Below are 55,905 nucleotides of genomic sequence, written 5' to 3'. Positions count from 1 at the left end.
AGCCAGAATGCGCGCGCCATTTTGTTCATTAATGATCATGTATTAAATCTCCACCCATACGCAGTCACGATATTGCGTATCAAAGCCCATAAATTTCCCCGCTAAAGGGCGTGTACTTCCAGCACCTGCTGTTTTTGCAACGGTTTGGTTATCTTCGACATAAACCTGTGAGCCAATGTCTGCTTGTCCTACAGCATCAGTTGTAGAATTTCGGAATAGGAACTGCTTTTTGCGACGAGCACATGCAATAACATCGGCATCAGCACCGCCTGTGTTGTCCGCCGATTTATCCCATACACCTAAAACTTTTTGAGTTGCTGCAACAGCAACAGTTGAAGAAATGGCAAGACCTGTAGCATCAACGACAGCAAATGTGCCTTCTAAAACAATCGCATTTGCTTTTAAGGAGAGTGGTAATAGCTCACCATCACGCATTTCAGTGACGATTGGGATTTGAGTAGCTGTCATAAATTAAGCTCCAATAGTTGCAGGGTCTAAACCAAATTGACTGGCAATACTTGCAGTAATGTCATCCACAGGCTGTTGATGTTGCTGGTGATTAGCCGCTAGATTCAGCTGCTGCGTTTGTTTTTGGGTCAAAGCCGCAATTTTGGGTAAGCCTTCAAGATGAGCCTTAACAAAATCAGGATTGGTTTTGGCCTGATCTTTCACCCAGTTAATGGTTGCTTCACCTGTGAGGCGTCCATCACTACATGCCGCGACAATCAAGTCATCAATTTCTTTAGCTTTGATTGCGGCATCAGCATTACCTGCTTTGGCAACTGCTTCTTGATATACAGCCATCGGTACAAACTGAGTTAGATCAGGCTTGGCTTGACTGTTAGCAGCCATTTTAATTTGATCAATAGCTGCAATCGCATCAAAAAGGTTTTGACTATTGGCTGCGACAGCCACACCCGTTTTATCTTTGATTTGAGCTTGGAGTTTGCTAAGTTCTGCCATAATTTCTTCTGCTGTGGCTGACAAGGGCAGATTCAGCATCCAGCGCAACTGTTCTAATAACTCATCCATTTCGGAGTCCTGTTGGGTTAAATTTTGAGAAAAGTAATCCTGTGCTGCCGCAGCAAGCTTGGCTTCGGGCAACTGGTCAAGGGCAGGGGTATTAGTTAAAGCGACATGCAACAAGCCAAGAATTTCACCTGTTGGGTTATAAAGAAAAACAGGTGATAAATATTTGTATTCTTCCGACGCAATAAATTCTTTTGCTTTATCCGTCCATTCAAATTGCGTACTACATAGTCCCACCCCACTAACGTAAGTAAATGCACCTGACTTTAACCAACCCGATGCTGGAGCAGGCGCACCCAATTCTTGTGCTTTTAATGTGGCATGTTCATAATCAATCACCATATCAATGGTACGTTGATTCAATGCCGCAGCCATTTGCTGCCCACGCTCAGGCGTTAAATTCCAGTGCGGGGCATCAAACGGACGACCATCTAGTCCACGGAAAATCCCTTCTGGAATAAGTACCATATGGTTTTGTGTCGTAGATAAGTCGAATGCGCATGAAGCGGTAAGCAGTGTCTTTTTCATAACATCGGGTTTTAAGGCGATGTCATCAGCTTAGTGTTTGACCCTGATAAAAAGAGTTGGAATTCTTTCCGAAAAATCGATAAATCTGTATTTGTTGTTTTAAGGCGTTATAAGCTGTTATTTTTATATAGACGATAGATTCATGGTTTTCAGTGTTTTCATTCAAAATATAAAAATCTAACGTCTATCTAACGCTGTGTTTAAGCTTAACCGAATATCGATTTATAAAAATGATCAGCATCATCCCAAATGGCCTGTTCCGCTTCGTGCTGCAAATTACCACTGGCATCCATCGGAATAAACGGGCGGGCAGGGATGTTTCCCCAAGGAATGGGTTTGTTTCGAGCGTTTTTACCATATTGCCCTTGCTTGGCACCGAACTGGTGAGTAGGAGCTTTAGGGTCATTTGTACCAATCATGACCTCATTATCCTTTACAGCCGTGACAATGCTTCTACGTAACTGACCTGATTGATGTAAAATTTTACCTGCTTTACGTCGAGCCAATGTCACAGCACTTAAACCTGCCCATGCAGGTCGACCTTCATTATCAAAATTATCTTCAACGACTGTTAACAAACTATTGGCTATTGAATGACTAAGCCGAATAGGTTGATCAAGATGTTCAGCAACAGTATGTAACTTCTCAACAAGCAACTGGTCATTGATTTGTATGATGCTCATAATTTAAACTATTCCTTGAGATGGTAGTTTCCAAATAGAATGGTTACGGTTTAGCGTATTGCTACTCAGTATTATGCTGTGCAAGTCAGCCGCCATCTCCTCATCGAATTGATTCGTACTGGTTTGCATTCAAACCGTCAAGAATTGCCTTATTCTGCACCTTAAAAATACTTACAATTTCCATCACGCCATTTTGATTTCGTGCAGAAAGCTTCAGTACGTCATCCTCGTGTTGCTTGACCAGTGCGGGTAATAAATATAAAACGCTGTCATTTTTTACATCATAGACAACCTGTTCAGCTTGAGTGATCAATTGTGGGAGCTTCATCCACTCCTCAATACTAGGTGCATTACCAGCTTCAGTATGCCGTTGCGCTTTTTTGCCAACCATCAAGTGGTCGCTAATCGTCATAACCGGACTACCAACCACTTGACCTTTCTGTGTTAAAAACTCGATTTCTTTGGCTTGAATCACACCAACGGTACTGGTTTTATTCTGAGGCTTGGCAAAGCTCATCGAGTTTTTGACAAAAGCCTCATGTGCTTTAATACGTGGCCGAGCATTTAGCATCTGCTGCACCTGTTGTAAGCCTTTAGTTGTTCCCATCAAATCCGTAGCACGTTTGGTTAAAACCGTATCTAATAAATAGCTACTGGCAGGGGAGCCATTAAAACCCGCAGCAGGGGCGAATGTCAGGGTTTCTCCTGATTTAATCGGAATATTAAACTGAGTACGTTTAGCGAATACATCAGCACCCGTATTACGGTCTGTACCAACTTTCTCATTCACTTCTGAGCTGTAGCCATCACTCGATAAAACCTCACGTTCACCTACTTCACGGGCAGATCTGGCAATGATGCGACATTTACAACCCCATTCACTTGGCGGATAAGCAACGTTCCAGAATGGATCGTCATATCGAAAAATACAACCGTTTAATGCCACGTGCTGCTTTCGTGGATTAGAAATCGTAATATGACGCCATTCCCAATACGGGCGGGTTTCAGCACCCGCCAGCATGGCTTTGTAACGCCCCGCAGAAAATGCGCTCTGCATATTGGTGTCATAAATGGTACGCAGGCGACGAGGGCTACCCAGTTGCACTTCTTGATCTAAACCTTCTGGGTTTTTAACCGTTTTACGCCCCCACCAGCCTTTATCTTGCAAGACGGGTGTTAGGTTGGCTTTCCACTTTTCAAAGCTCTGACCGCTCTCTAACGCGGTTATAAGCGATTTACGAATGTCTTGCAGAATATCAATCCGAGCAACTTTTGCGACCGTAAATGCACGGCTATGCGCATCGTCTAAAGTTTCATGCCAGTCCCAACCAATTTTAAATCCCTTATTTTTTAGGTAATCAATTGCATCAGTTGGGGGCAAATTGAATAATGCATTGAGTTCTGGCCGTTGAGGTATTGGCATTAGCTTTCACTCTCAACGCTAAGACGTCCCATAACTTCACATGCAAAAATCAAACGGGTGAGTTTGTCTTGTAAAGCAGGCTCATCATCATTCGGGTAGGCATCTTGCAGGAGTGTTAGAACTTCATCTTTATTTTGACCCGACTGGATTTTTTTAAATAAATCTTGCGTCCAGTCCTGAACCGTGGCTTGAGCTATTGCAGTCTGCTCATTGAGAAGCATCTGCATGGCTTGGTCTTCGATGGGTAATTGAGCGCTATTGGCTGCGAGTAATTGTCCATTCAAGTGAGGCTGATATCGATTGATCGCTAAACTAGGTACAGTCGATACTGGCTCTTTTTGAACGCTAAGCACTGGCTCATCATCATCGGCAGGCTCAGGAATTCCCAACTTTTTATGTGCCCAAGCACGCGGTATTCTGAAACCTAAAGGCACAAGTTTATCTAGTGAATTACTAAATGACTCCATGTCTTCAATATCAGATGTGTCAAAAGCAAATGCTGGATAACGGTCTTCAGTCACATTAGGATAATTTAAGCGCATCATATGACTGATCAAACTATCAGTGATTGACCGGCTCAATTGCTTGGCATCAGACTTGACTAATTTATCAAACTGAACTTCATGGGTTTTACTTTGTGCATTGGTACTGGTTTTACCATCTGCTTGAGAGAGCAAAGTACCACCAACAATGGCTTTAGATTGACTTTGTTCACACCATTTGATTAGTGCCATATGATTATCAGTATCGCCCGTAGCGGCTGATTCAAAATCGATACTCATGCCTTGAGGGATTGCACCACCAGCATTGCGGCCAATCATCATCACCGCACGAAGCAAAGTCATTTTCTCTTCAGCTGTTGCACCAGAGGGATATTTACCAACTCGGATAGGCAGACCATAGATTTCCAGAAATTCCATGACATCTCGGATACCATAGTTCTTAAACAGAAATGGCCATGACAAAATGCGATGTAATCCTGAACGAGCGATGTAACCGGATTTGGCTTTGTGTCGATGAATGAACCAGCCAAAATCTAGAAAATCCACACCATCCGGTGAGCCATCATTGATTCTTAATTCATTCGGCTGGTTATAAGGAGTCATAAAATTACGAGGATTTATATGCTCAAAAGACTTTGGTAGCCAAAGACTACCCATCTGATGCCATTCAATCTCTTGGCATGAATAACCATGACCAACGCCATCCATTGCATCAAATAAAAACATCTCAAAGTCTTTAATGTCATCAATCCACTCAGTAACTTCTTCAGCAATTTTTTTTTCTTGTGCAGTCGCATTTTTGGGAGGGTTTACATTCCACTCCAGTCCATTCAATCCCTTTTTACGCTTATCCATCTCACTAAAAATATGAGTGTCTTTTTCTTCCATGTCCGAAAATAGATCAGCCTGAGCAGTCAGATTACCTTGTTCTGCATCGGTTAATAGTCGATTTAAACGTTCTGGTGTCAAACCAACCGTTGGATGTTCCTGCCACTGGTTTGCTAACCATGCAATCTCAGCAGTTTGATTGGTTTCTAACGCGCTGCGATCTGGAACGTTAGATTTAGATTTTTTCTTAGCCATAAAATTAAGCACAATACGAGATTGTGCCTAATGTGAAAGATTTGCTGTTAGAAATGGATTGGAAATATTTCCATTCATAAAAACTTGCACTGAATTCTATGTCATCAATATACTGTTCAAACAAACAACTCAATAACATCATAATTTTAGGGGAATACGATGCAAAAAATATTATTAGGTACTTTAATTGTCCTACTCTCTACATCAACAGTCTTTGCAAAAGGCAGACAGCCATGTTCAGGCAGCAAAGGTGGCATTAGCCACTGTCAGGGCAAACTATTTATCTGTAAAGATGGTTCAGTTAGCCAATCTAAAAAAGTGTGTAGTCGTCAATAAAGCAAAATAAAGAGAAGGGTAAAGCCCTTCTCTGATCTATTATTCTTTTTCATCAGCTTCATAAGCTTGATCGTAAGTCATATTGACCCGTTCAGCACATTGAGTTTTCGATTTCAAAAAGTCTTCTTTTTCTTTTCTATAAATCTTTCGATTCGTTGCCGTATCTTCTTTAAGCAAATTGCCCATAACACCAGCGTAAATGTAAAGATCGCCTAAAGCTGTATCACATTTTGCATAAGGAGAAGCAACATCACTGGATGGAAAGTAAGGACGTCCCATCGGTTGTTTGGCTTCAACTTCACTATAAGGTTTATTGACGTAATTAGGCCAATCAGTCATAACATATTTTGAAAATGTACTGTATTCACCTAACTTAAAAGCATCATTGAGAAATTTCTCGTCTTCATCAATTTTATTTAGTAAGTTTTTTGCAAACTCGTGAGCCTGTTCCGGAGTAATATCTTCCTGATTTGGTTGAGATGAATTCTGTGTGACCGAGTTTAATTCTCTTTGCTCACTGGTCTGAGGAGACGTTGTTTCTAATTTTGGTGATTCTGAATTAGAGCATGCAGCCAGACTCATCATACAAATTAAACTAGTTGAAGCTGTTTTTTTCATAAATTTCCCCTGAGTACTAAGCAGCCATCTTACTTAAGTTATGAGGGATTCAAAAGTTAAAGCTTTTCCAATAAACTCAAATCTAACGATTTTGAAATCTATTTTTCCATGAACAAAATAAAAGAAAATTTAAGCTTAATCATTGTGTCAGTAGCGACCCTTATTTATCTAATACTTATCTTCAAGCTGACTAATTTAGATGAAATTTCCACTCTAAAACTCAATGAAATGGGGGACTATCTTGCTGGGGTGTTTGCTCCATTAGCTTTTCTCTGGCTTGTTTTTGGATACTATCAGCAAGGTCAAGAGCTAAAACAGAATACTGTAGCTTTACGCCTACAAGCACATGAATTGAAGAATGCCGTTGATGAGCAAAAACGACTTAATGAAATTCATGAACAAAATACCAATCAAAAACATTTTGAAGTTGAACCAATTTTTGATGTGCTTTTATTAAATAAAAAATATATCAATGATAATATTCCCATTTATGATGTGGAATCTGGGAAAATAATTGATGAAAGAACTCGAACACATTTTTACTTTGAGTTAACCATCAAGCAGAAGTTTAATAAAATAAGAAATATTGAGATAGTTGATTTAAATGAAAAAAAAGTTATTGGTTATGAATATTCCTTGTCACCTGATGATAAATTCACAGTTACTTATGTTTTCAATGAAGACGAGATCAACTATTTCTTACAAGGTGAAATTGAACATCAGGTTATTTCAATCAATTTTTATGATATATATGGAAAAAAATATTCAAGAAATTTTAGATTAACAGTTAGTTTTTCAAACTATAATCAATCAGTTGAAGCTAATTTGGAAGAACTTATAAATTAATAAATAAGTCTTCCACTACACCACTCATCAAAATCATCCGCATTTACTTCCATCTCGTCCTTTGATGGAAGTGCAATAAACTCAATTGCGGATGATAAATGCAGACTCGCAAACCAACCTAGAATCATTGCCACAGCACCATCACCGTGTCGATATAGCTCTGGTTCCTTCAAGTCTTTGGCACGTACCTTTGACACCATATAAATCCCGTCGACTTCTTCAATCGCAGAGCAATCATTTTTAAGATCAGCATCACGCGGTAAGTCAATCATGTCTTCTTCAAATGCTGTGACCAACTTAGGTGTCCAGAGGCCATACCATGCACGGCTCAACTTAATTTGATGCACCATATGTTCGCCATATTTTTCAGCAGTGTTCTCGGCCAGCGTTTCACCATTACCAGTCGCATCCATAGCAATACCACCAAAGCGTGGCAGCCGATCCAGCATGTACCAGAGTATTTTTTGTTGTAACCGAGATGGTACTCGATGCATCTCAATAGCAAAGGGCGCAATACGTCTTAAGTCTTGTGCAATATAAAAAGGCAAGATAAAACTAAAGTCACGATGCCGTGCATAGTCCTGTCCAGCACAATGCTGAAAACGTTTATCTAGCTTCTGAAGTTCAGGTTCTAAATATCGCTCAATCCAGTCATCGATATACGCATCGCGTTCATCTGGCGTTAGCTCAGTAAAATCATCACCCAATGCCAATCGGAGCACAGTTCGCACTTCTGGCATTGCACGTTCTATCCAAAGCTGTGGCAAGCATACGGATGATCCATCTCTTGGAATGGCATCCAGCTCTTCGCGCATAGCGGCCTTACGGCTACCGTATGCTTTACGGATCTTTTTATACCATTTCTCTTTACCATCAAGTGTTGGTGCCTTGCCTTGCATAAAGCAAACACGCTCATACAGGCCATTAGCAACCGCATCATCAAAAGTGACCACATGCACTTTTGCATCTTCACCAAAGACACCGTTTTCAATATCTTTGACAAACTGGTTGAACGGATTGTTTTTACCATTATGCGAGCTGATGATGGAGATTCGACCGCCCCAGATCAAAAGCGCTGTTGCAGCTTCAATCACGCCCTGAACGTTGGGATGGAATGCTGCTTCATCGATGATCACTTTACCCTGCAAACCTCGAATATTTTCAGGACGGCTGGATAAAGCCACAATTTGAAAACCACTCGAATAACGCACACGGTAAGCCGTGATTTGACGAGTTTCACCTTTGTCGTTCTGGTCTTCAAAAAGAAATTCTTCAATCTGAGAAATACCTTGACCCTGAGCCTCAGCAATCACACGAGAAAACTTGGCACAGTAGCCAATAAATTCCAGACCTTTTTCTTTGGTATCCCCAATATAATAAACGCTCATACCGCCAGCTTCTTTGCTCGCTGCTGCGGTAAATACAGCATCAAAACTCTCGGCAAAAGTAATACCAGTACGTCGGCCTTTCGGACAGGCTTTAATATCGGTTTTAATCTTTAACCATTCAACTTGGTGTTTCATCAAAACACCTTCCTCGAAAGGATTTAAGTTGTTGGGTAAATTGCGTGCCCGTTCAGGAAGGTCATCCCAGTTAATAATCCGTACAGTATCTTGCCGTGGCTTTGGTGCATTCATCATTATTTGATACCTAGTACTTTTTCACGCCAGAATTGAAGTTGCTCTGCTCCCATGCCTTGTGAAGCGGCGGCTTTTTTCAGATTTTCGTCTTGTTCTTTAAGCAATTCTTCACGTGCCAATCGGCGAATTTCCTGACGATTATCTACAGCTTTTTCCTTGGTCATCATGGCAGCACGAGCAGCACGCGCCAACGCACCAACAGCATCAATATCCATTTTAGGTTTTTCTGGATCATCCCCAGTATTTGTCAGCTCATCCAAAGCCTTTTTAGTTACAATCGCTTGTACCGCTTGTGCCAATAACATGCCGCCTTTATCGTCTGGATCTTCACCAAACTCTTTAACTAGCACTTCAGATGCCGCAGCAAACTCACGCATGGCTTTAGCTTCTTCAGCCCAGCCTTTTTTCTCGCGACCCAGTGCAGAACGACTTGGAATACAATCGCTTGGAAATTCGGCACGAATTTCATCCATCATTTCATTGAGTGTGAGCCGATCTTCACGCAACATCTTTTCAATAAATGCGCGCTGTTCGTCAGAGAGCTTATGCATAAAAGACTTCGCCATATTTCACCTATGCAGATGGACGCTTAATACCAGCAATACGACCACGACCTTCAACGAAGTCTTGTCCACGTTCAGTCAATCGCACAACCAGCACAGCAGGGTTATCCATCTCAATTTCAATACAGCCCTGATCTTTAAGCCAATACAGCTCAGTTTTCACTTGGTCACGACTAAAACTTAAACCCCAATGATTCAAACCACCGTGTAAAGTAGAGCTATTGCCCCGATAAGATGGCAATTCATTCAACAAGCGCAATAGTACCAGTCGCATTTCTTCTTTAAGATGATTTTCAAAATTCATACGACCTCACTTATTATTATTTAAAAGATAATCCTCAATACGATTAACTCCTTTCTCGACACCACCGAGCTGAGAATTAACTGTATTGAGTTGACCTTGTAGGTTTGAAATATCGACACGCGTAGGCATATCTTTCATTGAGTTTTCGAGGGTAATTACTCGAAGATGTAGATCAAGCATTTCCTTAGCGGATGCACTATGTTTTTGGATAATCCATGCATAGATCCCTATAGCAGTCACCACGATCCATTGCACCTCAGCAAAGCCAAGCTTTAGAAAATCAAACATCGGCATCTCCTTGCACTGGAGGCAACGGCTTAGGTTTACTCTGGTTGATAAATCGACCAATAAACCCAATCAGTGCCAATAAAGCAGTAACTTTAGATTGGCTTGCCTCTGGCACAAGCATTAAAATTTCCTGCGGCACACCATATACAGAGACATATCCGATTACTAAAAATGCCCAAGTAGACAACCATTTCCAGAACGTCTGCCAATTCCGTACCAGAAAACCGTGATTTTCCACATAACTGGAAACACCTAACATAGGCACAAGCTGTTTAGTCTGTTGCTCAATTTTGTCTTTAAGTTCAGTCACACGTGCTTGGTGACGTTTGGCCTGATCTGATTTTTCTTCTTTAACTTGCGCCAGTTTAAGTGTTAATTCATCAATCTGACTGGTGGCTTTGCTCAGATCACTGCGCAGTGCAGCATGCTGCTCAGGTCGGATAACTTGATCTTTCAACCGTTCCTGAACTTCTTTTTCAATTCGGGTTGTCATCAAGCTACGCGGGATTTTATGCTGTGTTTTCTTCATGGCGTATCTCCAGCTGCATAACGAAGATTGCTCGCAACTCGACGTGTCCATCCTCGACCAAATTCAGGGAATGTTTTTAACTTGGTATAAAACTCAAGTCGTTCTGCATTAAACAAAACCAAAACATCATCTAGCGATTTTTGATTAATTGCGCTAAGTGTAATTTTCCCAATTAATCCATCGTCAGCAACACTAACAGCACGTTGCAAAATACGAATGGCATTGCCAATCCCATGATTGACTGCCGCATCAAACATTTGAAAACCAATTGCTGAATTATATTGAGCACATTTAGCGCGCTCCCAATAAGCCTTGCGATAAATCTCTTTAGCTTGATCGCGCTTCATATAGCGCATAGCACCTGTATAACCATTAGCTCGGGCAGTTGCTATTGTGATTCCCCAGATTGTTTCGCCCCCAGGATCTTTAGGATTATTAACATAACCACCTTCATGGCCCATAGTACGTTCAAACACTTCATCAAAAGTGAGTGCCATAAAAAACCTTTTAAATCATTATTTAATATATGGTTATTGTTTGACTTTTAAGCTTTAAAATTGAGCGGAATTACTTCCAATAAAAAAACCGCCCGAAGGCGGTAAAAGAGACCGTTAGAGTTATAGCTTAGGCTTCAAACAAATCAAGTTGGTCATCGTCTTTGTGTTTTGCAGGTTTGTTTTCAACCATATCTTTACGAATTTTTCTGATCCACCGTGGCGTCACACGATACTTTTCAGCAAGTTGATCTTGGATATTTGATGAAGCGCCGAGTTCTTCTAAATCTTGCTTGATGCGTTGATCGCGTAGCAGGCCAATATATCGATCTGCTTTTGGGATATAAACACGATCACCGTTCCAGAACTGGCATAGTTTTCTTAAATTATTAAAGCCTAATAGGATTGAAAGTTCATGACTTTCAGTAACAGATTTTACAGGTGGGAATGAATAATCATGTCCACCGAACCGCTGAACTAAAGTCATTGCGGTTCGGTAGTCTGTGAGTTGAATAATCACCCTAAGATTTTCGGGCAGTTTGTGGAGATACTCGTCTTTCATTGGGCAATCTCTTTTTTCTGTACTCTAATGCCGCAACTATACGATGTAACTCACTTTCAGTGCAAAATTCTAACGCTTCTTTTTTAAACATTTTTTTAGCAATGCCGATTGCATAGTTCCAATGCAGCTCAGCATCTGTCAAAAGCGCTTCAATCTTGCCCATCAAAGCATCCTTAGATGCTTTGACTTTAGGTTTAGTTCCAAATTCCTTCTTACTAAACCCAAGTTCTTCTAAACGTTTTAAAACGGCTATCAGCTCATCATCATTTAAGTCCTTGGCAGATCGCTTACCTGTGATCTGCTGTAGCAGATCCCGATAAGTATCATCATTTATTCCAAGCTCTTTCTTACCTAGATGAATGGCCGCTAGGCGGTGATTGCGTGAGGGCTTCTTCATGGCATCCCCAATCTTTCGTATTGTTTACCACCATTCATTGCCTGATTAAGTTTAGCGGATTTTCCAGATTGTTTACCTGCATGGTAGTCAAGTGGATTGAGAGCCTTGCCACTATTACGATCTTTAGGCGTAAATGAACCAAGGTTAGTATGAGCCTGATCCATATATTTTTTTATACGTTCGGTAGTATTCGCTGGTACTTCAAGATTTGAGTCAGTAATTAGATGTTTAACTGTATCCACCCAACCTTCGCAAAATAAATCAGCACGACGAACTTTATTTTTTTTAACCGTGACTCGTTTAAGAGTCGTTTCAATAAAAGTTTTTCTTGCACGATTTGCCTGACGATATAAAACATCAAATACATAGGATGCAATCTCTGGAGCTGGATCGACACCAATAAATGTCCATTGTGCTTTTGTACCGAAGAAAGGATTGCCTGATGAGAAAATCAATCGGCATTGCATTGATCTTGCAATAATTGAGACCAGTGTTGATTCCCAAGCCTGTGGCGTTTTCTTAACATTGCTATAACAGCTGGCTTCCACAATATCGAGTAAATCAGGATCAATCTGAAACTCACGCATTAATGATTGTGCTTGGCGTAACGCAATTGCAGCCTCATTTTCATTTGCTGATTTTGCTAATGCCAAACACTTTTTGATTTTCAGAATAGCTTCTTCACGTGTCATGCTCATTATGTTGTCTCCTTAATACTTTCAATGACTTCAGGTGGCAGGTTGTCTAAATCTTCAATTTTGATCATGTGAAACTCCTAAATTCAGGCCAAAAAAATCCCGCCAAAAGGCGGGACCTTTTGTTTTGTTAAATCAATTCATAGCTTGAATCAAATCAATTCACCGCTTCCTTGAGGGCTTTACCGGCTTTAAAGGTTGGCACTTTGCTTGCCGCAATTTGTAGCTCTTCACCCGTTTTAGGGTTACGGCCTGTGCGCGCAGCGCGGTCTGAAACTTTGAAAGTACCGAAGCCAACTAATGCGATTTCATCGCCATTTGCTAGAGTGTCTTTAACGCCAGAAATGAAAGCATCTAAAGCATTTGTTGCTTGTGTTTGTGTAAGACCAGTAGAAGTTGCGATATGTTTAATAAGTTCTGAACGGTTCATGTTTAAAATTTCCTATGAGTTTTAATGTGCTGCTGTAGCAGCTGGGTCAACGGTTTCAATTTCATAGCCAAAGCTATTTTTGGGTTTTACAGTTGCGCCGATTTCAGCCAATTGTTCTGGTGCGAGTTGTTTGATTGCCTCCTTATCTGGTTCAGTTTTGGTACGAATACAATGCTCAAGCTGAAGTTGTTTGAGGACTTGGCATGTGAAAATTGGATCTGGAATTGATACCGTGGTTGATAGGCGGTAGCCGACTGAACCGTGTGTCAATTTTTTGGTTTTAACCTTGGTAAACTCAGTCTTGCGGTGATCACAAAATTCTTTAAGCTGAAGTTCATGGGCTTTGACTCGTTCGAGAAGTGGAGCCATTTTTTCTTTAGCCTGATTTTTGATTTGATCGACATGTTCATTACATGCGGCTTCTTCAAGTGCGATGTCGCGCTTGAGATTGGCTAACTGTGCAAGAGTTTGATCAACCGCTTCCCAACTTTGTAGTTGAGGTTCTTTTAAACTTGTACGTGCCATTAGTTTGATTGCTCCTCTGTTTCAGCCGCTTTAAGCCTTTGGTAACATTGTTCTAAAGATTCGTCTGGACGCTTGTTCTGCGAGACATGCGCCATAAGTTGTTCGGTAGGAATATTTTTTAATCCTCGTGTTGGTTGCTTGGCATTCATCTTTGTAAAAGCCATCATTTCGATGAAAGGTACTGCTGGCTTTTCATGCTTTAAACGTTTATGTTCAGCCTGATCCGCTGCAAGTTGAGCATCAGTTTTTGAATAAGTGGTATGTGCAGCTCGAACACCTGCGTGCTTTCTTGGTGTTGAATCCTGTACAGGTGCATATTCAGGCTTATAGGAACTAATCACTTCGTACAGATAACCGTGTGATTTCAAAGGCAGATCAATCTTGCCTTGATCACGACGTTCTAGCACAACTCCAATCGCCCAAACCCATGCGCCTAGTGGCGCTGGGAATGTCTGACGGTTACGCTGGATCTGTTTTGCAACTATGTCCGGTGCAAGTTCATTTAAAAGCTTGGCTGCTCGATCAAAAGTTAAATCACGGCTATCCGGACGAAACAAAGCTAGGTACTTCACTAAAGGCGTTTGAAGTTCTCCAACCAAACCCAAGCAAGATTTAAACGCTTGGCTTGCTTCGCTGTATCCTAGCAACGCATCAATTGAAGACGTTGCACCGCATGCAGGACATCTAGTTTTCATGATTTACTCCCAAAGTTTTTTCGTTTAGCTTCGAGAACACTCTGGCAACTCACGCATAAGGTCACACCACCTAGCTTGCGACGTTGTTCAGGAATATCATCACCGCAGTCTTGACACTCAAAGTAACTCACCTGAGTAAACTGAGAGCGATTAGCAAGTGATTGCTGTAGCTGCTCTGAACTTAATTGCTCAGCTATATCTGCAAAATCAGGCATCTTTCTTCACCTCTAAACACTTGTTGACACATCCTTGACACGCGCGCCAATGGCGCATTTCAGCAGGGTTCTGAGTCGGAGCTTCACGCTCACGGAAGTTCCGGCATTGTTGAGGGGTAATGGTTTGATCTAGGTAAGGGCATTTCACTTGGCCTAGCTTATTCATAACAGTTTTGATCAATTTATCGGTGCTACCTACATACTTATCTCGTAATGCCAACGATAGGCTGGGGCGAGCATATCCAAGCTCATCTGCTACTTTCTGGATACTTCCAACTTCAGCGATACGCGCATAAACTAATGATTTCCATACAGGTGATTCAGAAGAACACGACATAGGTCAGACTCCAAGCAAGAGCTAAGATGATCGTTACCAATGTAAAAAACATGGTGCGATATTTCTGACGCTGAAATCGCAGCTCGAACTCAGCTGATTCAGCACGTCGCATAAATTCGTTACGTTCTAGAAACATTTGAGTTCGATGGCGATTAAAATAATCTTCTCGCTGGATTTTCATAGGTACAGGGCTAAAGTTATGCATCTAACACCCCCAATAAAGTTCCATGTTTAAGTTCTTCATCTAATTCGGGACGTTCTGCAAACATCACCTCATTTGTGTTGGGGTCAAATACATGCTTAGCGCGTTGAATTTGTGGCGGTTTTGGGCCTGTGTTCATTGCAGGCAATAGTATGTATTTAGCTTTTCCACCCGTGACTTTTGCAGGTTTCACAATTTTCAAATAACCAGCTTTGTGTAAAGCGATTAGATAGTTATTAGCCGTTTCTACTGCAATAGGTTGATCATCAGTGCTCGAAAGTGCGGCTAGAGCATATGCATTAACAGCAACACTTGTGATTCGTAGCGTATTCCACATTGCTTTATTGCCTGTAGTTTCAGTTACTTGTTCACCTTTTTTATTAAAAGATGGATAGGCATAACCGCAGTCTTGAACTAACTGAAATGATTTTTCTTTATTCAAAACTCTTTTACATTCAATAAATCCGGCTTTGTTTAATTTAGAGATAAAATCTCGTGTACTTTCGTATGTTGCTGCACCAAGTTCAGCAACTTGAACAATCGTAAACTCATCACGATGTTTACGAATCGCATTCCAGACGCGCTGCCGAGGAGATTCATAAGGTGTTTTTGAGTTCATGATGTCCAACTCTTTAAAATTTGGTCTAAAAAACGTGATATCCATATTCAGAAACTCCGTGGTTTTGGACTTTCGCCAGTCACAAACCCTTGAGGCAACACCATTTTTAACTCTTTGTTGGTGATGTTCTTGACACCAAATTCCAATGCTTGCTCATGCAGCATTTCAAGATTGGTGGATACTCGACGTGTTGATCCACGCACTGATAAAACTAATTGCTCTAATACACTTTGATCGATTTCAATACTTGGTGCATAAATACGGCTGAGCTGAATTGCATCAGAAATATCTGAAGGTAGGGCAGGCACCCAGTTCAGCACACGGCCATGAAAACGTTCCCATTTCTCCAGTTTTCGTGCTAAAAGCTCTTCGCCAATAATCAAAAATGTCCCTTGACTGGATTCATATAAATCTCTAACAATTTCAACTTTAGAGCTGTTCACTAGATGATCAAATTCATCAATGATCAAAGGACGTCCTGACTTAGCCAATTCAGCACTAGCTAATTCCATCATTTCGCTAAGCGTATTCGGCATTGGAATGCTCATTTCACGTAGCAGCGCTTGAGCAAAGGCTTTTTTTGTATAAGTTGATTTTACTTGCACATAAAATGCATTGGTCTTGGTCGCTACATAGTTGGCAGCAGTTGACTTACCGAATCCACTTGGGCCATAGAAAGCAGAGATGCCGGGCAATAGTGGATTGCGCTGTAAAGTACGATTCACAGCTTCATAACACTGTGCAATATTGCGAATATTAGCGATACCGCCTGTTGTATAAATAGGATTGACAATTGCAGTCATTTAAATCACCATAAATATGTTCTTGATTGAATTTTGTGCTGGTACTGCGAATACCATCACGATACCTGACGACGCTCTAAATACGTTTTGAGCGTTTCGTCATCTAAACTAAGTTGTTTAAACTTCTTGGACATTTGGAATAAGTTCCAAAAATCCTGGTCTTCTTCACTGATCTCCTCCTTATTTAAAATTTGTTCATCAATAGACATCCAGCGTTCAATAGGTGTCATAGAAGCTTGATTAGCTTTTGAATGACTTTCATCAGGCAATTGAACATCTTTGAAAAATACAAGGTCTTCTTGTTTTTGCTGTATAGGCAAAGCTTCCAACTCATCCATTAATCTCTGACGTTTGACCTGATCAAACGGAATAATATTTTGATTCTCGATATGTTCAAGCATGGCCTTTGGACTCAATTCCTCTAACGCTTCTGCTTGTTTGACTGCAAGACGACGTAAACGACCATCAGCTCGGTTCTGACGTGCCTGCTCAACTTTCGAAGTAGGGAAGTAATTACGTTTGTTGGCATTCCAGATAGCATTACAAATCAAACGACCATCCATATCACGTACCACAACCTTTTCAGCATCGTGAATGTCGTATCCCACTAAAACTTCAATACCGTGATATTGCTCTAACTCCCTGTTAAAGTAGCGGTTACCAAATAATTCAATCTCTCCACGTCTGACCTTACGTTCCTCATATGGGCGGAATAAATCTTCAGCGTCCCAATCCTCAACTTGATCAATCGGTGCACCTTTTTCTAAAGCCTCATTCCAAGCTTCTAAAGGAGTTTGATGGCGTTTCTTCAACGTCACTGGATCGACAATTCGTTTTAAACTGCTATGCGGTTTATTGTTGTATTGCTCAACAATCTGAGTTGCATAAGCAATAAAATCAGCCCAAGACATAAGGAGTTTAGATTTGCCAAATTCCGTAATTTCTTTACGAGTAAGCTTAAATACTGCATTACTTGCCTCACCATCCATGTCTTTTCCCATATAGGTCGGCAGTTTTTTTGCAGCCGTGACCCACAAAGTTTGATGGCTACGCTCAATCATGCCTTTAGCTTGAGAGTTGTATGGCAAAGCATGACTGACTTCGGTATTCAATCGTGCCATGACCCCGCGGTTTTGAGCTTTCAGCATGTCATTCTTGTAACCAGAACCGTTATCGACATAGAAAATTGCAGGGATACCACACTCCACCGCAGCCATACGAATCGCATCTAAAACACACCAGCTGCTTTCCGCTAGAGAGATTGACCACCCAACCAAGCGACGTGTTGCCACATCCAAAATCGATGTAATCTCAGGGCGAAACGGCTTGCCGTGGGCAGGGTGGGCCACTTCTGCATCAAAACAATGACCATCAGCGGTATAGACATCTGTTGGCAAAAGTGAGCTAGTATCCCGTCGAATAAAAGGGCGGATGTTCTTAAGCTCACGAGGCCCCATGCGTCCACGCATCACGTCGACTTTGCCCATCTTTTCATTTAAAAAACGATACGCTTGGGCATAGCTAGGACACTCAACATTCGCATCAAGAAATTGAGGAAGCATTTCAAGACAAACTGTTAACATAGGTTTCTGTGGTTGATTCCAAACTTTAAGTAAAGCTCCCGCCCACGATGGAATGGCAACTTGTCGTTGCTTAGGTGCCAGAACAGAAATCACTGAAATTTTGTGTGTTTCAGCATCATCAACAGCTTTAATCCAGTCAAAAATAGTACGTCGACTGACAGCACGCTTTGCTCCAGATTTAGCATTTGCCTTTGATACAGCCTCTTGCAGTTCAGTAGGTAAAACACCTTCGATAGCTTGATCAATAAAACTATGAATAGCAGGCGTTTTTTTTATTCCTTTGTCTATTTGCTTTTGCAAATATCGAACTATGATCAATCTATTTTCAGCAACTTCTCTTTGCCAATTCATCAAAGAAGTTGCTTCGACAGTTGCCACAGCAACTTCATGCTTTGAGGCATTGACGGCAATCATATTGTTTTGAGGCTTTAAATAATTTTGAATATCTAAAGCAAGCTCTAACGGAACTCGGAATTTTTTCTTGAAACCATTTCTACCAATAGACTTTTCTTCAATAAACTCCCATTTTTCCTTTTTCGCTCTGTATTCAAAACCTTGACGGTTATTTGGATACTGAGGATTTTGAATATTGGATTGCAAATCAACCAATTCCTGAATACTATAGAATAATTCCATTAATGAACCTCTAGTTGACGCTTTAAGGTTCTTGGATAAATGCGCTTGTTTTCTTCCGTCCATCGATCTGGAAACAGTTCGTGAACCGGAATTTCTAAGAACTGAGAAATAATCAGTTCAGCATTTTTCGTAGGCTTAACTAGAGCACTACGTAACGTTGGTTCAGGAATGCCGTGATCTCTGGCTAAATCAGACAAGGTTTTACCCTTTCTATAAATAGCCGCTTTGATAGCATGCTTGTCCCAAACTTGTTCTTTTGGGGGTAATTGCAGTATTCCCATTTGAACTCCCTAAGCCTAAATAGGCATTTTTTTAAACCGTTAGAATCATCATTTAATGAATCTAACATCATATTAATATGCAAAAATATTCAAATCAACCATTTTGCATATTAAAAATATTCAAAATATTCTTATTTTGAGTATTTAATTGATTTTAAACGAAATATTTTTATGCAAAACTAAATATTTTTTTGCATATATGTTTTGCATTTAGCTGGTGGGAATATGCAAAAAGATTTGAATGATTCAGACCTGAGTTTTTGGCAAAGAATGGATGAGCTAATTGGAGATGAGAGACCTTATCCTTGGGCAGAAAGGATTGGAATCAATCGTTCTGCTTTCCAATCGGCGAGGACACGTGGAAAAAAGCCACTTCCTAAAACTGTAAAAGCTTGGTCTGACAAGATAGGTTGCTCTTATGAATGGTTAAGCACAGGAGAGGGGGAACCATTTCAATCTGATGCTGAACAACAAAATCAGTCTTATGATTCACGCCTCACTGAGGAAGGCCTTGTTATCTCGGCTCAAATTGATAGAGCTAAGCTCCAGCAAGCTTTTGCAACTACTGAACAAGCTTTACTTGATCAAAAGAAAACTATGCAACCGGACGCTAAATCTGAGTTCATTGTTATGCTTTATACGGCACTTGTTGATAAGGAAATTCAACCTTTTAACAATCAGCTACTTACAACAGCGATTTTTAACGTTGAAAATGAACTAAAAAACGCGCGTCGATCTATGTCGCCTGATAAAAAAACTTTATTGATAATAGCTATTTACACGTTATATATTGACGATGCTTTAAATAACAAAGCCATTGCGCAAACAACTATTCAACTTGTAAGGAGTGCTGCTTAACATGCCCGATAAAGATAATTTGCTTCAATTTTTCAACCAACATTCTGTAACCGATGAAAAGCCACATGCTGTAGTTCGTCTTGAAATTGGTGCTTGCAAATTAGAAGTAGAAGTTAACGGTAATACAGATTCATTTAAACAAGTCAAAGAACTCATAGAGACTTGTATCACATCAGCCTCCATTCAAAAGAGTAGTGCAAAATTACTCGTAAAAGTTCCTTCAATATCTGACCTACGATAAATTTAGTGCAAAAAAAAGGTAAAGCTCTAATCCAGCTTTACCTAATGACCTAAAAAATTCAAACTCTTATATATCAATCCTTCTGTCCCACTTAATCCCACAATATCCCACTCAATCCCACATCTTAGTAGTGCAGAAACAGATATAAACTCACAAAATGACAACAACATTGCAGAAATGAACAATAAATTCAACTAAGAAGAGAGCATCAAATCTAATTAGATGCTCATTTCTAATTGGATGCTCATTGTTCATCATCTAGAAATTTTAATGTGCTATATGCTGATACTTTAATAGATAAATTATAAGAATTAAATTAATATCAGTTAAGTTTACTACTCGTATGAACATATTTATATTAATGCTAAATATACTCATTTTTTTATAATAATTCCTAACTAATATAAAATTTAGAAAGTTTTGATAAAGTCAAATTTACACTTGATTTTTATAGTTTTACTTCATCAAGGAACGATCAAATATGATTAATCATATTCGATCGTTACAGTTGCCATTGCACGAACTTTGCCAGCAGTCACATTTGTTGCTGTTTGATAATAGCGAGCAGTCATTGGTACGTTATATTGAAGTGTTTGGTTAGAAGACAAAGTACCTAGTGCTAATTTATCACCTTTTTTAATAACTTGATTTTTATTTTGATAGTTCCACAGTAATTGAACACCTACACCATTTGCTTTCTCAGAAGCAGCGGCAGTATTTGTTAAAACCTGATTATTGGTTCCATCTTGAGTATAGTCATAAGTTAAACTAATCAGATTTTTCTCTTCGTAACCAGTAGGATTAATACCACCATTACATAGAATATTCATATCAAATGTTTGTTCACCTTGAGTTGAACCAATACCTTTGAAACCAGTCTTTGTAACTGTAGGAAGCTGTACAACTTTATTGATATTACCTTGGATTTCACATGAAGATGAAGCAATAGTAATTGCATTGCCATACACAGTGCTTGTTAAAAAAGGGCGATTCGTATTGCCATTAACGTAATAACGACTATATAAACCTGGAACCAAAGTACCAGAACCTGTCTGAGTAGCAGTTTTTACGATCTCAACAACAAAATAACCTTGAGCAAGGTTATAGGTAGTTCCAGGAGTCAAATTACGGGTATATGGATAGTATCCAGAAAAGTTACTCGCATTTTCAGCTTCACGATATAAACGGATACCGATACCAGGAATATTTGTAGAATAAATACTATTTCCTAGAGGACTTAAAGGATAGTTTTGAGTCAAGGAAGCTGTAATGGTATCGCTATATGAAGTACAACGTACTGTTGAACCATTTGAATTAATAGGAAAAGTGGCTTTTGTTAGAACTTTGCCAACCGCGTCACTTGGACGTACTACGACTCGGCCAACAGCCATTGAAATATCAACAGTTGTAAAACCAGAACTAAGTGTACAGTATGCATTAGCTTCACCATACACTCCAAGACCGGCGGTAAATAGAGCACCCGTTAATAATATTCTTTTCATTTGCAGACAGCCTCAGTCATTACCACGCTTTGTTGCTTATTTTGCAACTGGTTACTCACATTGTACTCAACCGAACAACGCTCATTGCTTTCATCACCCCATTTTACATAGAGGCGATCTTGAGCTTGTGGAGTACGTAAGTAAATCATACTACCTTGTGCAACAATACCCACAGCTTCGTCTTTTTGATTAAAGACTTGTGCTGCAAACGGTAAGCTGTTGCCATCTACAGTTTTAGTATTAATATAAACTGCATAACCCGTTTTGGTTGCAAAGTCCACTTTAGCAATTGCACCAGCAAACGGTGCAATTCGTTGACTCGTTTCTTCAAGTTCTACTTTGCTTGACATTTCTTGAGGGTCAAGCGTAATGTCATTAAGACGATAAGGAGTAACATATGGCACTACAGCATAACCCGCTTTATTGATACTTAGACCAACCGTATTACTCACTTTTGCTCCTGCTGCTTCAGGTGCGTGAACAAGTACCATCGTTTGTCCTTGTTCAGGGCCAAACAAAACACCTTCTGAATGGGCAACAACACTACCGCTTAAGCTCATCATCGCTTGTTGATAAGAGTCAGCTACGCTATAAGAACCACCAACAGTTGCATAGTTAGTGCGATAACGACCATTTACGTTAAACGATGGATTTGTATAGTCTTGATGCGACATAGAAGCACCATAGCTAAAGCGATCACCCACCGTACCACTTGCACCCACTGTACGACTATCTTCAGATGCAGTAATGTTGACATTGACTGAATTCCTTTTAAAATTCATTGGGAATGATAGTGTCATCAAGTACTGCGTATCACGCGATTGAGTGTTTGAACCATATTCAACTTGACGGTTAATTGCAGATAGGCCATAAGTTAAGCCATGGTAATTATTGCTATAACCAACTTGATATTGTTTAGTCGTTTCACTACGATTCCAATAATCCACCCATGAACCTACCATGTAGAAGTTACCCCAACCCTCAGGAAGACCCTGGTTTAAGGTGATTTGGAATTCACTGCGTTGGCGACCAGCAGCGTAAGTATTGATCCCTTTATCTTCTAAATCACGAATCAGCAGAGCATCACGTAATTTATAAAAGTTTTCTGTTGAGTAGCGATAAGCTGCAAGTGTTAAGTTTGTATTGGTTGGAGAAATTAACTTACTATAACTTAAACGGAAACTTTGACCTGATTGAGAAGCTTGTTTTTCGAAGTCTGCTTCAGAGTGGGTAACGTCAAATGCAACAGCACCAATAGGGGTTGCAAAAGCAGCACCTAGCAATAAGGCTGTATAGTTTTCAGAAGCTTGAATTCCAGTATAACCAGTTAAGTAGTTGTTAATTCCTTGTTGATATTTACCTTGAACTATCCAAGGATTGATATCAATATCACTATCACGGAATTGACCAACTGTTAATGAATAACGATTTACACCAGGGCGTAGCATCTGTACAACGGATGCATAAGGCACGGCAAATTTTTGTATTTCACCATTTGCCTCAATAACAGTAACCTCAATTTCTCCACCAAAACCAGTAGGGTATAAATCGTTAATTTCAAAGTTACCTGGTGCTACAGTTGTTTGGTAAATCAGCTGACCTTGTTGACGAACTTCCACTTTTGCATTTGTTTTGGCATTTCCACGAATACGTGGAGCATACCCCAACATACTATTTGGTAACATTCGATCATCACTTGAAAAATCGATACCACGATAGCCATAAGAGTCAAATACTTCGCCGTTAGTAAAGCTATCACCGAGTGTTAAAACACCACGATATTTAGGAAATGCCCGTTGTAAATAGGTGCTGGTTTCTTCGTAACTTGATTTAGACTGATTTTCAGCAGGAGTATCTTGCCATTGCCACTGACCATTATGACGTAATTGCCAGCCACCTAAATTTAGTCCAGCTGTAATCCCCATGAAGGCATTGGATGTTTCACTTCTATTGTTAGAGTTAGTAAATGTTTTATAAGCACTACCATTGTAAGATAAAAAGCCAGCATTGATACCGCGATCCCATACACTTGGATCGACATAACCTTGAGCATTTTTTTGTAATGCAACTTGAGGAATTGAGATATCTACACGTAAGCGAGAATTATCAAACTCATAAAATGCATTTTCTACCCAATCTTCTATTTTGTAACACGTATTATTTTCTTTTTGAACTGGACCGTGCTTAGACAAAATCTCTTGTTTTACACCATATTCTAGAAGATTCATTCCTGTGAAGCAGGTCATAGCATTTTGTTGTGTCGAATCTAATGCTTTAAATACCATTCGACGTTTACCAAACCATTGACCATTTACATACACGTCAACATTATATTCGCCAGGTAAAACGGGATTACCATATTTAAAACGAGAAATATCAACTTTTTTGGCATCGCCAATTAAGAAAGCAGAATCAAACTCAGCTTCGACAGGAGCACTCGCAGCTGTTTCTTCAGCGTGCACGAATACAGGCATTGTCATTGTAACAACGCCAGAAGCCAAATAATAAAAAATATGGCGTTTTAATAATTTATAAGATTCTTGCCGTTTTTTTGGCATAGCTAAGTCCGCCTACTCACATAATAGGTGCTTAAATTTATTAAAAATATAAATCTGATTATTGAAGTTTTATTGGGTGTTCTACTCGACCACCGTAGTCATTCACATTAATAAAACTCATATCCTGAACATTGCCATTCTTAAGCTGAACGGATGCATCAGAGAAAGGCTTAACCATTAACCCTTCAGGTAATAAATCAACTTTTTTATCGCCAACCTTCTGAAAAATAGAAGTCATTGTGATATGAAAAGGTGTAGGATTTTTCACCATTAAATTTTGGCCAGATTTAGCCCATTGAAGTTTATCTGCTGCTAAATTCGCGTCATCTTTAATCGAAGCAGGACGATAAAAGAACTTGATACGTGAACGAATGGCTAATTGCAGAAAATTATCAGGTGTTGTTTCTGTACTTTTTGATGTTGGTCTTGGTGGAATATCCAAAACGTTCAACCATAAAACTGTTTCTTGCTTTTGATTTAATTGAGAAGCAGTAGGAAGTGCCGTAATACGAAAAGTCTGGCTTTTGGTGGCTTCAACACGAGAAATTGGAGGAGCAATCATAAAAGGAACTTTGGATTGGTCAGGAGTACTTTTTGCATCACCTTCGTCAATCCAAGCCTGAACCAGTGATGGTTTTGAACCGTTATTGCTAACTTGTAGCGTCACTTCACGAGCATCTGACGGATAAATTACTCGAGTACCATGAATTACAATTTCTGCATGAGTGACAGGTACAACTAACGCCGAAGCAAATGTCAAACCTAACAAAAAATTATAATTGTTCAATTTCATTTCAGATTCTCAGCCGATGAAGTTTAGAAAATTGCTACTCAAAATAGGATTTCTATACGTATATAGAAATCCTATCGTCCATCAATTATTGATAGATAATTGTATATTGAACAGAAGTGTTCACTTTACCAGCAGTAGAAGCACCAGTTGCATAGTATTCAGCATAATAGTTAAGATCTGCGCTACCAGCTGCAGCTACGTCAACCCATTGTGAGTTAGCTTGAGCACCGTTTGCACCAGCAGCAAGAACTGGAATTACTTGGTTATTGTTACCTAAAAGTTGAACATTAACGTTTTTAGCGCCACTAGCGTCTTGGTTAAGTAAACGACCAGTATTAAAGTCAACAGTTGCACCAGGTTCAAAATAAGTTGCGACTTTACCTTCTGAACAGTTAGCTAACTTGATTTGGAAAGGAGTACGACCAGCAACATTTCCGGCAGCTGCTAAAGTTTGTTTAGAAACAGTTGGAAGAGTAACTGTGAAGTCTTTACCAGCAGGTGTTACGATATTACAAGTTTTATCTGTTACTAAGCCATTAATTGTAATTGTACCATCAGCCGCTTGAGCATTCGCAATCCCTACAACCGAAAGAGCAGCGATTAAGGCAAGTTTTTTCATAGTGTTTTCTCAAAAAAGTCTGGATAAAAGTTTAATCTCTTACTTTTCCAGAGGTTAGCATCCTGAAAAGTAATGCGATGATAATAACACTTTTTTAACAAAATGCAAACCATGTCACACTATTTTAAGTGGAAAGCAGAATACTGATACTTTTTGATTTAACTTGAGTATTTTAACCTTGATCTAACTATATGTTTTGAAATAATATTTAGATTTTAATTAATATGTAGGAAAACTACATACAAAAATGACAGAAACAAGATATACTTTAAAATTATACAAGAAAAATTATCTATTTTTTGAAAAAATGTGAAAAATTTGTCATTTTTCACGAGAAAAGTGGAATTATTTATCGTTTTGATTGAACTACAAACAATTTTTAATGATTCATGTGTTGAGCACTTCACCAAGAGCTACAAACCTAGACTAATCATTTTAGTGATAACTTAGAACTACTACTTTTTTATTAGCAGTTATTGTTTCAATACTTGTATCCATTTTTTCAGTATGTTCTGCCAAGTTTAAAATATTGTCTTGATTTAAAAATTGAGTATCGATAGTTATATTGAGAGTATTGATTTGAGTACACTCTTTTTCAATATTTGATGTAGAGCATGTGTCTTCAACAATATTTCCTTTAAATGTTATTGTGTTATCTGCATGACACAATAGTGGTGAAATAGAAGTTACCACTATGATCATAAATTTAAATATATTATTTTTCATTTTATATACCTATTTATTAAATAGTTAATATTAGAGATACAGTAAATTTTATTTAAAAACAATATAAAAATTAATTTTAGAAAAAATATTGAATAATGTGTGACTAAAATCTCATTAATTTCTTATTTAAATAATTGGTTAATGTTTTACGGTTAATTTGTTTAATCGATAATAAAGTCACACTTTTATAAGAATAGTCAATTTGGATCACTTAAATTTAAATTAACTTAAGTCTTAAAATAAAGTGACTTCAAAAAATAAGGGGATGTAGCGATTGTTTAATATACTAATCCAAATCTCAAACTCGAGCAGTGATGTTCAATAGTACTAAGTGATTATGCATTATCAACTTTTAAGTAAGATGTTATATAAAATAAAAAATGAAACTTAGCATTTTTATGAAACTGATTAGGAAATTCATATATAGCTATGTTAGATAATTTTACTGAATTAAATCAACTATATATTTATATATAATTTTTAGTATTTTAAGGAAATCTCATCCACAAATATTTTTTAACAATAAAGTCTATCAATTAGATCTAGGTTTATTAGAATAAGTTATTTCAAAAATAAATTATAATGCTACTCAACTTTTTATTATCTTTTACTCCATATGTGAAAAAGTCCACTTGTTGCACCCATTGCATTGATGATTTCTTGATGAGATTGCTCATCAAAGCAATCTAATTGCTTGGATAGAATATCAATAAGGCTTTGTATATCAGTAGCATAATTTTTTGAAATGCTAATATAATACTCATCAGATACAAAATTCCACAATGGAATAGGAAAGTATTCATCATAGAAAATAATAAATACAGATTTTAAATCTCTGTAATAAATTTTCCGTGTGTCTATCGTGTCATATTCAGCAATCATTCTTTCATTATCGAACTCGAATCTAATGATTTTTGCTTCTTTTATTTAAATATTATTCTCTTTTTTTCTAAAAAGATTTTTTAATACATTAAACATATTTAATTCCAAGACTTAAAATAAGGTCTATTTTGTAAAAGCTTCAAGTTCTTCGTCAAATTTCTCGACCAGTTGATACGCTGTAATTCCGCGATTGCTCTTGCAATCACTCCTCCCGCGGCACCACCAGCAATACTCATATCCAATGTTGCACCCAATTATTTATTATCTTTTACCCAAATATGAAAAAGTCCACTTGTTGCACCCATTGCCGTGATGATTTCTTGGTGAGAGTGCTCATTAAAGCCTTCTAAGTGATTCGATAGAATATCAATAAGTCTTTGTATATCAGTAGGGTAGTCATTGGGAATTTGTATAGAGTAATCATCTGAAACAAATGTCCACAATGGAACTGGATAATCAAAGTCTAAAAATATTATATATATAGATGTTAATTGTTTATAAAAAATATTACGAGGCTCTAAAATATCATAATGAGCAGTAATTTTTTCGTTATCAAATTTAAAACTAACAACTTTTGGTCGCTGATAATCATCAATAGTCTTTTTTATCCCAAAAATTTTTTTTAATAATTTAAACATTTTTAATTCCAAATTTAGAAAAGTGTCCATTTGGTAAAAGCTTCAAGTTCTTCATCAAATGCCTCGACCAGTTGATACGCTGTGATTCCGCCGATTACTCCGCCAATGATGACACCCACTGTCGAACAAATAGGGGAACCTGGCCCACAAATTCCGCCAGCAATCGCTCCACCCGCTGCACCGCCAGCAATACCAGCACCTAATGTGGCACCTTGTTTGTATATTTCCTTTTCTTTATTGTCTGCGTTATAAATTTCATAACCGGCATAAGCAAATGAGACAACAACCAGAACACGACCAGATGCACGCATCCATTTGATTTTTCCATTAAACGATTTATTTGATTTTCCCGATCCCTTGAGAACACTGTAATAAACCCTATTCCTATCCACTTCAGATAATTTATCAAAGTAAGAGTAACCTGACTGTATATAGTTTTTAATGTGTTTGTCTATTGCGCTACGATTAGGTCTAAGTGCTTTGAATTTATTTGGATCTTTAATTTCCATTGCGTAATATTCTAAAATTTGCTCTAGAGTTTTTCCGGCAGCCTTTTCTTTTTGAGAGATGGCCAGTCCAATGGCTGAGTTCTTTTTACGCGTTGCATCTAAAATTTGATTTCTGAGTTCTGTTGCTTCAAGTGCAGCCTCTTTAACGCTTATCTTGCCCTACTTAACGGCTTCTAGATAACCATTACTCATTTTTTGAATTTCACGCATGTATGCAGCACGTAGATTGGCATCGTGAATCAAAAAATTATTGCCAAAATAAACCGCTGTTCCGTTTAAATTGTCTAAGGCAATTTCGAGTTCATTTTTAACTCTTACAGGAACTTTGTTTGACTCAGCTTTTTTTGTTGTTCCACTTGTTGATTTTAATTTGAATGTCGATTGATTGAACTCTCCATTTTCGAGTGCTGGTATTCGAATTCGTGCAAGTTTATGATGATTAAATGTCAGCTCTACAAAGATAAGATCAAGCTTATTGCATTGATAAACTTTGGTACACCCGTTGGAATCTAATTTTCCTCCATGGGTATAATTTGATGATGTGTTGTTATAGTTGTATCTCAAGTTAGATAAGATGTTTTTATCATCGCAGAAGACTTTTAATCTTGCTGTATACGTCATTCGTTCTGCTCCTTAGACTCAGCATCATATTTATGCACCATCAAGGTATATTTTTCTTCTTTATCGGCTGAGGTTATCTGGATTATACCGTCTTTTGAAACTTCTCCCATACGTACAGTACCTTTTGAGTCAATTAAACTGTAAGTTGGTGCCTTCTCAAGAAGCTCGTTATCAATCTTATGCCTGACATCAAACTCCAGAATATAACCATCTTTATTAAAGGTTGGTATATATGGGATATCAGCAACGACTTGCTGGCCCGATAAGAACTGATGTTGACCTGCCTTTACTTCAAATTTTCCGCTCATTTTTTAAGCCTTTGAATTGTTTATTATGTGATAATTATTCAAACTCTAATTTTAGCCAACTCAACGATAAAAATGACATTGACTGTTGCCATAAATATACAAGATTAGATTTTTTTAGCGAGTGATCAACGCTTTACGATCGAATGTGCTCCGGAAACCAATCTCCCACCCAAAACCTATATCTCTCATTACAAGAAAATAAAATACTGGGAGTATGGCGCTATTACCGTATCTGGTGATGTGATGCTTAATGCATTATTTCTTTCTTATTTTACAAGCGTATGCCAAGCGAAAATGTTGGGATTTTTTGCAAATGGCACAAGAGGCTAGATGTTTTTACTTTCAGAATAATAAAACAACTCAGCCTGCTACAGGTACAGCTTTTATTTCAATTTATATGTTGAATAAAGTCGAAATCGTTCATGTTTCAATTAAACAACATCTGATTGAATATGAAGTAATTGAACCCATGCATGCACATTTTTCGCTATATGCCGGTCGTCCAGATGATCCCATTTATCAACTATTTGTGAACTCTCTTAAGAAACCTGATCAGTTCTTTAATAGAGACGATTTTTTTAATTACCACATTGAACTCATCAAATATTTTTTTTCAAGGCAAAAACGATTTGATGAATCCATAACATCCTCTTTTGACTTATTTATTCAGAATACAACTACAGGCAAAGGTGTATTAATTCCTGTCAATAATTCGGAACCTTGAGTCTGTTGAGGTAGTAATTCTCAGATATTATTTTTGAATAAATCTGACCAAGGATTTTAAAGTCAAATAACTTTTAGACCACTACCATGTCAACGTAGTGCTCTTATTATTGATTTTAGATTTAAAAATTCTTAATCTCCCTCATAAAAGAGGGAGTTCATTATAAATACTCAATAAAAATCTTTAACTTACATCCACAATCACGAAATACTTTTTGACTTGTTCTACCACTTCAAAACGACCCTGAAAGTTTGGAGGAATAATGCCCGCTTCACCGGCAGCAACCTCGATAAATTGCTCTGATTGAGCATCATGAATGCGTACTTTTCCGTAAATAACGCTAAAAAATTCTTGTTTATGCGGACTGAACTGAATATTCCATGACCCAACTTCACATTCCCAGATACCACAGTTCATTGCGGGATGTTGATAAAGATCATAGGTTAGGCGCTTCGGATTGCCACTGACTAAACGGTCAGGTCGCGGATAGTCTACACTTACATTAGCAACAGTTTGGCCAGAGCCTGCCAAATAAATAGATGACATAACGTTCCCCAAAGAAATTTTTGAAATTATACGTCTAATTGATACGGTCTGATTATTATTTTTGAATATTCAATTAAAATTAGTTTAACATGATCATAACTAAAATATCACGATGATAATTTTAAATGGTATGCGTTCTCATTTTATAATGATTTTTAATTAAAATATGATGAATCGTTAACAAGGTTTTAAAATCATATTTTATTTAAGTATTTAATTTTTATGAAATATTATTTATCTTAAAATTAGCTTAATTACAAAAAAATATAATCACACTGAGTATTTTTTAAGTTTTCCTAAGAATCTCTTCATTTTTCATTTTGATACTAAGTTTATCGAATATTTGGAATATTCAAATGAGCCTAGTATTTAAAGAACACTTTCCAATTGAAGTGAAAGATAAAAAAGCACAACTCAATATGTTTTGTGTGGACGAAGCTCATCCACTCAGATCACAGTGTGAACTGTTTGTACAAGATCGTTTTCGTGCCATTTATGCAGCTGAAATTTATCAGTTCATGCCAGTCTTTTTGGCAGTGTTTGATTGCAATATGCACTGTCAAGCTGTCGTAGGAATTCGATTAGCTGCGACTCACACACTCTTTCTGGAGCAATACTTAGATAAACCAATCGAGCAAATGATCAATGACAAAACTGGTCGTGTGTTTACGCGTGAGCAGGTAATTGAAGTTGGGAATTTGTCGGGTATCCATCATGGTAGTTCGCGTTTAATTATCGGCTTTCTCACATGGATACTGGCACAGAATCATTTTAAATGGGTGAGTTTTACAGGGCATCACCATCTCATTAACAGCTTCAAAAAGTTGGGTCTATCTTTGCTTGATTTAAGAGATGCCGACCCCGAGCGACTGGAAGATGGTTATGAGCACTGGGGAAGTTATTACAGCCATCATCCGCATGTATTTGCAGCAGATGTTATGCAATGTGCGTTTAATTTAAATCAGCTCAACATCTTTAATGCAATGGGTTTGGAAGCACTTCGTGAGGATATCGATCATGTTGCCTAAACTAACCGAGTTTAAATCCAGATTGCAGCAATTGAGCTTGAGTGCTCCAAATGTGGTTGCACTTCGTGATCAGGATCAAGAGATCACCTATAAAATGCTTTGGTCGGAAATTCAAGCCAGACAAACACAATTGACACAGCTGTCAACTCGTATGGTGGCTTTGTTTTTAGAAAACTCAGTCGATTTATTTCTCTGGGATTTAGCTTTACTTTTTGCTGATATTCCTACCATATTATTGCCTCCATTTTTTACCCATTCACAACTGCAATATTGTCTTGAAATTTCTCAAGCCGATTTAATTATTACTCAGTCTGATTTTATTTTAGAGGGTCATACGAGCTATGAAAAACAGCAGGGGTACTGGCGTTTAAAAGCACCTCTACACATTGCTTTACCAGAAACAACTCAAAAATTAACCTTTACGTCGGGCACTACGGGTCAACCCAAAGCTGTGTGTTTAGGAAGTGAACAAATTCTAACAGTCGCGCAATCACTCTGCCAGGCGATTGCTTCATCTCAGCCTGAAACACATTTAGCCCTAATGCCGCTAGCGGTGTTACTTGAAAATATCGGCTGCTATGCCATTTTAATGCGTGGCGGCAGCATCCAGTTGGCCAAAGCAGCCGAACTAGGATTACGCGGCGCAAGTAGTGTTGATATACAAACTTTCGCAAAATTTATTCAAAGTTCACAGCCACAGAGTCTGATTTTAGTTCCTCAGTTTCTTGCTTTGCTGGTCGAAGCCGTTTCCACCAAACTCATTCGCGCTGAATGCTTTCGGTTTATTGCAGTTGGCGGTGGGCATGTCAATCCAGAATTGCTCAAGAAAGCCAATAAACTTCAATTACCTGTCTATCAAGGCTACGGACTTTCAGAGTGTGCTTCAGTCGTGGCGTTAAATACACCAGAAGCGAATCGTGCAGGGAGCGTGGGTAAACCCTTACCGCATGTACAGGTCAAAATTGCTGAAGACGGCGAAATTTTAGTGGCCAATAACCGCTGCCTTGGCTATCTGAATCATCCACAAATGCCAGACCCATACTGGCCGACAGGTGATTTAGGACATCTTGACCAAGATGGCTTTTTATACATTCGTGGTCGTAAAAAACATCAGTTTATTACCAGTTTCGGTCGTAATGTTAATCCTGAATGGGTCGAAGCACTTTTAAGCCAGACGGGCGTCGTGGGGCAAGCTTTTGTTTATGGTGAAGCTTTACCAGAAAACTACGCGCTGCTATGGCCGGTGAATACAGCCATTACCAACGAACAGATCGATCAGATTATTCAACATGCCAATCATCAGTTGCCTGATTACGCTCAGGTCAAACACTGGGTTCGGCTTACAGAACCCTTTAGTCCCAACAATCAACTTGCCACTGCAAATGGCCGATTGCGTCGCGATGAAATCGCACGTCGTTTTCAACATGTTTTTTCTGCTTAAAGGAATCTACTATGCAATTTTTTCAACAACTTCAAAATGCAACCGCTCAGGAAAGACAGAAACTTTTTTCAACCTCCCTGATTGAAGATGCGTTAAATAGCCGTTTGTCACTTGAACAGTACTGTGCATTTTTAAGCCAGGCCTATCATCATGTGCGCTTTACAGTACCCCTCATGATGGCCGCAGGCGCACAACTTCCAGAGCGTCTGTCTTGGTTGCAACCTGCCATTTGCGAATATATTGAAGAAGAAGCAGGACACGAGCAGTGGATTTTAAATGACCTCAAAGCTTGCGGTGTAGATCCAGAGATTGTGAAAAATAGCCGCCCGTGTCAGCCAATCGAATTGATGGTGGCATTTTTATTTGATCAGGTTAGACGCGTCAACCCTATTGCGCTGTTTGGTATGGTTAATGTGCTTGAAGGCACTAGTGTGTCAGTGGCCACCGAAGCAGCAGAGAAAATTCAGCAACATCTAAACTTACCGAATAAAGCATTTAGCTACTTAAAGTCGCACGGTAGTTTAGATATTTCGCACATGCAAAATTTTGAAAAACTCATGAACAGTGTGATCGACGAAAAAGATCAACAAGACATTATTCATTGTTCAAAAGTCGTGTTCTCGTTATATACCCAGATGTACGAGCAAGTTCCAGCGCTCGGTCTGCGATTTGCTGCATAAAAAAAGGAGTGACAGGGATGCAATTATCGAATGCACATGTGGTACTAACCGGTGCAAGTGGGGGAATCGGACTTGCCCTCTGTGATGCACTTTGTAAAGAAGGCGCTAAAGTTTTGGCGATTGCGCGAAATACCCATGCTTTATCGTCTTTACAGCAAAAATATACGGGGCAAATCAAAGTTCTGCGTGCAGATTTACTCAATTTTGAAGATCTAAACAAGGTCATTCAGACTGCTCAGCAAATTGATGGCTTAAATCTGCTGATCAATGCCGCGGGAGTAAATTGCTTTGCTACTTTAGATCATCAAACACCTGAGCAAATTCAGAAACTGGTGCATTTAAATGTCACTGCGCCCATGAGCTTAACAGCAGGTTTGATTTCAAAATTAAATGCAGGTGGTCAGGCCAAGATTGTCAATGTTGGTTCCATCTATGGTTCATTGGGTTTTGCAGGATACACCACTTATTGTGCCACTAAGTTTGCCTTAAGAGGCTTCTCCGAAGCACTCAGACGAGAGCTTGCAGATAGCAATATTCAGGTACTTTATGTGGCGCCACGCGCGACCCAGACCACCATGAACAGTCAGGCAGCTATGGATTTGATGAAGGCGATGGGAAGCAAGGCAGACAGTCCAGAACTGGTGGCTAAAGTGATCGTGCAATCCATTTTGCAAGACAAACAAACCATCTACATTGGTTGGCCTGAACGTGGTTTTGTCATGATGAATTCGATCATGCCGCATGTGATTGATCAGGGCGTGCGTAAGCATCTCACGTTGATTCATCAATTAGGACACTAAGTTATATATAGGCACTCAAGGTTTTGTGATCAAACAAAGCCTTTTTTTGTTTTACTCAATTGTTAAAAATTGCGATGGAATGTTATTTTCAAAACGATTAAATACTAAGTAATTGAAATTTAATATGATTGATTGATACTAAAAAAGGACGTTAAACTGATTAAATATTGACCGTTTTGTATTTCAGTGCTAATGTTAGTTCAAGGCCAACATATTCTTCCTGACTTCAAGGATAACTTAGTCAGGTGAACACAGATATGTAAGCCTGAATACGACTGCGTTAAACATCAGAATATTAGCGCCGTAACGCTGATATTACATGTTGCTGAAAAGCCCGTTAAGCGGGCTTTTTTAATGGTTTTTTAAAATATTTTAAATAAAAAAACCGCCCAAATGGGCGGCCTTTTCTGTGGGTAAATTAGATTTTACCAACAAGGTCGATAGAAGGAGCAAGTGTTGCTTCGCCTTCTTTCCATTTAGCTGGGCATACTTCACCTGGGTGAGCGTGAACGTATTGCGCTGCTTTTACTTTACGAAGAAGTTCTTGAGCGTCACGACCAATACCACCTGCGTTGATTTCAACGATTTGGATTTTACCTTCTGGGTCGATCACGAATGTACCGCGGTCAGCAAGACCAGCAGATTCGATTAACACGTCAAAGTTTTTAGAGAGCGTCCAAGTTGGATCGCCTACTAATGGGTATTGGATTTTTTTGATTGCTTCTGAAGTGTCGTGCCAAGCTTTGTGTGTGAAATGCGTGTCAGTAGAAACACCATAAATTTCAACACCAAGGTTTTTGAATGCTTCGTAGTTGTCAGCCAAATCTTCTAATTCTGTTGGACAAACAAAAGTAAAGTCTGCAGGATAGAAGAATACAACAGACCATTTGCCTTTAAGATCGGCTTCAGTGACTTCAACAAATTGACCTTGATGGTAAGCTGTTGCTTTAAATGGTTTAACTTCAGTATTAATTAAGCTCATCAATTTCTCCATATATCATGAATGAGATGTTATCGTTAACTTTAAAACTTAAAATAGAATAAAGAACTTTGACTTATTGGGGAAATAGTATTTTTGCATAAACAATATCGGAAAAGTGAATTGAGTATACAATTGCCTAAGATTTCTCCATCCGATCGGTATTACAACTCTAGGCAAGTTGTATGATCGTTCGATGACAGCCTTCAGCACGCCGCATTCTTGTTTGTATTGAGGCGTATGTGATTAATTTCAAGCGCATTCACAAAAAAAGAAATAGACTGAATGACTTTCGTTCATGCATATTCCCGCGTAAAATGGACGATCTATTGAAAATGATTAGGAATACTTATCTGTGCATAGTGGTTTAGATGTAGATCAAATGGTTATGGTGCGTGACCGACATCGCTTAAATCGACTAGGCAAGGGTAAAGATAAAAATCCAGAGCATTATCAGTCTTTATTTGAGAAATCCAATGCTCAAGTCAAAGCACGCCTAGCACGTTTACCCAACATTAAACTGAATCAGGATCTGCCAGTTACCCAATATGCAGACCAATTGATTGCAGCAATTCAAAAACATCAGGTGATTATTGTAGCCGGTGAAACCGGTTCAGGAAAAACCACACAGTTACCTCAAATTGCTATGCTGGCTGGTCGTGGTCTTACTGGCATGATTGGTCATACGCAGCCGCGTCGTTTGGCAGCACGCAGCGTATCTCAGCGTATTGCAGAAGAAGTGGGCGAAAAGCTAGGCGAATCAATCGGTTTTAAAGTGCGGTTCAATGAGCAAGGTTCGAATGATTCCATCGTGCGCCTCATGACGGACGGTATCTTGCTCGCTGAGTTAGGACATGACCGCTTTTTAAATAAATACGACACCATCATCATCGATGAAGCACATGAGCGTTCATTGAATATCGACTTTATTATGGGTTATCTCAAACAAATTTTGAGCAAACGCCCTGATCTAAAAGTCATCATTACTTCGGCAACGCTAGATGTAAACCGTTTTAGTGCTTATTTTAATCATGCACCCATTTTTGAAGTGGAAGGTCGAAGCTTTCCGGTTGAAGTCCGTTATCGCCCAATTTCTGAGCTAAGTATTGGCAGTAGTGATGACGATGAGTTTGATGATTTTGAAGAGAATTTACCGCGTGCAGTGGTACAGGCAGTCGAAGAATGCTTTGCCGATGCCGAAGAAAAAGGCCATCCACAGCATGCAGATATCCTGATTTTTTCAAGTACTGAACAGGAAATTCGAGAGTTACAAGAAACATTAGAAAAATATGGCCCGAAGCATACCGAAATTTTGCCGCTATACGCTCGTTTGGGTTTAAGCGAACAACAAAAGATTTTTACGCCGGGAAATAAAGGCCGTCGAATTATCATTTCGACCAACGTTGCCGAAACCGCGCTGACCGTACCCAATATTCGCTATGTCATCGATAGTGGCTTTGCGCGAATTTCGCGCTATAACTATCGCTCTCGTGTACAGCGCTTACCCATAGAAGCCATTTCACAAGCCGCAGCAAATCAGCGTAAAGGACGCTGTGGTCGTATTGCGCCGGGTGTATGTATTCGTCTATACAGCGAAGAAGATTTTGCTAGCCGTCCGGCCTTTACTGAGCCTGAAATTAAACGAACCAATTTGGCTTCGGTTATTTTACAGATGCAAAGCTTGGGCTTGGGGCGCGTTGAAGAATTTGATTTCATTGAACCGCCAGACCATCGTTTAGTCAATGACGGACGCAAGCTTTTGGTCGAGCTGGGCGCGTTTAATGAACAAAAAGCCACACTGACTCAAGTTGGGCAAATCATGGCACGCATGCCGATCGATCCGCGTTTGGCGCGTATGATTGTCGGCGGTTCTCATTTTGGCGTGTTGAACGAAATTTTGGTGGTGGTGAGTGCCCTCGCGGTACAAGATCCGCGTGAGCGTCCTGCCGACAAACAAGTGCAAGCCGATCAGAAACATGCGTTGTTTCGTGAAGCTGACTCTGACTTTTTATTTTATCTTAAACTCTGGGATACCTTAAAAAATAGCCCGGAAACATCGAGTGAAAATAAACGTCGTCATTTTGCTCGTCAGCATTTTCTGAGCTGGTTACGTTTGCGCGAGTGGAAGCAAACCCATGCACAGTTGGTCGATCTGGCAAAAGGCTTAAATTTATCTTTTAATGAAAAAACTGCCACCTATGAAAATTTGCATCGCGCACTGCTAACAGGCTTGCTGTCGTTTATTGCCAATAAAACCGACGAACGAAACATTTATATGGCTGTGCGCCAGCAAAAAGCCAAAGTGTTTCCAGCGAGTACGCTGCACAAATCGAATACGGCATGGGTCATGGCCTTCGAAATGGTCGAAACCTCACAGGTGTATTTAAGAACTTTGGCCAAAATCGATCCGGAATGGATATTGCTTGCGGCACGAGATTTACTGAAATATCACTACTACGAGCCACACTGGTCGAAAAAAACAGGCTTGGTACAAGCTTATGCACAAATTTCGCTGTTTGGCCTGATTGTAGAGCCAAAGCGGCTGGTCAATTTTGAAAAAGTCGACCATCCTGCTGCGCGTGAAATTTTTCTACGTGATGCGCTCACGACTGGCAATTTAGGCATCACGCCACCATTTTTAAAGCATAATTTACTTAAGCTCGAAGAAGTTGAGCGAGTTGAAGACAAGTTGCGTCGCCGTGATTTAGTGGTTGATGAAGAAACAGTCTATCAATTTTACGCCCAACGTGTTCCTGCCGAAATAGCAAGTCGACGTAGTTTTGAAGACTGGCGTGCAACGGTTGAACCCAAACAGCCCCGTTATTTGTTTATTGATGACGATGCGCTCTGGCAAAATGATCGACCAACCACACAACAATTTCCGGATTATTTGCAAAATGGTGAACTCCGTCTCGCTACTAGTTATCGTTTCGATCCGAGTCATGATGAAGACGGTGCAACGGTTAAAATTCCAGTGCAGGCACTGCCACAAGTGGATGAAAATCGTTGGTCTTGGGGGATACCGGGTTGGCGTCTGGATTTAATCGAAGCTTTGCTTAAATCTTTGCCTAAAGACAAGCGTCGTCATTTGGTTCCCATTCCCGATACAGCCAAAAAACTGATGCAATCAGTTGATGCTGTCCATTTAAATCAGCATATCTTTAAATTTTTGGCTTTTGCACTTCGTGGCGAAGAGATCACCGAAAAAGATTTCTCTTTTGAGCGAATTGAGCAGTATCTGGTGCCGTTTATTGTGGTGACCGATGAAAAAGGGCGTATTCTTGAAAAAGGACGCGACCTTGCTGAACTCAAAGCGCGTTGTCGTACCGAAACTCATCGTCCAGTGAAACAGTTGAAAGGCGAGTTTCAACAATTTCCTGACAACTTCGTATTTGAAGCATCGCAGAAAGTGACGGGTGTGGTGGTAAAGCAGTATCAGGCCTTGGTACCTGCTAAAGCTTTTACTGCACTCGAGCAAAAAGATGAATCTGGCGTGGTCATTCAAACCTTTAACGATCAGCATGAAGCGATTAAGCAGCATCGTGAAGGTGTGCTTCGCCTGATTCATATGCAGTTGGGGGATTTAACTCGCCAGTTGAAAAAGCAGATTTCCAAACCGCTTTTCTTGGCCTATTCACCTTTGGGTGAAAAAGCCAAACTCGAGCAAATGCTGGTGTATGCGACACTTGAGCTCAGCATCGATACCTTACCAGTCAATAAGGCTGAGTTTGAAGCACTGCTTAAACAGGTCAAACAGCAGTTCTTAACGCATGGACAGCAGGCTTTAGAAGTGATTTCCGATATCTTTGTTCAGTGGCAAGACATTCGTCGTCAACTGATGATGCTGGATGGCGATATTTTTGGTCGTAGCATTGACGATATTGAAGATCAGCTGGATTTAATGCAGCTTAGCGACTTTGTGTATACGCAAGGGTCAGAGGTTTGGCTTGAATATCCACGTTATTTAAAAGCATTATTAATGCGTTTAGATCGTTTACCCAATAATTTAAAGCGTGATGAGTCGGCCATTGCCGATGTTGACCCTTGGATGGATAAGCTTTTTAAGTTTAAGCACAAACCTGAACTTAAAGAGATTTATTTTATGGTTGAAGAACTGAGAATCTCACTGTTTTCACAACCTATGAAAACTAAGATGCCAGTGTCATCATCACGTCTGCAAAAAGCTTGGCAGCGTTTAGGAATTCAATAATCCCCGCATTCTCATAAGGAGTTTTACATGGGCGTACGTATTACCGGTACAGGTTTGTACCATCCAGCCGAATCGATTAGTAATCAAGAACTGGTCGAAAGTCTTAATGCCTATGTAGAACAGTACAATCAGGACAATGCTGAGAAAATCGCTGCGGGTGAGTTGCCAGAGCGTTTAGGCTCAAGTGCTGAGTTTATTGAGAAAGCATCAGGGATTCAGCGCCGTTACGTGATTGAAAAATCAGGTGTACTTGATCCATCACGCTTGCGCCCACGCCTTGAAGAACGTACCGATGACGAGCTTTCGATTCAAGCCGAATGGGGCGTGTGGGCAGCAAAGGATGCCATGACCAATGCGGGGGTAGCTCCGGAAGATATCGATGTCGTGATTTTGGCATGCTCTAATTTGCAGCGTGCCTATCCGGCAGTTGCTGTAGAAATACAGACGGCGCTCGGGATCGAAGGATATGCCTATGATATGAATGTGGCATGTTCGGCGGCAACGTTTGGCTTAAAACAGGCATATGATGCCATTAAGTCTGGCGCGCGCCGTGTGCTACTGGTCAATGTTGAAATTACTTCAGGCCATACCGACTATCGTTCACGCGATTGTCACTTTATTTTTGGTGATGTTGCTACGGCATCGATTATTGAGGACACCGAAACTAAAAATGGGTTTGAAATTTTAGATATCCATTTGTTTACCCAGTTTTCCAATAATATTCGCAACAACTTCGGCTTTTTAAATCGAAGCGAAGATGCGGTACGTGATGATAAACAATTTCGTCAAGATGGCCGTAAAGTATTTAAGGAAGTGTGTCCTTTGGTGGCAAAAATCATCAGTACACAACTTGAAAAAAACCAAATTGAAGCTGAGTCGATCAAGCGTTTCTGGTTGCATCAGGCTAATCTGAACATGAATCAGCTGATTGCCAAACTGGTATTGGGTAAAGATGCTGAACCTGAGCGCACACCTATTATCTTAGATGAATTTGCCAACACGTCATCTGCGGGAGTAATGATTGCGCTGCATCGTACGGGTCATGAGGTCGAATCAGATGAATATGGCGTAATCTGTTCATTTGGTGCGGGTTATTCCGTTGGATCGATCTTGGTTCAAAAGCGACTAGCAAGCTAATTATTAGCGCATAAAAAATCCCGCATCGGCGGGATTTTTTATGCGCTAAGCGTTACTGAATAAAAGCTTTAACGCTGATGAGCGTACGATAAATGCCCCAGAGTAATGGAATACCCACCGCTAACCATGCCAACACCACCAGTAACAGGTGATTGTTACTTGCAGTACTCGATTCAGTCAGAATCGCACTCGATACTTGTTGATTTTCATGATGTTTTTCGGCACTTTTTTGCTCTGCTTCAAGTTCGGCTGGCGTCATGAAATACTTGGGATTGACCGGACGAATACATAGGTTACAAATTAAACCCACAATTAATAAGCCTGCCAAAATAAACATGGTCTGGTTATAGACTTGGCTCGCTGCAAGGCCTAAACCAAGTTGATAGTCACGCATATTATTGACAATCACAGGCCCTAAAATACCGGCGGTAGCCCATGCGGTGAGTAATCGACCATGAATTGCGCCAACCATTTGGGTGCCGAATAAATCGGCCAGATAAGCCGGAACTGTAGCAAATCCACCTCCGTACATACTGATGATGATACAGATCGCCCCAACAAATAACAGCTTACTTTCCATTTGCGCTGCAAACGGTACAAAAGCGTATAAAGCCGCACCTAAAATAAAAAATACGCTATAGGTGGCTTTACGCCCGATACGATCGGATAAACTGGCCCACGCAATCCGACCCCCAATATTAAATAGACTCAGCAATGCAGTGAAGCCGGCAGCGATTGCTGCAATAGTTTTGAGCTGATCTTGACTAAGTTCTGAAAATTTTAAAGGTAGCCCAATTAACTGACCCGCAAAAACCTCCTGAAGCATGGGTGAAGCCATGCCAATCACGCCAATCCCCGCGGAAACATTCATGCAGAGTACCGCCCAGACCAGCCAGAACTGAGGGATGCCCCAGATCTTTTTAACATGTACATGTTGTTTGGTAATAAATGCATTTTGCTGCATTTTGGCGCTCGGTTCCCAACCTGCAGGTTTCCAGTTTTGTGCCGGAATTCGGTAAGTCAGTGCACCCGCAACCATAAATACAAAATAGACCAGCGCCATGCAAACAAAAGTCGCTACCACGCCCACATTAGTTGGTGTTGAAAAGTGTGCCATTAATTCGACTGCAAGAGGTGAACCAATCATGGCACCGCCACCAAAGCCCATAATCGCCAAGCCTGTTGCCAAACCGCGGCGGTCGGGGAACCATTTAATTAGTGTACTGACGGGGGAGATATAACCCAAACCTAAGCCAATTCCGCCAATCACGCCTGATCCTAAAAGCATCAACCAGAACTGATGTAAATGAATGCCGAGTGCAGAAATCAGCATGCCGCCACACCAGCACAGCGCACTAATCAGTCCAGCCTTTCGTGGGCCAACGCGCTCTAACCATCCCCCCCAAATTGCAGCGGAGCTCCCCAGCAAAACAAAAAACAGCGTATACATCCAGCCGAGCGTCGAGATTTTCCAGTCACAAGTGGTAATAAACAATTGCTGAAAAAAGCCGACATCGGCAGCACAAGCGACAGGATCTTCAATTCCAATTGCTTTGGAGAGCGGTAGCCAGAACACCGAAAATCCATAGGCCATACCAATACACAGATGAATGGCAAGAGCGGCAGGAGGGACGAGCCAGCGATTAAAATCTGGCTTTGCAATGATTCTTTGCTTAGAAAGAAAGGGGGGCTGAGCGCCAGAGGTTGAATCTGTTGTTGCCATAACGTGATTTCCCTATTTTATTTGCTTCGATATACGTCATAGTTTGGCCTTTGTCGATGATTATTTATTGAGATCTGATTGAAAATCTGGTTGTTAGTATCGACAAATCTTAAAATTTTTTGGCGCAGACATGGAGTAGACGATTTTTCCATCATACAGGGAGTTTAAAAATAAGGAATCTTAAAAATATTGAGAATGTGATTCTATTTAGAGTCGTAAGAATTCATCAAAATTATTATAAATTAATGTTTTAAACTATTTTTTTTATCAAGATATAAAAATTAGATCAAGAATAATCAAAAAAACAATGATGAATATCGCGGCGTAGTGAAATGAGTGCCGCTAAACCCAAATGATGTCGATTTTCCTTACTTAACTCATCATCCCACAATTAAGGCATCATTCTAAATGAATAAAGTATCTAATTTGCCTAAAAAAGCAACTAACTCAATGAAATTATAAAGAAAAAATTGACAATATAACAACAAAGTGTAAAGTTTTGTTTCTAAATTTTTACAACATGTAATCATTGAGTTTGAAATGAAAAAAACATTAATTGCGTCTTTATTGGCAGTCACTGCAACGTTCACAGGATGTGCAACCATTATTACGGGTTCAACCCAAACGATGTCATTTAAAAGCGTACCAGAAATTGCAACGATCACGATCACCAATAAAAAAGGTGAAAAAGTGCATATGGGACAAACTCCTGCGACTGTAACTCTCAAAAAAAGCGCCGGTTTTTTCCAGCCTGAAAACTATCAAGTCTCATTTTCTAAAGATGGATATCAAACTCAAACCATGCAAGTTAAGTCACGCTTAAATGGCTGGTATTTCGGTAATATTATTTTTGGTGGTCTGATTGGAATCTTGGTTGTAGATCCAATGACTGGCGCCATGTTTACTTTAAGCCCTAAAGATGTGAATGCAGTATTGGCAAGTAATGGCATTGATACTGCAAAAAATGAAAAAACACTTGCAGTGATTTTAAAACAAAATGTGCCTGAACAGGTGATGGCACGTTCTACCAAACTAAACTGATACAAGATACCCGCCTTCGAGCGGGTATTTTTTTATGAATCAATTGAGAGTTGTTTAAACAAGTTGCTATAAATCGAGTAGTGTTAGATGAAAAGTCATCTTATACTCAAGCTTTTAAGCCACTCACATCATGATGAAACGTCATAGTCTCGCGCTTTTGCTCCTTAGTTTATCGCTTACTGCATGTGATCGTTCACCAGAACAACCTGAGCCAAAGACATCGGCAGATCATGTATCGAGCGCAGTGCATTCGGCCTCTGCACCGATGCACAGCTCCGAAGCTGTTCAAGCACAAAAGGCGCCAAAAGCAATTAACTATCAGGCCCAGTTTGAACAATCGGACAAACAAATTAGTCATTTTATGGACTTGCTCGACAATCCCAATACTTCGCAAACCCAGCGCGTCCAGATTTTGTGCGTCGATTGGCCCAATGTTTATAAATCTGAATACATACCGGCGCTGGTTCATTTAAAGCCAAATCAGTTTAATGAAACCAAATTGTTGGCAGAGCTCAAAACCGCGACGGATTACTATAAAGAAGGTTCTGGAATTGTATGTAAGTAACTTGGCACGGCACTGGTAGCTCATTAAATGAGTTCAGTTTAATTTTAATTTTACTGAGTGATTAATACTGCCAGTAAAGTGGAGTGCCATAAATCTCGCTAAAGTAATCGATGACTGCACGAACATTCAGGGGTGGATGGCGTGCATTTGGATAAATTGCCGCAATGTATTGAGGTTGGGATTTAATCGAGACTTCATGCGGTTGAAGTAATTGAACTAAATCACCTGACTTTAACGCTTCTCCAATGAGCCAATCTGGGAACATGACAATACCCAGACCATCAAGTGCTGCACGCATAAGGCTCTCAGCATTATTCGATGTCATGAGTGCATGGACTGGTAATTGAGTCCATGCGCCGTCTGCTTCTTTAATTAACCAGCGATTTGGTCCTTCAAACCCTTTATAAACAAGCGCTTTATGCTCTAATAACTGCGTGGGTTGTTGAGGTTGTCCGTATCTGGATAAATATTCAGGTGATGCCGCAAGATAATATTTTTGTGCACCAAATACTCGCGCGTGTAAAGAGGAATCGTTGAGTACGCCTATACGAAAAACCAGATCGGTGCTGTCTCTAAATGGATCGATATATTCGTCGGTTTGAATCAGCTCAATCGAAAGTTTTGGATAGCGCTTACAGAGGCCTGTCAACCACGGTGCAATATGTCGTTGACCAAAAAATACAGGCGCATTAATTCGAATGAGACCAGATGGCTCAACAGTCTTATCTTGTAAAGCTTCTTGAGCTTCGTCAAACTGATCGAGAATACGCTTGGCATATTCATAAAACAAATGACCCGATTCCGTGGGGGTAATTGCCCGTGTATTACGATAAAAAAGTTGCTGCTCCAGTGCATTTTCAAGCTGTTGAATGGTTCTTGAAATTAACGATGCTGAAACCACTTCTTTTCTGGCAACAGTAGAAAAATTTTGCGCATCATACACCTGAACAAATAAACGAAGCGCACGTATATCAATAGAATGTGAAAGATTCATTTGTGCAATATCTGCAAAAGTGATTTATAAATTATGCGGTTTTTAAAATGAATTGGCTAGATTAATATGCGTTGCTTTCAATACAACGATCGGGTTAATCATGCAATTGGTCTTTGTTCTGTTAACCATTTTAGGTGGAATGGGACTGTCTGTCGAAGCTGGGTTATTAGGCCCACTGGGTGCACAAGTCGGGGAGCTATGGGCAACATTCAGTATTTTTGGAGTTGGCGCAGCGCTCACATTTTTACTGATGCTGTTTTTTAGTCCGCGAAATACGCCTTCATTTTTCTCGATACCTTCTTGGCAGTTGCTTGGCGGTGTATTGGGTCCGATTTATGTGATTATTCTGACCATTACTACACCTGTGATTGGCATAGCCATGACCATGATTGGTATTTTAGCCGGACAGATTTTTAAAAGTCTGATGATTGATCACTTTGGTCTATTGGGTGTATCTCATCGAAAAATCGATTCTAAACGTCTTATTGCTCTAGTTTTTATTGTGATTGCACTTATTTTGGTTGCACGAGGATAGCGAATATGATCACAACATTTATGATTCTATTGGCAGTGTTTGGTGGTGCCATGTTGAGTGTTCAAGCTGCAATTAATGGCCAACTTGGAAGCCAAGTCGGTGTGTTTAAAAGTGCGTTTTTAACCTTTTCGGTTGGCGCATTAATTACTGCCTTATTAATTTTTTATTTCGAACCCAGACATTCACTGACTTTGCTTGATGTACCTAAATGGCAATTATTAGGTGCTTTTTGTGGTGTGCCATATATTGTTGTTATGGTGCTGGCTGTACAGCGTATCGGGACTGCTGTTGCAACAGTTGCTGTGATTTTCGGTCAGTTGCTCATGAGTATGTTGATCGATAATTTTGGCTGGTTGAATAATGAAGCTTTGCCTTTTTCTATTGAACGATTCGCGGCATTAATTTGTTTGGGTATAGCGCTTTACTTTATCTACTCAAGCAGTAAAACGATGCAACCTAAGGCCGAAAAAGTATCAGACCTAAAGCCTCTTAAGTAGCGAAAAGATATCAGATATTGATTGATGAATTTCATGTTTATCATATGTTTCGTCTCTTATTTGAATCATCTATAAGTAGACATAAGTTAGAAGATGCAAAAACCCCGAAAGGGTTTTTTTAAAGTTAATTAAAATAGAAAAATTTATGAAAATTGAATGAAAAATTTTATAAAAATGAGTATTAAAAATTGGGGTGAGAACTAAGATTTACACTTTTAATTTGCTGATAATTTAGTCAGTTATATGAAACAGCAGCTTAATAATTTAAAAGCATCAAAATCTTGATTTTATTGAAATATTGTAACAAAAAAATTATTTTGCCAATAGCATCCTTTAAATGTGTATGCTTGAAAGAGTTGTTTCGTTTGTGAGGTTCAAAATGACAGTAAAAGTAAGTATCAGAAGAATACTTTCTGAGAATTTCTTTCAAAAGAATACGACTTTTGAAAATTTAGACGATCTATTTTCAAAAGCTGGTATCACTATTTTTTCATTAGAAGATGATAAAGCGTTATCTGAAAATAAATACTTCAACTTATTTATTAAAAACAATACGTTGTATAAAGATTTTAATGACATGAAAGGTAAAGCTATTACGTTTTCAATGTTTCAAAACTTGCGATAAATAACGCCATGTGAAATATATTATTTATTCTTATTTTTCAATTGTCTTCAAAAATTCAGGATATAACTTATATGCTTCAATTTTGCTTAATTTGCTAAATATTAAGCCGAATTATAAAGCAATTAAAACGAATGAGAGTTGTATCTGAAAGCGACTTAAATTAGGTATTACTGAGAAATGGTGTTACTATAACTTTAGCCGAAATTGTTCCGATTCAGAACAAGTAGATTTGAGTTGTTAATGGACTTGCGCTCCCACATTTTATAAAAGTAATTAATATTTTATATGAATTCAAATCTTTAACGCATTGTGTACCTAAAAGGTACACCGGTGAATAGCAGTTTGAGCAAATCAGGCTGCTATGTTGAATCAAACTAAATATGATCAATCGACACCTATGTGTCATTAAAGCTGATGTAACTGTTATAGATCTTAGGCGAGATGCCTTTAACTTATCACTATCCAAGTTGGATACATGTAAATTAATCTTTTCTGATTACAAAAGCTCATAAATATGGGTTTTATAATGAATATTATGAACGGCTGGACAACAGCCAAAGCAGTAAATGGCGACATTATTCGCGTGAATATTGTGCCATTAAAAAAAGTCCAAAGTAACTTGCATGGTCAGACCTTGGTTGAGGTGACGAAGCAAGTTGAATTAGAATCTGGTACGGTTCTGGCATTAAATTTAGATGGAAAGTCTTTTTACACCGAATTTAATAAACTCTATAAATTACAATCTAATTTTTTTACATGAAAAAATAGTGAAAGTTGAATGTGATGATCAATAAACAAGCCATTGAAATAAAATCAGTATTTAATCTCGTTTACTATGCAAATGACGTTTTGCAAAATTTTGAGGTAGATATTGCAAGTGTCATGACTAAAGGGCATGTAGATAACAGTAAAGTGCTCTGGCTCGCATTAAACAATCATGAGCCTGGTACTGCTGTAAAAATATTAAAAACCAAATGATAGCTGTATGGTTAAAAAATAGATAAAAAAGCTCATAATATGAGCTTTTTTATTATATATATCTTATTTTATTCATTTTAGTGACCTCAATGACTTTATATATTTTATGATTAAAAATGAGTCCATCATGTACTTTTACGCGATCCATAAAACTCCAGAGCTCAAATGGACAAAACTCATTATTGTCTTCAAAAATCCATAACCATTCATTTGTTTCGTAAAGAAGTTCTTTATTAAATTGAATATCTTTTACTTTGATGATTTTTCTGATGAAATTATTTGCATCTTGAATCGTGATTTTATAATTAATCATGGTAGACCTAGACATAAGGTATCCTTTTGGCCTAAATTGAGATTAATTAATTTATTTAAATAGTTAAATTTATTTCAATTAAAATATTTATAACTTAATTAGTTAATTAAAAAATAGGAAGGTGATAAGAAAATTATTTTACATTGAAATTCCGATGATGGATCATCCGAAAATAAATATAAAATTAATGCATTTTAAAATTCGACTATAACATATAATTGTTAATGTGATAGAAAATATTTTTTAATGATATTTTTAAGGTTCTAATTTTTATCGATTTTTGCGTAATCATTTTTTATTTTTGTAAGTATATATATATCAAATAAGCATATACTTGATGCGGTTTTTAGGATAGTATAGAGTCTAGCTAGAGAAATGACACAATTAGTTAAACCTTTTAAAGTATCGAAGTTTTATTCATAATCCTCCGTTTTTTAGATTCTTGAGCTTAATTTGTTAAATTTTCAAAGTTATATCGGTCAAATTTTATTTGGCAATTTACTATTAAAAATATAGGGTAAGATTATGTCTAACACAGTTACTGGAACCGTTAAATGGTTTAACGAAACTAAAGGTTTTGGCTTTATTCAACCAGATTCAGGTCCTGACGTTTTTGCACATTTCAAAGAAATTGCAAGCTCAGGTTTCAAAACGCTTCATGAAGGTCAGCGTGTATCATTCAGTATCGTTGAAGGCCAGAAAGGTCCAAGCGCTGTCAATATTGTTGCTCAATAAGTAACAATTAAAAAAAAGCACTTTCGGGTGCTTTTTTTATTGCTGAATTTTAGACTTTTTCTCGTTCAGATGATGCTAACTCAGCCCTTTGTGTATTCTGAATCCATATCATTTCATCATTAAACAAAGCTATTCATTGAAACACTGATGATTTGGTTGCTTAGAATTTTAAAAGACAGTCTATTAGAAATACTGTTTATGAGGGAAGTGTTGTCAAGTTTATACTCTATATCATAGAAATTAACTAAACTCTTTAAGCCAACTTGGCAGCAATTTTATTATCAGTGCGTATACAAAATTCTTAGACAAAAAAAAGTCATATAACATTGAATGTTATATGACCTGTAAATCCAAATTTAAAAATTTTGGAGCGGGAAACGAGACTCGAACTCGCGACCCCAACCTTGGCAAGGTTGTGCTCTACCAACTGAGCTATTCCCGCAATGTGTGGTGCATTATATACAGTTTGTCTTGACTGTCAATACATCACGAGAGGAATTGCTGAATTAATCAGCACGTCGCCATACAGTTCCTTGGCGTGTATCTTCTAAAACGATTCCACTATCAAGTAGAGACTTACGAATTGCATCTGCACCAGCAAAATCTTTGGCTTTTTTTGCATCCGCTCGTTGTTGAATCAGTGTTTCAATTTCGCTATCGGAAAGTCCAGAATCTTCGTGTCCAATGGTAGATTTTAAGAAATCATCCACATGATGCTGTACCAATCCTAAAATATCGGTCAAAGCACGAAGCGTTGAGTAAAGTGTTGTTGCCAGATCAGATTGCTCTTCCTTGACTGCACGATTTAGCTCACGAATCAATTCAAACAATACAGCCATGGCTTCAGGCGTGTTGAAATCATCGCGCATAGCCGTATTGAAGCGCTCTACATATGTTTGCTCCAAATGAGAGGTCTTGGTTTGACCAAACACTTGCTCATAAGCTTTAAATGCATGATAAAAACGACTTAATGCAGTTTTTGCCTCTTTGAGTGCGGTATCTGAAAAATTGACTGGGCTACGATAGTGCGATGACACAATAAAGTAGCGAATCACTTCAGGGTGAAACTTATCCATAACATCGCGAATAGTAAAGAAGTTACCCAAAGACTTAGACATCTTTTCGCCGTCAACATTGATAAAGCCAACATGCATCCAGTAATTGACATACTGCTCGCCGGTTGAAGCCTCACTTTGCGCAATCTCATTTTCATGGTGCGGAAATGTTAAGTCCGAGCCGCCGCCGTGAATATCGAAGTGATTGCCTAGGCAGCATGTCGACATTGCGGAACACTCGATATGCCAGCCTGGACGACCGTTGCCCCATGGTGAAGCCCAAGAAGGCTCATTTTCTTTGGCATGTTTCCAAAGTACAAAGTCAAAGGGATGTTTTTTCTCGACTTCCACATCGACACGTTCACTTGCACCCGCTTGCATGTCTTCAAGCTTACGACCAGACAAGCGTCCGTATTTTTCAAACTTGTTCACTTCAAAATATACGTCACCATTTGTTGCTGGATATGCCGTACCTTTATCGACCAAAGTACTTATCATGGCCTGCATTTGATCGATATATTCGGTCGCTTTTGGTGACTCATCCGGTTCGGCACAGCCCAGTTGCGCTGCATCTTGATTCATTGCGTCGATGAAACGGGCAGTTAACTCATGAATTGATTCATTATTTTCATTCGCACGCTTGATGATTTTGTCATCAATATCGGTGATGTTGCGGATATAACGAACGTTCCAGCCCTGACTACGTAAAAAACGGATAATGTAGTCAAATGCAACCATTACTCGAGCATGTCCAATATGACAATAATCATAGACCGTCATACCACAGACATACATGTCAATCTGACCGGGTCTGCGCGGAACAAATTCAACTTTCTTACGTTGCTCTGAGTTGTATAAAACAAATGGTTGCATAAAGGTCTTCAAAACTCACCAAAAACAGTGTTACATCATAACGTAAGCAAGATTTTTAACAAAGTTTTATCACTCAAATTTCTAAGCTTGTGAAAACTTGTACATTTAAAAACGTGTCTTGATCAGAGCTATGTTAGAATAACGCAAATTTTTTGCGTCAAAGACTAAGCTGCAATTCGCACTTAAGTTGAAGTTATTCGAGCTATTTTTATGACCATGACCACCGATTTTAAAAAAATCGCATTCGAAACGATCGCTATTGAACAGCATGCACTTGATGTGTTGGCCAAACAAATCGATGTGCGATTCAATAAGGCCTGTGAAATTATCTTGCAGTGTAAAGGCCGTGTTGTGATTACGGGGATGGGTAAGTCGGGACATATTGGTCGTAAAATGGCAGCAACATTTGCCTCAACAGGAACGCCATCATTTTTTATGCATCCAGGTGAAGCGGGGCATGGTGATTTAGGAATGCTGGTACGTGGCGATGTGCTGATTGCGATTTCGAATTCAGGTAAAAGTGACGAAATCATGATGCTGATGCCACTGATTAAGCATCTTGAAGTGCCGTTGATTACCATGAGTCGTGATGATAAAGGACCAATGCCGCAAAATGCCGACGTTGCTTTGACTTTAGGCGAATCGGATGAGGCATGTCCGCTAGGTTTAGCGCCGACCTCAAGCACTACGGCAACACTGGTACTTGGCGATGCGCTCGCTGTTGCATTACTTGAAGCGCGCGGTTTTACCGCAGATGATTTTGCACGTTCGCATCCGGCTGGTGCATTAGGCAAGCGTTTGCTGTTGCATGTAAAGCACTTAATGCACACCGCAGATGAGCTTCCAAAAGTGTCACCCAACACGCCAATGAATCAGGTGCTTTACGAAATTTCCAATAAGCGCTTGGGGCTCACAACCGTTGTAGATGAGCAGGATCGCTTAATGGGCATCTTTACTGACGGCGATTTGCGCCGTTTAATTGATAAACAACAAGGCTTTGATGTGAATTTGCCTGTTCAAGATGTGATGATTACACATCCGGCCACAATTTCACAAGAAGCAAGAGCAGTTGAAGCATTACAGCAGTTAAATGAACGAAAAATCAGTCAATTTGTGGTGGTCGATGATCAAAATAAAGTCATTGGGGTTATCAGCATGCATGACCTGATTCAAGCAGGGGTAAATTAAACATGGCGTCTTTTGCATTACTTGAGCAAGCACGACATATTCAAGCATTGGTGCTTGATGTAGATGGTATTTTAAGCGACGGTTTTGTTACGCTCACCAATACAGGCGATGAAATTAAATCCTTTGATATCCGTGATGGTCTGGGCATGAAATTAGTCCAGCAGGCAGGCTTAAAGGTGATCATTATTACTGGTCGTAAAAGTCATATTGTTGAAAAACGCATGTCTGATCTTGGTGTTGATCTGGTTTTTCAAGGACGTGAAGATAAGGGTGTTGCGCTCAAAGAAGCATGTGCGCAGTTTGAATTGTCACCGGAAGATTGTTTATACATGGGTGACGACTGGCCTGATTTGTCGGCTTTTTCCATTGCAGGGATGTGTGTGACCGTGCCCAATGGTCATGTCGAGGTAAGACGTCGTGCGCATTTGGTTACTCAGGCGATGGGCGGGCGTGGTGCAGTACGTGAAGTTTGTGATATGTTACTGAATGCAAAAGGAGTTTACGAAGAACTTCTTGCAAAATATCTCAGTGTACCCCATTAATATTCTTATAGAGTGATACAGGTCAGACACACCGTTCATGGATACTAAAGCGCTTTATATTGCTGCTGTTGTCATCGCGTCTGTAAGTGGTGGCTATTACTATTACAGTGGCAAAGCAAAAAAACTGAATGTCGATTCGGCAAGAAATATGACTTATTCTGCGGAAGGTGTTTATCTCACTCAAACCGACGACCAGGGTCATCTGTACATTCGTGCCAAAGTGGATCGGTTAGAGCAAAACATGCAAAATCAGACCTCAAAACTTGAAAATCTGAATGCTTCGACCTACAAAAACGGTAGCGTTGACTCCACCTTTTTTTCAAAATATGCACACGGCTACAATGACAATGCAAAAGTGGTGCTGTCAGATCAGGTTGTCGCCACAAAGTTATCTGACCAAGGTAAAATTGAATTTAAAACCGATGAGTTAACCACTTATCCAGATACAAAACTGATTGAGACCTCACATCAAGTGAATGTTGACTCACCGCAATCGTCTTTTATCAGCAATGGATTAAAAGCAAATTTAAACACGGGTCAGTACGAGTTTTTTAATATTCGAGGAAAGTATGCGCCAAATTCTTAACTTTTTTTGCTCTTCAGCTTTCCTTAAAAAAGGTGTGTCTGTTGCCGTATTGGGGATCTCTTGTAGCAGCGTATTTGCTTTACCATCAGATCGTAATCAGCCTATTTCATTGGTTGCAGATCGAGCTACCTATAACGAAAAAACAGGTGTCACGACCTATACGGGCAATGTGATGATTGAACAGGGCACTATGAAGCTACAGGCAGATTCGATTGTGGGTCAGCTAAATTCACAGCGTCAGCTACAAACTGTAAATGCAACAGGTCGCCCAGCAAAATTTCAACAGCAGATCAGTGCTCAAAAAGGAATTGCGCGTGGCGAAGCACAAAAGATTGTCTATAACGCTGAAACCGGCATTATTACTTTAACAGGTAATGCCTATCTGAATCAGGATGGTGCCAGTGTCCGTGGTAATACGCTTCGCTACAGCATGAACAAAGGTGATATCGAGGCCCAAGGTTCAGGCTCGAATCGTGTGCAGTTAGTGATTCCACCATCTGCCTCTAAAAGTTTCCCGGGGGCACGTGACTAATGGAGCAAGCTTTGGATAAACCACAAACTTTGTGTATCAAGCACCTTGCAAAGAATTACAGTAAACGCTGGGTGGTCAAGGATGTGTCCTTTACGATGGAAAGCGGGCAAATTGTCGGTTTGCTGGGGCCAAACGGTGCCGGTAAAACCACAAGTTTCTATATGGTGGTGGGCTTGGTTCGCATGGATAAAGGTGAAATCCATCTTGATGATCTTGACCTGTCAGATCTTGCAATGCATGAGCGTGCGCGTAAAGGGATTGGGTATTTGCCACAAGAAGCTTCGATTTTTAGAAAGCTGACCATTTCTGAAAATATTATGGCAATTTTGGAAACACGCAAAGATTTGAATAAACAACAGCGTCAGCAACGACTTCAAGAGTTGTTAAATGATTTCAAGATTACCCACATCAAAGATTCTTTGGGCATGAGTGTGTCGGGTGGTGAACGTCGCCGTGCTGAGATCGCGCGTGCCTTAGCAGCCGATCCAAAATTTATGCTCCTCGATGAACCGTTTGCAGGTGTCGATCCAATTTCTGTTGGAGACATCAAAGATATTATTCGTAACTTAAAAGATCGAGGCATTGGTGTGTTGATTACGGATCATAACGTACGTGAAACACTGGCTATTTGTGAACATGCATATATTGTTAGTGAGGGCGCGGTTATTGCCGAGGGTACACCACAAGAAATTCTAGAAAATGAGCAAGTACGTAAAGTTTACTTAGGTGATGACTTTACGGTTTAATTTTTGCGTATGAACTAGATTAATTGGTTTCATTCAATCCAGTAGAACTGAGTAATGACAGAATCGTTACACAGTGCTACTGGATTTTTTCATAATAAGAAAAAATGTATCTAAAACATGTGATTTATTTAGCATAATGCAATTTTTTGTGATAAAAATATGTGAAAATTTTACTGCCGTTTAACCATAAAAATATTTACTATGCATCGACCAATATCAATTTCTCATATGAGTGAAGCGGGGAAAAAGGTCACAACATTGAGAGTCTTACTGCTATGCAGTTCGATTTCGATGGTGACCTCTTCGGTATTCGCAGCGCCTTCCGATACATCTGGTTTTCATTTAAAAGACAAGATCAGCGGGTTATTTAAATCTAAACCAAACGATGATTACAAGACAGTTCAAATACAAAAGTTTCAAACTGTAAAGTTAGATCCGATTATTGTGCAGGGATTGCCGCAAGTGACCTATGGCGCGGTCGCACCTGATGCAAACACCGGTCCGGTCGAGTCGAGGCTCAGTGAAATTAATTTGGTCGATGCAGTCCAGATTGCCGTAAAGCGAAACCCTTCAATTGGTCAGGCCATTTCAACGATGGCGGCACAAAACTCAAATATTGATGTAGCAAAATCGCAGTATTATCCACAAATCAGTGGTGGTATTTCGACTGGTGGTAATCTGGCATCGTCTGAACAGCGCGGTCGTCAAATGTTTACGATTAGTGCTTCACAATTGCTTTATGACTTTGGTCAGGTTAAATCCAATGTGACCTCGCAAGAAGCACGTTTGCAGCTACAACAAGCCAATGTGTTAGTCAGTATTGATTCAATTGCAACCGAAACAGCTGCTACTATTGTGAATATTGAACGCTATAAAAAACTGGTAGCAATTGCAGAGCAGCAAGTAAAAGGTTTACAGCGCATCTTGGGAATTACCGAATTAAGAGCGCAAGCGGGAATCAGTAGTCAGGCAGATCCGGTTCAGGCACGCTCTTATGTTGAATCGGCTCAATCGGCGCTGATCGCGCAGCGTTCGTTATTGCGTCAAAATCAGCAACGACTGACTGTTTTACTTGGTTTTGACTCGATGGGAAAATCATGGACGATTCCAGAAAATCTGGTTGAAGTCTCTGATTTGTATAAAGAACCTGATTTTAATGTGATTCCAAATATGTTGGCCGCACAGGCCGAAGTGGAAGTGGCCAAGGCAGATAAAAAAAGAACAGATTTAAGCCGTTATCCTACGCTTTCTTTGGTCGGTTCGGTGAGTCAGGCAGTCAATGGCACCAATCCAAATAACAACAAAGATGACGGATTTTACAGTTCGGTTGCTTTAGAGGCCAATACTAAACTGTATCAGGGTGGCGCAATTTCAGCTCAAATTCGCTCTGCGGGCTTTGCCGAAGAAGCAGCAAAATCTAAAGTCAATTCAGTTTATTTAGATGTCATGGATAATGTCAAAATTACACGTGAAAATATCGAAAATAAGCAAGAGCAAATTAAGGTGTTACGCGCCCGTCAAATTACTGCGGTGAAAACACGAGAACTTTACCAAGAACAATACAAGCTCGGCACACGATCTGCACTTGACCTATTAAATGCTGAACAAGCGATTCACTCGTCTGCCAACGAGCTTGAGAATGCACGTTACGACATTTATTCAAGTCTTGTTCAATATATTTCGACCACTGGAAAAACACGAGATGCCTACGGCCTCAATAATATTTCAAT

General features: G+C 39.4%; 66 protein-coding genes and 1 tRNA gene (2 of these 67 running past the window's edge). 25 read left to right on the top strand and 42 right to left on the bottom strand.

The annotated features are described in order from the left end of the window. From L2096_RS12090 to L2096_RS12065, 6 genes are all read right to left on the bottom strand, one after another. Positions 1-39, bottom strand: the 5' portion of a protein-coding gene (locus tag L2096_RS12090; protein WP_076032317.1) for a Mu-like prophage major head subunit gpT family protein. Its footprint begins 894 nt before the window's first position; the window shows 39 of its 933 coding nt (coding positions 1-39); its start codon is at positions 37-39; its stop codon lies beyond the left edge, outside the window. A gap of 3 nt (positions 40-42) precedes the next feature. Continuing rightward, positions 43-468, bottom strand: a complete 426-nt coding sequence (locus tag L2096_RS12085; protein ID WP_250365498.1) for a hypothetical protein — start codon at positions 466-468, stop codon at positions 43-45. 3 nt (positions 469-471) lie between these two features. After that, complete coding sequence (locus tag L2096_RS12080) at positions 472-1,557, bottom strand: phage protease (RefSeq protein ID WP_250365497.1); 1,086 nt, start codon at positions 1,555-1,557, stop codon at positions 472-474. A gap of 206 nt (positions 1,558-1,763) precedes the next feature. Then, on the bottom strand, positions 1,764-2,240 hold the full coding sequence (locus L2096_RS12075; protein WP_149931184.1) for a phage virion morphogenesis protein: 477 nt from the start codon (positions 2,238-2,240) through the stop codon (positions 1,764-1,766). A 100-nt stretch (positions 2,241-2,340) separates the two neighbouring features. Further along, positions 2,341-3,663 carry a phage head morphogenesis protein gene (locus tag L2096_RS12070; protein ID WP_250365496.1) on the bottom strand — a complete coding sequence of 441 codons (1,323 nt, stop codon included), beginning with the start codon at positions 3,661-3,663 and terminating at the stop codon, positions 2,341-2,343. Next, positions 3,663-5,249 (bottom strand): DUF935 domain-containing protein, encoded by a 1,587-nt coding sequence (locus L2096_RS12065; protein ID WP_250365495.1) that lies wholly within the window; start codon positions 5,247-5,249, stop codon positions 3,663-3,665. Before L2096_RS12065 ends, L2096_RS12070 begins: the two co-directional genes overlap by 1 nt. A 159-nt stretch (positions 5,250-5,408) precedes the next feature. Here L2096_RS12065 and L2096_RS16160 point away from each other — a divergent pair, with 159 nt between their 5' ends. Then, positions 5,409-5,585 carry a YdcA family protein gene (locus L2096_RS16160; RefSeq protein ID WP_502801296.1) on the top strand — a complete coding sequence of 59 codons (177 nt, stop codon included), beginning with the start codon at positions 5,409-5,411 and terminating at the stop codon, positions 5,583-5,585. Positions 5,586-5,624: 39 nt separating this feature from the next. On the opposite strand, the gene L2096_RS12060 is transcribed toward L2096_RS16160, so the two are convergent. Then, positions 5,625-6,203: a hypothetical protein gene (locus L2096_RS12060; protein ID WP_250365494.1), complete on the bottom strand. Its 579-nt coding sequence runs from the start codon at positions 6,201-6,203 to the stop codon at positions 5,625-5,627. A gap of 108 nt (positions 6,204-6,311) precedes the next feature. Here L2096_RS12060 and L2096_RS12055 point away from each other — a divergent pair, with 108 nt between their 5' ends. Beyond that, entirely contained in the window at positions 6,312-7,049 is a 738-nt protein-coding gene (locus L2096_RS12055) for a hypothetical protein (protein ID WP_250365493.1), read from the top strand. Here the strand turns inward: L2096_RS12055 and L2096_RS12050 are convergent. From L2096_RS12050 to L2096_RS11965, 18 genes are all read right to left on the bottom strand, one after another. Continuing rightward, a complete protein-coding gene (locus tag L2096_RS12050; protein ID WP_250365526.1) occupies positions 7,046-8,686 on the bottom strand; it encodes a hypothetical protein in 1,641 nt (546 codons plus the stop codon). The two genes, L2096_RS12055 and L2096_RS12050, sit on opposite strands and share 4 nt — an antisense overlap. A gap of 2 nt (positions 8,687-8,688) precedes the next feature. Next, positions 8,689-9,255: a phage protein Gp27 family protein gene (locus L2096_RS12045; protein WP_250365492.1), complete on the bottom strand. Its 567-nt coding sequence runs from the start codon at positions 9,253-9,255 to the stop codon at positions 8,689-8,691. Between the two features lie 7 nt (positions 9,256-9,262). After that, a complete protein-coding gene (locus tag L2096_RS12040; protein WP_076032328.1) occupies positions 9,263-9,556 on the bottom strand; it encodes a VpaChn25_0724 family phage protein in 294 nt (97 codons plus the stop codon). 6 nt (positions 9,557-9,562) lie between these two features. Then, complete coding sequence (locus L2096_RS12035) at positions 9,563-9,844, bottom strand: DUF2730 family protein (RefSeq protein WP_076032329.1); 282 nt, start codon at positions 9,842-9,844, stop codon at positions 9,563-9,565. After that, entirely contained in the window at positions 9,837-10,373 is a 537-nt protein-coding gene (locus L2096_RS12030) for a DUF7940 domain-containing protein (protein WP_250365491.1), read from the bottom strand. The genes L2096_RS12035 and L2096_RS12030 overlap by 8 nt, the downstream gene beginning before the upstream one ends. Further along, complete coding sequence (locus L2096_RS12025) at positions 10,370-10,870, bottom strand: glycoside hydrolase family 108 protein (protein WP_250365490.1); 501 nt, start codon at positions 10,868-10,870, stop codon at positions 10,370-10,372. The genes L2096_RS12030 and L2096_RS12025 overlap by 4 nt, the downstream gene beginning before the upstream one ends. A gap of 127 nt (positions 10,871-10,997) precedes the next feature. After that, positions 10,998-11,429 (bottom strand): Mor transcription activator family protein, encoded by a 432-nt coding sequence (locus L2096_RS12020; RefSeq protein WP_076032331.1) that lies wholly within the window; start codon positions 11,427-11,429, stop codon positions 10,998-11,000. Then, positions 11,389-11,826, bottom strand: coding sequence for a gp16 family protein (locus L2096_RS12015; protein WP_233746733.1), 438 nt, complete (start codon positions 11,824-11,826; stop codon positions 11,389-11,391). Before L2096_RS12015 ends, L2096_RS12020 begins: the two co-directional genes overlap by 41 nt. Further along, entirely contained in the window at positions 11,823-12,524 is a 702-nt protein-coding gene (locus L2096_RS12010; RefSeq protein ID WP_233746731.1) for a DUF2786 domain-containing protein, read from the bottom strand. Before L2096_RS12010 ends, L2096_RS12015 begins: the two co-directional genes overlap by 4 nt. A gap of 154 nt (positions 12,525-12,678) precedes the next feature. Continuing rightward, positions 12,679-12,951 carry an HU family DNA-binding protein gene (locus tag L2096_RS12005; RefSeq protein WP_233746729.1) on the bottom strand — a complete coding sequence of 91 codons (273 nt, stop codon included), beginning with the start codon at positions 12,949-12,951 and terminating at the stop codon, positions 12,679-12,681. Positions 12,952-12,972: 21 nt separating this feature from the next. Further along, positions 12,973-13,476: a host-nuclease inhibitor Gam family protein gene (locus tag L2096_RS12000; RefSeq protein ID WP_233746727.1), complete on the bottom strand. Its 504-nt coding sequence runs from the start codon at positions 13,474-13,476 to the stop codon at positions 12,973-12,975. Further along, entirely contained in the window at positions 13,476-14,171 is a 696-nt protein-coding gene (locus L2096_RS11995; RefSeq protein ID WP_250365489.1) for an HI_1489 N-terminal domain-containing protein, read from the bottom strand. The genes L2096_RS12000 and L2096_RS11995 overlap by 1 nt, the downstream gene beginning before the upstream one ends. After that, the gene (locus L2096_RS11990; RefSeq protein ID WP_218261855.1) at positions 14,168-14,386 is read right to left on the bottom strand and encodes a TraR/DksA family transcriptional regulator; all 219 of its coding nucleotides are present in this window, start codon (positions 14,384-14,386) and stop codon (positions 14,168-14,170) included. Before L2096_RS11990 ends, L2096_RS11995 begins: the two co-directional genes overlap by 4 nt. Next, entirely contained in the window at positions 14,379-14,723 is a 345-nt protein-coding gene (locus L2096_RS11985; protein WP_233746723.1) for a LysR family transcriptional regulator, read from the bottom strand. Before L2096_RS11985 ends, L2096_RS11990 begins: the two co-directional genes overlap by 8 nt. A gap of 197 nt (positions 14,724-14,920) precedes the next feature. After that, positions 14,921-15,589, bottom strand: a complete 669-nt coding sequence (locus tag L2096_RS11980; protein WP_218261857.1) for a hypothetical protein — start codon at positions 15,587-15,589, stop codon at positions 14,921-14,923. A 2-nt stretch (positions 15,590-15,591) separates the two neighbouring features. Continuing rightward, positions 15,592-16,347 (bottom strand): AAA family ATPase, encoded by a 756-nt coding sequence (locus tag L2096_RS11975; RefSeq protein WP_218261858.1) that lies wholly within the window; start codon positions 16,345-16,347, stop codon positions 15,592-15,594. 56 nt (positions 16,348-16,403) lie between these two features. After that, entirely contained in the window at positions 16,404-18,566 is a 2,163-nt protein-coding gene (locus L2096_RS11970) for a Mu transposase C-terminal domain-containing protein (protein WP_250365488.1), read from the bottom strand. Then, positions 18,566-18,847 carry a helix-turn-helix domain-containing protein gene (locus tag L2096_RS11965; protein ID WP_076032343.1) on the bottom strand — a complete coding sequence of 94 codons (282 nt, stop codon included), beginning with the start codon at positions 18,845-18,847 and terminating at the stop codon, positions 18,566-18,568. The genes L2096_RS11970 and L2096_RS11965 overlap by 1 nt, the downstream gene beginning before the upstream one ends. 225 nt (positions 18,848-19,072) lie before the next feature. Between L2096_RS11965 and L2096_RS11960 the strand changes: the two genes are divergently transcribed. After that, on the top strand, positions 19,073-19,705 hold the full coding sequence (locus tag L2096_RS11960; protein ID WP_250365487.1) for a hypothetical protein: 633 nt from the start codon (positions 19,073-19,075) through the stop codon (positions 19,703-19,705). A 1-nt stretch (position 19,706) separates the two neighbouring features. Beyond that, entirely contained in the window at positions 19,707-19,946 is a 240-nt protein-coding gene (locus L2096_RS11955; protein WP_250365486.1) for a hypothetical protein, read from the top strand. 485 nt (positions 19,947-20,431) lie between these two features. On the opposite strand, the gene L2096_RS11950 is transcribed toward L2096_RS11955, so the two are convergent. The 10 genes from L2096_RS11950 to L2096_RS11905 form a co-directional block, all read right to left on the bottom strand. After that, positions 20,432-21,448, bottom strand: a complete 1,017-nt coding sequence (locus L2096_RS11950) for a fimbrial protein (protein WP_004938357.1) — start codon at positions 21,446-21,448, stop codon at positions 20,432-20,434. After that, positions 21,445-24,006 carry a fimbria/pilus outer membrane usher protein gene (locus tag L2096_RS11945; RefSeq protein ID WP_235471798.1) on the bottom strand — a complete coding sequence of 854 codons (2,562 nt, stop codon included), beginning with the start codon at positions 24,004-24,006 and terminating at the stop codon, positions 21,445-21,447. The genes L2096_RS11950 and L2096_RS11945 overlap by 4 nt, the downstream gene beginning before the upstream one ends. Before the next feature lie 58 nt (positions 24,007-24,064). Further along, complete coding sequence (locus L2096_RS11940) at positions 24,065-24,799, bottom strand: fimbrial biogenesis chaperone (protein ID WP_250365485.1); 735 nt, start codon at positions 24,797-24,799, stop codon at positions 24,065-24,067. Between the two features lie 85 nt (positions 24,800-24,884). Then, entirely contained in the window at positions 24,885-25,418 is a 534-nt protein-coding gene (locus L2096_RS11935) for a fimbrial protein (protein WP_104124914.1), read from the bottom strand. Positions 25,419-25,853: 435 nt separating this feature from the next. Further along, positions 25,854-26,144 carry a hypothetical protein gene (locus tag L2096_RS11930; protein WP_004938349.1) on the bottom strand — a complete coding sequence of 97 codons (291 nt, stop codon included), beginning with the start codon at positions 26,142-26,144 and terminating at the stop codon, positions 25,854-25,856. 600 nt (positions 26,145-26,744) lie between these two features. Continuing rightward, a complete protein-coding gene (locus tag L2096_RS11925; RefSeq protein ID WP_250365484.1) occupies positions 26,745-27,026 on the bottom strand; it encodes a hypothetical protein in 282 nt (93 codons plus the stop codon). A 254-nt stretch (positions 27,027-27,280) separates the two neighbouring features. Beyond that, positions 27,281-27,664, bottom strand: coding sequence for a hypothetical protein (locus L2096_RS11920; protein WP_250365483.1), 384 nt, complete (start codon positions 27,662-27,664; stop codon positions 27,281-27,283). A gap of 14 nt (positions 27,665-27,678) precedes the next feature. Then, a complete protein-coding gene (locus L2096_RS16110; protein ID WP_350028485.1) occupies positions 27,679-28,173 on the bottom strand; it encodes a hypothetical protein in 495 nt (164 codons plus the stop codon). 159 nt (positions 28,174-28,332) lie between these two features. Next, the gene (locus L2096_RS11910; protein WP_250365482.1) at positions 28,333-28,794 is read right to left on the bottom strand and encodes a hypothetical protein; all 462 of its coding nucleotides are present in this window, start codon (positions 28,792-28,794) and stop codon (positions 28,333-28,335) included. Continuing rightward, the gene (locus L2096_RS11905) at positions 28,791-29,102 is read right to left on the bottom strand and encodes a hypothetical protein (protein WP_250365481.1); all 312 of its coding nucleotides are present in this window, start codon (positions 29,100-29,102) and stop codon (positions 28,791-28,793) included. The genes L2096_RS11910 and L2096_RS11905 overlap by 4 nt, the downstream gene beginning before the upstream one ends. A 313-nt stretch (positions 29,103-29,415) precedes the next feature. Between L2096_RS11905 and L2096_RS11900 the strand changes: the two genes are divergently transcribed. After that, positions 29,416-29,826, top strand: a complete 411-nt coding sequence (locus tag L2096_RS11900; RefSeq protein WP_250365480.1) for a hypothetical protein — start codon at positions 29,416-29,418, stop codon at positions 29,824-29,826. Positions 29,827-30,009: 183 nt separating this feature from the next. Here L2096_RS11900 and L2096_RS11895 read toward each other — a convergent pair whose 3' ends face one another. Next, on the bottom strand, positions 30,010-30,372 hold the full coding sequence (locus L2096_RS11895) for a cupin domain-containing protein (protein WP_250365479.1): 363 nt from the start codon (positions 30,370-30,372) through the stop codon (positions 30,010-30,012). Between the two features lie 356 nt (positions 30,373-30,728). Here L2096_RS11895 and L2096_RS11890 point away from each other — a divergent pair, with 356 nt between their 5' ends. Genes L2096_RS11890 through L2096_RS11875 form a run of 4 tightly spaced genes read left to right on the top strand, consistent with a single transcriptional unit; the run spans position 30,729 to position 34,321 of the window. Beyond that, positions 30,729-31,400, top strand: coding sequence for a thermostable hemolysin (locus tag L2096_RS11890; RefSeq protein ID WP_004938333.1), 672 nt, complete (start codon positions 30,729-30,731; stop codon positions 31,398-31,400). Continuing rightward, entirely contained in the window at positions 31,390-32,841 is a 1,452-nt protein-coding gene (locus tag L2096_RS11885) for an AMP-binding protein (RefSeq protein ID WP_250365478.1), read from the top strand. Before L2096_RS11890 ends, L2096_RS11885 begins: the two co-directional genes overlap by 11 nt. Positions 32,842-32,852: 11 nt before the next feature. Next, entirely contained in the window at positions 32,853-33,521 is a 669-nt protein-coding gene (locus L2096_RS11880) for an iron-containing redox enzyme family protein (protein ID WP_250365477.1), read from the top strand. A 17-nt stretch (positions 33,522-33,538) separates the two neighbouring features. After that, on the top strand, positions 33,539-34,321 hold the full coding sequence (locus L2096_RS11875; RefSeq protein WP_250365476.1) for an SDR family oxidoreductase: 783 nt from the start codon (positions 33,539-33,541) through the stop codon (positions 34,319-34,321). A 418-nt stretch (positions 34,322-34,739) separates the two neighbouring features. On the opposite strand, the gene ahpC is transcribed toward L2096_RS11875, so the two are convergent. Next, on the bottom strand, positions 34,740-35,303 hold the full coding sequence (gene ahpC / locus L2096_RS11870) for an alkyl hydroperoxide reductase subunit C (RefSeq protein WP_004938324.1): 564 nt from the start codon (positions 35,301-35,303) through the stop codon (positions 34,740-34,742). A gap of 379 nt (positions 35,304-35,682) precedes the next feature. Between ahpC and hrpA the strand changes: the two genes are divergently transcribed. Further along, positions 35,683-39,510 (top strand): ATP-dependent RNA helicase HrpA, encoded by a 3,828-nt coding sequence (gene hrpA, locus L2096_RS11865; protein WP_284444933.1) that lies wholly within the window; start codon positions 35,683-35,685, stop codon positions 39,508-39,510. Between the two features lie 27 nt (positions 39,511-39,537). Then, positions 39,538-40,647 (top strand): beta-ketoacyl-ACP synthase III, encoded by a 1,110-nt coding sequence (locus tag L2096_RS11860; RefSeq protein WP_004938320.1) that lies wholly within the window; start codon positions 39,538-39,540, stop codon positions 40,645-40,647. A gap of 52 nt (positions 40,648-40,699) precedes the next feature. Here L2096_RS11860 and L2096_RS11855 read toward each other — a convergent pair whose 3' ends face one another. Beyond that, a complete protein-coding gene (locus L2096_RS11855) occupies positions 40,700-42,370 on the bottom strand; it encodes an OFA family MFS transporter (protein ID WP_250365474.1) in 1,671 nt (556 codons plus the stop codon). Positions 42,371-42,910: 540 nt separating this feature from the next. On the opposite strand from L2096_RS11855, the gene L2096_RS11850 reads away from it, so the two are divergent. Continuing rightward, the gene (locus tag L2096_RS11850) at positions 42,911-43,411 is read left to right on the top strand and encodes a hypothetical protein (RefSeq protein WP_004938316.1); all 501 of its coding nucleotides are present in this window, start codon (positions 42,911-42,913) and stop codon (positions 43,409-43,411) included. A 130-nt stretch (positions 43,412-43,541) separates the two neighbouring features. Continuing rightward, positions 43,542-43,976 carry a hypothetical protein gene (locus tag L2096_RS11845; RefSeq protein ID WP_004938312.1) on the top strand — a complete coding sequence of 145 codons (435 nt, stop codon included), beginning with the start codon at positions 43,542-43,544 and terminating at the stop codon, positions 43,974-43,976. 61 nt (positions 43,977-44,037) lie between these two features. Here the strand turns inward: L2096_RS11845 and L2096_RS11840 are convergent, their stop codons facing one another. Next, positions 44,038-44,970, bottom strand: a complete 933-nt coding sequence (locus L2096_RS11840) for a LysR family transcriptional regulator (protein WP_055415293.1) — start codon at positions 44,968-44,970, stop codon at positions 44,038-44,040. Between the two features lie 100 nt (positions 44,971-45,070). Here L2096_RS11840 and L2096_RS11835 point away from each other — a divergent pair, with 100 nt between their 5' ends. From L2096_RS11835 to L2096_RS11815, 5 genes are all read left to right on the top strand, one after another. Continuing rightward, positions 45,071-45,505 carry a DMT family transporter gene (locus L2096_RS11835; protein ID WP_025094718.1) on the top strand — a complete coding sequence of 145 codons (435 nt, stop codon included), beginning with the start codon at positions 45,071-45,073 and terminating at the stop codon, positions 45,503-45,505. A gap of 8 nt (positions 45,506-45,513) precedes the next feature. Further along, entirely contained in the window at positions 45,514-46,002 is a 489-nt protein-coding gene (locus L2096_RS11830; protein WP_250365524.1) for a DMT family transporter, read from the top strand. Positions 46,003-46,381: 379 nt separating this feature from the next. Next, positions 46,382-46,627, top strand: coding sequence for a hypothetical protein (locus L2096_RS11825; protein ID WP_212515660.1), 246 nt, complete (start codon positions 46,382-46,384; stop codon positions 46,625-46,627). 514 nt (positions 46,628-47,141) lie between these two features. Then, complete coding sequence (locus L2096_RS11820; protein WP_502801295.1) at positions 47,142-47,387, top strand: transposase; 246 nt, start codon at positions 47,142-47,144, stop codon at positions 47,385-47,387. A gap of 23 nt (positions 47,388-47,410) precedes the next feature. Next, complete coding sequence (locus L2096_RS11815; protein ID WP_004947782.1) at positions 47,411-47,605, top strand: hypothetical protein; 195 nt, start codon at positions 47,411-47,413, stop codon at positions 47,603-47,605. Between the two features lie 52 nt (positions 47,606-47,657). On the opposite strand, the gene L2096_RS11810 is transcribed toward L2096_RS11815, so the two are convergent. Continuing rightward, the gene (locus L2096_RS11810; protein WP_004938290.1) at positions 47,658-47,933 is read right to left on the bottom strand and encodes a hypothetical protein; all 276 of its coding nucleotides are present in this window, start codon (positions 47,931-47,933) and stop codon (positions 47,658-47,660) included. A 510-nt stretch (positions 47,934-48,443) separates the two neighbouring features. Here L2096_RS11810 and L2096_RS11805 point away from each other — a divergent pair. Continuing rightward, positions 48,444-48,653, top strand: a complete 210-nt coding sequence (locus L2096_RS11805; protein WP_004938289.1) for a cold-shock protein — start codon at positions 48,444-48,446, stop codon at positions 48,651-48,653. Positions 48,654-49,019: 366 nt separating this feature from the next. Here L2096_RS11805 and L2096_RS11800 read toward each other — a convergent pair. Together L2096_RS11800 and cysS are read right to left on the bottom strand one after the other, a co-directional pair. Beyond that, positions 49,020-49,095: transfer RNA gene (locus L2096_RS11800), tRNA-Gly, on the bottom strand. Between the two features lie 64 nt (positions 49,096-49,159). After that, the gene (gene cysS / locus L2096_RS11795) at positions 49,160-50,581 is read right to left on the bottom strand and encodes a cysteine--tRNA ligase (protein ID WP_250365472.1); all 1,422 of its coding nucleotides are present in this window, start codon (positions 50,579-50,581) and stop codon (positions 49,160-49,162) included. A 210-nt stretch (positions 50,582-50,791) separates the two neighbouring features. On the opposite strand from cysS, the gene L2096_RS11790 reads away from it, so the two are divergent. From L2096_RS11790 to L2096_RS11765, 6 genes are all read left to right on the top strand, one after another. Continuing rightward, the gene (locus L2096_RS11790) at positions 50,792-51,769 is read left to right on the top strand and encodes a KpsF/GutQ family sugar-phosphate isomerase (protein ID WP_250365471.1); all 978 of its coding nucleotides are present in this window, start codon (positions 50,792-50,794) and stop codon (positions 51,767-51,769) included. Positions 51,770-51,771: 2 nt separating this feature from the next. Further along, positions 51,772-52,311 (top strand): KdsC family phosphatase, encoded by a 540-nt coding sequence (locus L2096_RS11785; protein ID WP_151746802.1) that lies wholly within the window; start codon positions 51,772-51,774, stop codon positions 52,309-52,311. Positions 52,312-52,348: 37 nt separating this feature from the next. Then, the gene (lptC, locus tag L2096_RS11780; RefSeq protein ID WP_250365470.1) at positions 52,349-52,897 is read left to right on the top strand and encodes an LPS export ABC transporter periplasmic protein LptC; all 549 of its coding nucleotides are present in this window, start codon (positions 52,349-52,351) and stop codon (positions 52,895-52,897) included. Beyond that, complete coding sequence (lptA, locus tag L2096_RS11775) at positions 52,881-53,429, top strand: lipopolysaccharide transport periplasmic protein LptA (protein WP_004938107.1); 549 nt, start codon at positions 52,881-52,883, stop codon at positions 53,427-53,429. Before lptC ends, lptA begins: the two co-directional genes overlap by 17 nt. After that, positions 53,429-54,175 (top strand): LPS export ABC transporter ATP-binding protein, encoded by a 747-nt coding sequence (gene lptB, locus L2096_RS11770; RefSeq protein ID WP_004938103.1) that lies wholly within the window; start codon positions 53,429-53,431, stop codon positions 54,173-54,175. Before lptA ends, lptB begins: the two co-directional genes overlap by 1 nt. 228 nt (positions 54,176-54,403) lie before the next feature. After that, positions 54,404-55,905 carry the 5' portion of a TolC family outer membrane protein gene (locus tag L2096_RS11765; protein WP_119026534.1) on the top strand. The gene runs 25 nt beyond the window's last position, so only the first 1,502 of its 1,527 coding nucleotides appear in the window; it begins with the start codon at positions 54,404-54,406; its stop codon lies off the right edge, out of view.

This window comes from Acinetobacter sp. ACZLY 512 (assembly GCF_023614015.1).
GTDB classification, from domain to species: Bacteria; Pseudomonadota; Gammaproteobacteria; order Pseudomonadales; family Moraxellaceae; genus Acinetobacter; species Acinetobacter soli.
The sequence above is the reverse complement of the archived record's forward strand: the minus strand, read 5'-3'. Positions and strand labels throughout refer to the sequence as shown.

Excerpts from the sequence above, each read along its gene's own strand:
- L2096_RS11890 (WP_004938333.1), top strand. The coding sequence starts at position 30,729 with ATGAGCCTAGTATTTAAAGAACACTTTCCAATTGAAGTGAAAGATAAA.
- L2096_RS11860 (WP_004938320.1), top strand. The coding sequence starts at position 39,538 with ATGGGCGTACGTATTACCGGTACAGGTTTGTACCATCCAGCCGAATCG.
- L2096_RS11835 (WP_025094718.1), top strand. The coding sequence starts at position 45,071 with ATGCAATTGGTCTTTGTTCTGTTAACCATTTTAGGTGGAATGGGACTG.
- L2096_RS11975 (WP_218261858.1), bottom strand. The coding sequence starts at position 16,347 with ATGACTGCAATTGTCAATCCTATTTATACAACAGGCGGTATCGCTAAT.
- L2096_RS11815 (WP_004947782.1), top strand. The coding sequence starts at position 47,411 with ATGATCAATAAACAAGCCATTGAAATAAAATCAGTATTTAATCTCGTT.
- L2096_RS12045 (WP_250365492.1), bottom strand. The coding sequence starts at position 9,255 with ATGGCGAAGTCTTTTATGCATAAGCTCTCTGACGAACAGCGCGCATTT.
- L2096_RS11970 (WP_250365488.1), bottom strand. The coding sequence starts at position 18,566 with ATGGAATTATTCTATAGTATTCAGGAATTGGTTGATTTGCAATCCAAT.
- L2096_RS12005 (WP_233746729.1), bottom strand. The coding sequence starts at position 12,951 with ATGAACCGTTCAGAACTTATTAAACATATCGCAACTTCTACTGGTCTT.
- L2096_RS11985 (WP_233746723.1), bottom strand. The coding sequence starts at position 14,723 with ATGTCGTGTTCTTCTGAATCACCTGTATGGAAATCATTAGTTTATGCG.
- L2096_RS11935 (WP_104124914.1), bottom strand. The coding sequence starts at position 25,418 with ATGAAAAAACTTGCCTTAATCGCTGCTCTTTCGGTTGTAGGGATTGCG.
- L2096_RS11925 (WP_250365484.1), bottom strand. The coding sequence starts at position 27,026 with ATGATTGCTGAATATGACACGATAGACACACGGAAAATTTATTACAGA.
- L2096_RS11845 (WP_004938312.1), top strand. The coding sequence starts at position 43,542 with ATGATGAAACGTCATAGTCTCGCGCTTTTGCTCCTTAGTTTATCGCTT.
- L2096_RS12055 (WP_250365493.1), top strand. The coding sequence starts at position 6,312 with ATGAACAAAATAAAAGAAAATTTAAGCTTAATCATTGTGTCAGTAGCG.
- L2096_RS11850 (WP_004938316.1), top strand. The coding sequence starts at position 42,911 with ATGAAAAAAACATTAATTGCGTCTTTATTGGCAGTCACTGCAACGTTC.
- L2096_RS11825 (WP_212515660.1), top strand. The coding sequence starts at position 46,382 with ATGACAGTAAAAGTAAGTATCAGAAGAATACTTTCTGAGAATTTCTTT.
- L2096_RS11940 (WP_250365485.1), bottom strand. The coding sequence starts at position 24,799 with ATGAAATTGAACAATTATAATTTTTTGTTAGGTTTGACATTTGCTTCG.
- ahpC (WP_004938324.1), bottom strand. The coding sequence starts at position 35,303 with ATGAGCTTAATTAATACTGAAGTTAAACCATTTAAAGCAACAGCTTAC.
- L2096_RS11920 (WP_250365483.1), bottom strand. The coding sequence starts at position 27,664 with ATGTTTAAATTATTAAAAAAAATTTTTGGGATAAAAAAGACTATTGAT.
- L2096_RS11990 (WP_218261855.1), bottom strand. The coding sequence starts at position 14,386 with ATGCCTGATTTTGCAGATATAGCTGAGCAATTAAGTTCAGAGCAGCTA.
- L2096_RS12050 (WP_250365526.1), bottom strand. The coding sequence starts at position 8,686 with ATGAATGCACCAAAGCCACGGCAAGATACTGTACGGATTATTAACTGG.
- L2096_RS11910 (WP_250365482.1), bottom strand. The coding sequence starts at position 28,794 with ATGACGTATACAGCAAGATTAAAAGTCTTCTGCGATGATAAAAACATC.
- L2096_RS12060 (WP_250365494.1), bottom strand. The coding sequence starts at position 6,203 with ATGAAAAAAACAGCTTCAACTAGTTTAATTTGTATGATGAGTCTGGCT.
- L2096_RS11880 (WP_250365477.1), top strand. The coding sequence starts at position 32,853 with ATGCAATTTTTTCAACAACTTCAAAATGCAACCGCTCAGGAAAGACAG.
- L2096_RS12085 (WP_250365498.1), bottom strand. The coding sequence starts at position 468 with ATGACAGCTACTCAAATCCCAATCGTCACTGAAATGCGTGATGGTGAG.
- L2096_RS11785 (WP_151746802.1), top strand. The coding sequence starts at position 51,772 with ATGGCGTCTTTTGCATTACTTGAGCAAGCACGACATATTCAAGCATTG.
- L2096_RS12035 (WP_076032329.1), bottom strand. The coding sequence starts at position 9,844 with ATGTTTGATTTTCTAAAGCTTGGCTTTGCTGAGGTGCAATGGATCGTG.
- L2096_RS11805 (WP_004938289.1), top strand. The coding sequence starts at position 48,444 with ATGTCTAACACAGTTACTGGAACCGTTAAATGGTTTAACGAAACTAAA.
- L2096_RS12040 (WP_076032328.1), bottom strand. The coding sequence starts at position 9,556 with ATGAATTTTGAAAATCATCTTAAAGAAGAAATGCGACTGGTACTATTG.
- L2096_RS11895 (WP_250365479.1), bottom strand. The coding sequence starts at position 30,372 with ATGTCATCTATTTATTTGGCAGGCTCTGGCCAAACTGTTGCTAATGTA.
- L2096_RS11965 (WP_076032343.1), bottom strand. The coding sequence starts at position 18,847 with ATGGGAATACTGCAATTACCCCCAAAAGAACAAGTTTGGGACAAGCAT.
- L2096_RS11820 (WP_502801295.1), top strand. The coding sequence starts at position 47,142 with ATGGGTTTTATAATGAATATTATGAACGGCTGGACAACAGCCAAAGCA.
- L2096_RS11905 (WP_250365481.1), bottom strand. The coding sequence starts at position 29,102 with ATGAGCGGAAAATTTGAAGTAAAGGCAGGTCAACATCAGTTCTTATCG.
- lptB (WP_004938103.1), top strand. The coding sequence starts at position 53,429 with ATGGAGCAAGCTTTGGATAAACCACAAACTTTGTGTATCAAGCACCTT.
- L2096_RS12030 (WP_250365491.1), bottom strand. The coding sequence starts at position 10,373 with ATGAAGAAAACACAGCATAAAATCCCGCGTAGCTTGATGACAACCCGA.
- L2096_RS11930 (WP_004938349.1), bottom strand. The coding sequence starts at position 26,144 with ATGAAAAATAATATATTTAAATTTATGATCATAGTGGTAACTTCTATT.
- L2096_RS16110 (WP_350028485.1), bottom strand. The coding sequence starts at position 28,173 with ATGGAAATTAAAGATCCAAATAAATTCAAAGCACTTAGACCTAATCGT.
- L2096_RS12070 (WP_250365496.1), bottom strand. The coding sequence starts at position 3,663 with ATGCCAATACCTCAACGGCCAGAACTCAATGCATTATTCAATTTGCCC.
- L2096_RS11840 (WP_055415293.1), bottom strand. The coding sequence starts at position 44,970 with ATGAATCTTTCACATTCTATTGATATACGTGCGCTTCGTTTATTTGTT.
- L2096_RS11955 (WP_250365486.1), top strand. The coding sequence starts at position 19,707 with ATGCCCGATAAAGATAATTTGCTTCAATTTTTCAACCAACATTCTGTA.
- L2096_RS12015 (WP_233746733.1), bottom strand. The coding sequence starts at position 11,826 with ATGAAGAAGCCCTCACGCAATCACCGCCTAGCGGCCATTCATCTAGGT.
- L2096_RS12025 (WP_250365490.1), bottom strand. The coding sequence starts at position 10,870 with ATGGCACTCACTTTTGATGAAGTGTTTGAACGTACTATGGGCCATGAA.
- L2096_RS11950 (WP_004938357.1), bottom strand. The coding sequence starts at position 21,448 with ATGAAAAGAATATTATTAACGGGTGCTCTATTTACCGCCGGTCTTGGA.
- L2096_RS12080 (WP_250365497.1), bottom strand. The coding sequence starts at position 1,557 with ATGAAAAAGACACTGCTTACCGCTTCATGCGCATTCGACTTATCTACG.
- lptC (WP_250365470.1), top strand. The coding sequence starts at position 52,349 with ATGGATACTAAAGCGCTTTATATTGCTGCTGTTGTCATCGCGTCTGTA.
- L2096_RS11945 (WP_235471798.1), bottom strand. The coding sequence starts at position 24,006 with ATGCCAAAAAAACGGCAAGAATCTTATAAATTATTAAAACGCCATATT.
- hrpA (WP_284444933.1), top strand. The coding sequence starts at position 35,683 with ATGGTTATGGTGCGTGACCGACATCGCTTAAATCGACTAGGCAAGGGT.
- L2096_RS11980 (WP_218261857.1), bottom strand. The coding sequence starts at position 15,589 with ATGGATATCACGTTTTTTAGACCAAATTTTAAAGAGTTGGACATCATG.
- L2096_RS11810 (WP_004938290.1), bottom strand. The coding sequence starts at position 47,933 with ATGTCTAGGTCTACCATGATTAATTATAAAATCACGATTCAAGATGCA.
- L2096_RS12010 (WP_233746731.1), bottom strand. The coding sequence starts at position 12,524 with ATGAGCATGACACGTGAAGAAGCTATTCTGAAAATCAAAAAGTGTTTG.
- L2096_RS11790 (WP_250365471.1), top strand. The coding sequence starts at position 50,792 with ATGACCATGACCACCGATTTTAAAAAAATCGCATTCGAAACGATCGCT.
- L2096_RS11885 (WP_250365478.1), top strand. The coding sequence starts at position 31,390 with ATGTTGCCTAAACTAACCGAGTTTAAATCCAGATTGCAGCAATTGAGC.
- L2096_RS11855 (WP_250365474.1), bottom strand. The coding sequence starts at position 42,370 with ATGGCAACAACAGATTCAACCTCTGGCGCTCAGCCCCCCTTTCTTTCT.
- L2096_RS11875 (WP_250365476.1), top strand. The coding sequence starts at position 33,539 with ATGCAATTATCGAATGCACATGTGGTACTAACCGGTGCAAGTGGGGGA.
- L2096_RS11960 (WP_250365487.1), top strand. The coding sequence starts at position 19,073 with ATGCAAAAAGATTTGAATGATTCAGACCTGAGTTTTTGGCAAAGAATG.
- lptA (WP_004938107.1), top strand. The coding sequence starts at position 52,881 with ATGCGCCAAATTCTTAACTTTTTTTGCTCTTCAGCTTTCCTTAAAAAA.
- L2096_RS12075 (WP_149931184.1), bottom strand. The coding sequence starts at position 2,240 with ATGAGCATCATACAAATCAATGACCAGTTGCTTGTTGAGAAGTTACAT.
- cysS (WP_250365472.1), bottom strand. The coding sequence starts at position 50,581 with ATGCAACCATTTGTTTTATACAACTCAGAGCAACGTAAGAAAGTTGAA.
- L2096_RS11900 (WP_250365480.1), top strand. The coding sequence starts at position 29,416 with ATGGCACAAGAGGCTAGATGTTTTTACTTTCAGAATAATAAAACAACT.
- L2096_RS12020 (WP_076032331.1), bottom strand. The coding sequence starts at position 11,429 with ATGAAAGACGAGTATCTCCACAAACTGCCCGAAAATCTTAGGGTGATT.
- L2096_RS12065 (WP_250365495.1), bottom strand. The coding sequence starts at position 5,249 with ATGGCTAAGAAAAAATCTAAATCTAACGTTCCAGATCGCAGCGCGTTA.
- L2096_RS16160 (WP_502801296.1), top strand. The coding sequence starts at position 5,409 with ATGCAAAAAATATTATTAGGTACTTTAATTGTCCTACTCTCTACATCA.
- L2096_RS11995 (WP_250365489.1), bottom strand. The coding sequence starts at position 14,171 with ATGAAAACTAGATGTCCTGCATGCGGTGCAACGTCTTCAATTGATGCG.
- L2096_RS12000 (WP_233746727.1), bottom strand. The coding sequence starts at position 13,476 with ATGGCACGTACAAGTTTAAAAGAACCTCAACTACAAAGTTGGGAAGCG.